The 55047-nt window shown below is 68.6% G+C and carries 56 protein-coding genes and 1 pseudogene (2 of these 57 only partly in view); 18 read left to right on the forward strand and 39 right to left on the reverse strand.

Annotated features, from left to right (window positions below; translation table 11 throughout):
• Positions 1-713: the 5' portion of an FKBP-type peptidyl-prolyl cis-trans isomerase gene (locus tag AB0F44_RS06735; RefSeq protein WP_357353843.1), read on the reverse strand. 268 nt of this gene lie to the left of the window's left edge; 713 of the gene's 981 nt are visible here — the first part of the coding sequence; the start codon lies at positions 711-713; its stop codon lies off the left edge, out of view.
• A 113-nt stretch (positions 714-826) separates the two neighbouring features.
• On the reverse strand, positions 827-2188 hold the full coding sequence (pafA, locus tag AB0F44_RS06740) for a Pup--protein ligase (protein ID WP_350658726.1): 1362 nt from the start codon (positions 2186-2188) through the stop codon (positions 827-829).
• A 168-nt stretch (positions 2189-2356) separates the two neighbouring features.
• Between pafA and AB0F44_RS06745 the strand changes: the two genes are divergently transcribed.
• The 4 genes and pseudogenes from AB0F44_RS06745 (at position 2357) to AB0F44_RS06760 (ending at position 5499) form a co-directional block, all read left to right on the forward strand.
• The gene (locus tag AB0F44_RS06745) at positions 2357-3868 is read left to right on the forward strand and encodes a SulP family inorganic anion transporter (protein WP_357353845.1); all 1512 of its coding nucleotides are present in this window, start codon (positions 2357-2359) and stop codon (positions 3866-3868) included.
• Positions 3869-3979: 111 nt separating this feature from the next.
• On the forward strand, positions 3980-4420 hold the full coding sequence (locus AB0F44_RS06750) for a VOC family protein (RefSeq protein ID WP_357353847.1): 441 nt from the start codon (positions 3980-3982) through the stop codon (positions 4418-4420).
• Between the two features lie 210 nt (positions 4421-4630).
• Positions 4631-4717 (forward strand): annotated as a pseudogene (locus tag AB0F44_RS06755) (hypothetical protein); the annotation flags it as partial.
• Entirely contained in the window at positions 4687-5499 is an 813-nt protein-coding gene (locus AB0F44_RS06760; protein ID WP_357354176.1) for a DMT family transporter, read from the forward strand. The pseudogene AB0F44_RS06755 and the gene AB0F44_RS06760, both read left to right, overlap by 31 nt.
• Positions 5500-5569: 70 nt before the next feature.
• Here the strand turns inward: AB0F44_RS06760 and prcA are convergent, their stop codons facing one another.
• The 4 genes from prcA to dop form a co-directional block, all read right to left on the reverse strand.
• The gene (gene prcA, locus AB0F44_RS06765; protein WP_357353849.1) at positions 5570-6424 is read right to left on the reverse strand and encodes a proteasome subunit alpha; all 855 of its coding nucleotides are present in this window, start codon (positions 6422-6424) and stop codon (positions 5570-5572) included.
• Positions 6421-7257: a proteasome subunit beta gene (gene prcB, locus AB0F44_RS06770; RefSeq protein ID WP_357353851.1), complete on the reverse strand. Its 837-nt coding sequence runs from the start codon at positions 7255-7257 to the stop codon at positions 6421-6423. Before prcB ends, prcA begins: the two co-directional genes overlap by 4 nt.
• Before the next feature lie 3 nt (positions 7258-7260).
• Positions 7261-7458 (reverse strand): ubiquitin-like protein Pup, encoded by a 198-nt coding sequence (locus AB0F44_RS06775; RefSeq protein ID WP_008356645.1) that lies wholly within the window; start codon positions 7456-7458, stop codon positions 7261-7263.
• Positions 7459-7573: 115 nt separating this feature from the next.
• A complete protein-coding gene (gene dop, locus AB0F44_RS06780; RefSeq protein WP_357353853.1) occupies positions 7574-9085 on the reverse strand; it encodes a depupylase/deamidase Dop in 1512 nt (503 codons plus the stop codon).
• Between the two features lie 168 nt (positions 9086-9253).
• Between dop and AB0F44_RS06785 the strand changes: the two genes are divergently transcribed.
• Both AB0F44_RS06785 and AB0F44_RS06790 read left to right on the forward strand, forming a co-directional pair.
• On the forward strand, positions 9254-9880 hold the full coding sequence (locus AB0F44_RS06785; protein WP_357353855.1) for a GNAT family N-acetyltransferase: 627 nt from the start codon (positions 9254-9256) through the stop codon (positions 9878-9880).
• Positions 9881-9886: 6 nt separating this feature from the next.
• Positions 9887-10510 (forward strand): class I SAM-dependent methyltransferase, encoded by a 624-nt coding sequence (locus tag AB0F44_RS06790; RefSeq protein ID WP_357353857.1) that lies wholly within the window; start codon positions 9887-9889, stop codon positions 10508-10510.
• A gap of 51 nt (positions 10511-10561) precedes the next feature.
• On the opposite strand, the gene AB0F44_RS06795 is transcribed toward AB0F44_RS06790, so the two are convergent.
• From AB0F44_RS06795 to AB0F44_RS06830, 8 genes are all read right to left on the reverse strand, one after another.
• Positions 10562-11518, reverse strand: a complete 957-nt coding sequence (locus AB0F44_RS06795) for a type IV toxin-antitoxin system AbiEi family antitoxin domain-containing protein (protein ID WP_357353859.1) — start codon at positions 11516-11518, stop codon at positions 10562-10564.
• A 241-nt stretch (positions 11519-11759) separates the two neighbouring features.
• A complete protein-coding gene (locus tag AB0F44_RS06800) occupies positions 11760-12101 on the reverse strand; it encodes a hypothetical protein (protein WP_357353861.1) in 342 nt (113 codons plus the stop codon).
• Between the two features lie 19 nt (positions 12102-12120).
• The gene (locus AB0F44_RS06805) at positions 12121-12273 is read right to left on the reverse strand and encodes a hypothetical protein (RefSeq protein ID WP_357353863.1); all 153 of its coding nucleotides are present in this window, start codon (positions 12271-12273) and stop codon (positions 12121-12123) included.
• 100 nt (positions 12274-12373) lie between these two features.
• Positions 12374-13363, reverse strand: coding sequence for a zinc-binding dehydrogenase (locus tag AB0F44_RS06810; protein ID WP_357353865.1), 990 nt, complete (start codon positions 13361-13363; stop codon positions 12374-12376).
• Positions 13360-13881 (reverse strand): PadR family transcriptional regulator, encoded by a 522-nt coding sequence (locus AB0F44_RS06815; protein ID WP_357353867.1) that lies wholly within the window; start codon positions 13879-13881, stop codon positions 13360-13362. The genes AB0F44_RS06810 and AB0F44_RS06815 overlap by 4 nt, the downstream gene beginning before the upstream one ends.
• Before the next feature lie 52 nt (positions 13882-13933).
• Positions 13934-15118, reverse strand: coding sequence for a thiolase family protein (locus tag AB0F44_RS06820; RefSeq protein ID WP_357353869.1), 1185 nt, complete (start codon positions 15116-15118; stop codon positions 13934-13936).
• Between the two features lie 23 nt (positions 15119-15141).
• Positions 15142-16776 carry an AMP-binding protein gene (locus AB0F44_RS06825; RefSeq protein WP_357353871.1) on the reverse strand — a complete coding sequence of 545 codons (1635 nt, stop codon included), beginning with the start codon at positions 16774-16776 and terminating at the stop codon, positions 15142-15144.
• 7 nt (positions 16777-16783) lie between these two features.
• Positions 16784-17815, reverse strand: a complete 1032-nt coding sequence (locus AB0F44_RS06830) for an NADP-dependent oxidoreductase (protein ID WP_357353873.1) — start codon at positions 17813-17815, stop codon at positions 16784-16786.
• Positions 17816-17888: 73 nt separating this feature from the next.
• On the opposite strand from AB0F44_RS06830, the gene AB0F44_RS06835 reads away from it, so the two are divergent.
• The 3 genes from AB0F44_RS06835 to AB0F44_RS06845 are packed head-to-tail and all read left to right on the forward strand — an operon-like array spanning position 17889 to position 19518.
• On the forward strand, positions 17889-18833 hold the full coding sequence (locus tag AB0F44_RS06835) for a zinc-binding dehydrogenase (protein WP_357353875.1): 945 nt from the start codon (positions 17889-17891) through the stop codon (positions 18831-18833).
• Complete coding sequence (locus AB0F44_RS06840; RefSeq protein WP_357353877.1) at positions 18830-19219, forward strand: DUF202 domain-containing protein; 390 nt, start codon at positions 18830-18832, stop codon at positions 19217-19219. The genes AB0F44_RS06835 and AB0F44_RS06840 overlap by 4 nt, the downstream gene beginning before the upstream one ends.
• On the forward strand, positions 19216-19518 hold the full coding sequence (locus AB0F44_RS06845) for a DUF202 domain-containing protein (protein WP_357353879.1): 303 nt from the start codon (positions 19216-19218) through the stop codon (positions 19516-19518). Before AB0F44_RS06840 ends, AB0F44_RS06845 begins: the two co-directional genes overlap by 4 nt.
• Here the strand turns inward: AB0F44_RS06845 and AB0F44_RS06850 are convergent.
• Genes AB0F44_RS06850 through AB0F44_RS06870 form a run of 5 tightly spaced genes read right to left on the reverse strand, consistent with a single transcriptional unit; the run spans position 19508 to position 26143 of the window.
• A complete protein-coding gene (locus tag AB0F44_RS06850; protein WP_357353881.1) occupies positions 19508-20857 on the reverse strand; it encodes a DUF1254 domain-containing protein in 1350 nt (449 codons plus the stop codon). The two genes, AB0F44_RS06845 and AB0F44_RS06850, sit on opposite strands and share 11 nt — an antisense overlap.
• Entirely contained in the window at positions 20854-22170 is a 1317-nt protein-coding gene (locus AB0F44_RS06855) for a DUF1214 domain-containing protein (RefSeq protein WP_357353883.1), read from the reverse strand. The genes AB0F44_RS06850 and AB0F44_RS06855 overlap by 4 nt, the downstream gene beginning before the upstream one ends.
• A gap of 1 nt (position 22171) precedes the next feature.
• Positions 22172-23314, reverse strand: a complete 1143-nt coding sequence (locus AB0F44_RS06860) for an ABC transporter ATP-binding protein (RefSeq protein ID WP_357353885.1) — start codon at positions 23312-23314, stop codon at positions 22172-22174.
• Between the two features lie 35 nt (positions 23315-23349).
• Positions 23350-25050, reverse strand: coding sequence for an iron ABC transporter permease (locus tag AB0F44_RS06865; protein WP_357353887.1), 1701 nt, complete (start codon positions 25048-25050; stop codon positions 23350-23352).
• A gap of 40 nt (positions 25051-25090) precedes the next feature.
• Positions 25091-26143, reverse strand: coding sequence for an extracellular solute-binding protein (locus tag AB0F44_RS06870; protein ID WP_357353889.1), 1053 nt, complete (start codon positions 26141-26143; stop codon positions 25091-25093).
• Between the two features lie 145 nt (positions 26144-26288).
• On the opposite strand from AB0F44_RS06870, the gene AB0F44_RS06875 reads away from it, so the two are divergent.
• Positions 26289-27038: an SDR family NAD(P)-dependent oxidoreductase gene (locus AB0F44_RS06875; protein WP_357353891.1), complete on the forward strand. Its 750-nt coding sequence runs from the start codon at positions 26289-26291 to the stop codon at positions 27036-27038.
• Positions 27039-27050: 12 nt separating this feature from the next.
• Here the strand turns inward: AB0F44_RS06875 and AB0F44_RS06880 are convergent, their stop codons facing one another.
• A complete protein-coding gene (locus AB0F44_RS06880; RefSeq protein ID WP_357353893.1) occupies positions 27051-28985 on the reverse strand; it encodes an FAD-dependent oxidoreductase in 1935 nt (644 codons plus the stop codon).
• A gap of 36 nt (positions 28986-29021) precedes the next feature.
• Positions 29022-29813 carry an SDR family NAD(P)-dependent oxidoreductase gene (locus AB0F44_RS06885; protein ID WP_357353895.1) on the reverse strand — a complete coding sequence of 264 codons (792 nt, stop codon included), beginning with the start codon at positions 29811-29813 and terminating at the stop codon, positions 29022-29024.
• Positions 29814-29938: 125 nt separating this feature from the next.
• Between AB0F44_RS06885 and AB0F44_RS06890 the strand changes: the two genes are divergently transcribed.
• Together AB0F44_RS06890 and AB0F44_RS06895 are read left to right on the forward strand one after the other, a co-directional pair.
• Complete coding sequence (locus tag AB0F44_RS06890) at positions 29939-30307, forward strand: nuclear transport factor 2 family protein (RefSeq protein ID WP_357353897.1); 369 nt, start codon at positions 29939-29941, stop codon at positions 30305-30307.
• 27 nt (positions 30308-30334) lie between these two features.
• A complete protein-coding gene (locus AB0F44_RS06895; protein WP_357353899.1) occupies positions 30335-30724 on the forward strand; it encodes a hypothetical protein in 390 nt (129 codons plus the stop codon).
• Here the strand turns inward: AB0F44_RS06895 and AB0F44_RS06900 are convergent.
• From AB0F44_RS06900 to AB0F44_RS06960, 13 genes are all read right to left on the reverse strand, one after another.
• Entirely contained in the window at positions 30714-31739 is a 1026-nt protein-coding gene (locus tag AB0F44_RS06900) for an MBL fold metallo-hydrolase (protein ID WP_357353901.1), read from the reverse strand. The genes AB0F44_RS06895 and AB0F44_RS06900 overlap by 11 nt on opposite strands.
• A complete protein-coding gene (locus tag AB0F44_RS06905) occupies positions 31739-32056 on the reverse strand; it encodes an EthD domain-containing protein (RefSeq protein WP_350658755.1) in 318 nt (105 codons plus the stop codon). Before AB0F44_RS06905 ends, AB0F44_RS06900 begins: the two co-directional genes overlap by 1 nt.
• Before the next feature lie 69 nt (positions 32057-32125).
• Positions 32126-32746 (reverse strand): TetR/AcrR family transcriptional regulator, encoded by a 621-nt coding sequence (locus tag AB0F44_RS06910; protein WP_357353903.1) that lies wholly within the window; start codon positions 32744-32746, stop codon positions 32126-32128.
• Between the two features lie 54 nt (positions 32747-32800).
• Complete coding sequence (locus AB0F44_RS06915; protein WP_357353905.1) at positions 32801-34300, reverse strand: fatty acid--CoA ligase family protein; 1500 nt, start codon at positions 34298-34300, stop codon at positions 32801-32803.
• A 54-nt stretch (positions 34301-34354) separates the two neighbouring features.
• The gene (locus AB0F44_RS06920) at positions 34355-35410 is read right to left on the reverse strand and encodes an NAD(P)-dependent alcohol dehydrogenase (RefSeq protein WP_357353907.1); all 1056 of its coding nucleotides are present in this window, start codon (positions 35408-35410) and stop codon (positions 34355-34357) included.
• Entirely contained in the window at positions 35407-36165 is a 759-nt protein-coding gene (locus AB0F44_RS06925) for an SDR family oxidoreductase (protein ID WP_357353909.1), read from the reverse strand. Before AB0F44_RS06925 ends, AB0F44_RS06920 begins: the two co-directional genes overlap by 4 nt.
• Before the next feature lie 38 nt (positions 36166-36203).
• On the reverse strand, positions 36204-36959 hold the full coding sequence (locus AB0F44_RS06930; RefSeq protein ID WP_357353911.1) for a glucose 1-dehydrogenase: 756 nt from the start codon (positions 36957-36959) through the stop codon (positions 36204-36206).
• The gene (locus AB0F44_RS06935; protein ID WP_357353913.1) at positions 36956-38167 is read right to left on the reverse strand and encodes an acyl-CoA dehydrogenase family protein; all 1212 of its coding nucleotides are present in this window, start codon (positions 38165-38167) and stop codon (positions 36956-36958) included. Before AB0F44_RS06935 ends, AB0F44_RS06930 begins: the two co-directional genes overlap by 4 nt.
• Positions 38168-38188: 21 nt before the next feature.
• Positions 38189-39172 (reverse strand): phosphotransferase family protein, encoded by a 984-nt coding sequence (locus AB0F44_RS06940; protein WP_357353915.1) that lies wholly within the window; start codon positions 39170-39172, stop codon positions 38189-38191.
• Positions 39169-40362: an acyl-CoA dehydrogenase family protein gene (locus tag AB0F44_RS06945; RefSeq protein WP_357353917.1), complete on the reverse strand. Its 1194-nt coding sequence runs from the start codon at positions 40360-40362 to the stop codon at positions 39169-39171. The genes AB0F44_RS06940 and AB0F44_RS06945 overlap by 4 nt, the downstream gene beginning before the upstream one ends.
• Before the next feature lie 2 nt (positions 40363-40364).
• On the reverse strand, positions 40365-41513 hold the full coding sequence (locus AB0F44_RS06950) for a thiolase family protein (protein ID WP_357353919.1): 1149 nt from the start codon (positions 41511-41513) through the stop codon (positions 40365-40367).
• Positions 41513-41893 carry an OB-fold domain-containing protein gene (locus tag AB0F44_RS06955; RefSeq protein WP_357353921.1) on the reverse strand — a complete coding sequence of 127 codons (381 nt, stop codon included), beginning with the start codon at positions 41891-41893 and terminating at the stop codon, positions 41513-41515. Before AB0F44_RS06955 ends, AB0F44_RS06950 begins: the two co-directional genes overlap by 1 nt.
• 47 nt (positions 41894-41940) lie before the next feature.
• Positions 41941-42732: an enoyl-CoA hydratase/isomerase family protein gene (locus AB0F44_RS06960; RefSeq protein WP_350658766.1), complete on the reverse strand. Its 792-nt coding sequence runs from the start codon at positions 42730-42732 to the stop codon at positions 41941-41943.
• Between the two features lie 159 nt (positions 42733-42891).
• Here AB0F44_RS06960 and AB0F44_RS06965 point away from each other — a divergent pair, with 159 nt between their 5' ends.
• Complete coding sequence (locus AB0F44_RS06965; protein ID WP_357353923.1) at positions 42892-44214, forward strand: FAD-dependent oxidoreductase; 1323 nt, start codon at positions 42892-42894, stop codon at positions 44212-44214.
• 51 nt (positions 44215-44265) lie between these two features.
• Here the strand turns inward: AB0F44_RS06965 and AB0F44_RS06970 are convergent, their stop codons facing one another.
• Complete coding sequence (locus AB0F44_RS06970; protein ID WP_357353925.1) at positions 44266-45363, reverse strand: acyl-CoA dehydrogenase family protein; 1098 nt, start codon at positions 45361-45363, stop codon at positions 44266-44268.
• A 99-nt stretch (positions 45364-45462) separates the two neighbouring features.
• On the opposite strand from AB0F44_RS06970, the gene AB0F44_RS06975 reads away from it, so the two are divergent.
• Together AB0F44_RS06975 and AB0F44_RS06980 are read left to right on the forward strand one after the other, a co-directional pair.
• The gene (locus AB0F44_RS06975) at positions 45463-46500 is read left to right on the forward strand and encodes a phosphotransferase family protein (protein WP_357353927.1); all 1038 of its coding nucleotides are present in this window, start codon (positions 45463-45465) and stop codon (positions 46498-46500) included.
• Positions 46501-46522: 22 nt separating this feature from the next.
• Positions 46523-47728 (forward strand): acyl-CoA dehydrogenase family protein, encoded by a 1206-nt coding sequence (locus AB0F44_RS06980; RefSeq protein ID WP_357353929.1) that lies wholly within the window; start codon positions 46523-46525, stop codon positions 47726-47728.
• A 61-nt stretch (positions 47729-47789) separates the two neighbouring features.
• On the opposite strand, the gene fabG is transcribed toward AB0F44_RS06980, so the two are convergent.
• Positions 47790-48545, reverse strand: coding sequence for a 3-oxoacyl-ACP reductase FabG (gene fabG, locus AB0F44_RS06985; RefSeq protein ID WP_357353931.1), 756 nt, complete (start codon positions 48543-48545; stop codon positions 47790-47792).
• Between the two features lie 89 nt (positions 48546-48634).
• Here fabG and AB0F44_RS06990 point away from each other — a divergent pair, with 89 nt between their 5' ends.
• Positions 48635-49099 carry a MaoC family dehydratase gene (locus AB0F44_RS06990; protein ID WP_357353933.1) on the forward strand — a complete coding sequence of 155 codons (465 nt, stop codon included), beginning with the start codon at positions 48635-48637 and terminating at the stop codon, positions 49097-49099.
• Between the two features lie 93 nt (positions 49100-49192).
• Here AB0F44_RS06990 and arc read toward each other — a convergent pair whose 3' ends face one another.
• From arc to AB0F44_RS07005, 3 genes are all read right to left on the reverse strand, one after another.
• Entirely contained in the window at positions 49193-50956 is a 1764-nt protein-coding gene (gene arc, locus AB0F44_RS06995; RefSeq protein WP_141804875.1) for a proteasome ATPase, read from the reverse strand.
• A 150-nt stretch (positions 50957-51106) separates the two neighbouring features.
• Positions 51107-52108 (reverse strand): tRNA (adenine-N1)-methyltransferase, encoded by a 1002-nt coding sequence (locus AB0F44_RS07000; RefSeq protein WP_357353935.1) that lies wholly within the window; start codon positions 52106-52108, stop codon positions 51107-51109.
• Between the two features lie 55 nt (positions 52109-52163).
• Entirely contained in the window at positions 52164-53336 is a 1173-nt protein-coding gene (locus tag AB0F44_RS07005; protein WP_357353937.1) for a site-2 protease family protein, read from the reverse strand.
• A 76-nt stretch (positions 53337-53412) separates the two neighbouring features.
• Between AB0F44_RS07005 and AB0F44_RS07010 the strand changes: the two genes are divergently transcribed.
• Both AB0F44_RS07010 and AB0F44_RS07015 read left to right on the forward strand, forming a co-directional pair.
• The gene (locus tag AB0F44_RS07010; protein WP_357353939.1) at positions 53413-54294 is read left to right on the forward strand and encodes a PD-(D/E)XK nuclease family protein; all 882 of its coding nucleotides are present in this window, start codon (positions 53413-53415) and stop codon (positions 54292-54294) included.
• Positions 54295-54358: 64 nt separating this feature from the next.
• On the forward strand, positions 54359-55047 hold the 5' end (the start) of the coding sequence (locus AB0F44_RS07015) for an acyltransferase family protein (protein WP_357353941.1). Its footprint extends 1585 nt past the window's final position; only the first 689 of its 2274 coding nucleotides appear in the window; it begins with the start codon at positions 54359-54361; its stop codon lies beyond the right edge, outside the window.

Below are 55047 nucleotides of genomic sequence, written 5' to 3' on the forward strand. Positions count from 1 at the left end.
CCGAGGTAGTTGGCCGTGACCGTCTGGTCGGTGGTGATCTCCTCGCCGTCGCCCTCGGTGACGATGGCCCGCTTGAGCCCGTCGTCTGCCTTCGGCTTGGCGATGCCGGTGAAGTCGAACCCGGTCGGCTTGCCGTTCTTCTCGACGACCTTCGGGAACTCGGAGGCGTCGACGTCCTTCGGCGTCTTGTCGGCGGCGGGCTTGACCACGTCGACGACGACCAACAGCGTGTCGTGGTTGCCGATGCCCATCTGCGGGTTGCCACCCTCGCCGAGCAGGTCGGCCGAGCCGACGATGGCCTCGATCCGGTCGCCGACCTTGGCGCCCTTCAAGATGGTGCTCCACGGCTTCTCCGCCGGGAGCTCCTCACCCTCGGGAGCCTGGCTCTCGTAGGCCCACTCCTTGTCCAGGGTGGTGGCGTTGCCGATGTAGATCTTGGCGAACACGCCGCGGTCCTTCGGGATCTCCTCACCCTCACCCTCGGTCAGGGTCTTGACCTTGGGGTCCTTGGGGTAGGCGATCGCAGACTTCCACTTCAGCGTGGGCGCCTTGTCGACCGAGGCCGAGACCGTGGCGCCGTCGAAGCCGGAGACGGTCTCGTCGCCGTACCCCGTCTTCTCCTCGCCGCCGCAGGCGACCAGAGCCGGGATGAGCAGGGTGACGGCCAGCGCGCTCAGCGCGTGGCGCAGACGAGGCCGAGGAGCAGTGGGCACAGTGCAAACCTTCGTGACGTGAAATAGAGATAGACGACAGCGGAGCACACCATATCCGCCCGGTGGTTGCCCCGCAGCGAAGCCACCCCACAGTGTTTCCTCGGGCTTGGTCTCTACATCCCGTCGATGAGCCTCTGGACGCGCTCGTCGTACGCCTTGAGCGGGTCCTTGCACAGCACGGTGCGCTGAGCCTGGTCGTTGAGCTTGAGGTGGACCCAGTCGACGGTGAAGTCGCGGCGGCGCTCCTGCGCCTTCTTGATGAACTCGCCACGGAGCCGGGCACGGGTGGTCTGCGGCGGCACCGACTTGGCCTCGAAGATCTTCAGGTCGGTGGTCGCCCGCTTGACCGCGCCCTTCTTCTCCAGCAGGTAGTAGAGGCCGCGGTTGCGGTGGATGTCGTGGTAGGCGAGGTCGAGCTGAGCGACCCGCGCGTGACCCAGCGGAAGACCGTGCTTGGCGCGGTAGCGGTCGATCAGCTTCCACTTGATCACCCAGTCGATCTCGCGGTCGACCAGGGAGAGGTCGTCGGACTCGATCGCCTTCAGGCCGCGCTCCCACAGGTCGAGGGCGGCGATCATGGTCGGGTCGGTGATCTCGCGGCGGTCGACGAACTCGCGCGCCTTGGAGAGGTATTCGTTCTGGATGTCCAGCGCGCTGGCCTCGCGACCGTTGGCCAGCCGCACCTTGCGGCGGCCGGTGAGGTCGTGGGCGATCTCGCGGATGGCGCGGATCGGGTTCTCCATCGTCATGTCCCGCATGACGACGCCCTCCTCGATCATCCGCAGCACCAGGTGGCAGCTCGCGATCTTGAGCATCGTGGTGGTCTCGGACATGTTCGAGTCACCGACGATGACGTGGAGGCGCCGGTACTTCTCGGCGTCCGCGTGCGGCTCGTCGCGGGTGTTGATGATCGGCCGGGACCTCGTCGTCGCCGACGACACGCCCTCCCAGATGTGCTCGGCACGCTGCGAGACCGCGAACCCGGCACCCCGAGGGGTGTGGGTGACCTTGCCGGCGCCGACGATCAGCTGGCGGGTGACCAGGAACGGGATGAGCACGTCGGCGAGCTTGGAGAACTCCCCGGCCCGGCTGACCATGTAGTTCTCGTGGCAGCCGTAGGAGTTGCCGGCCGAGTCGGTGTTGTTCTTGAACAGGTAGATGTCGCCGGCGATGCCCTCGTCGTGGAGCCGCTGCTCGGCGTCGAGGAGCAGCCCCTCGAGGATCCGCTCCCCCGCCTTGTCGTGGGTGACGACCGAGACCACGTCGTCGCACTCGGGCGTGGCGTACTCGGGGTGGGAGCCGACGTCGAGATAGAGCCTCGCGCCGTTCCTGAGGAACACGTTCGAGCTGCGGCCCCAGCTCACGACCTTGCGGAAGAGATAGCGGGCCACCTCGTCCGGGCTCAGCCGCCGCTGGCCGCGGAACGTGCAGGTCACGCCGTACTCGTTCTCGATGCCGAAGATGCGCCTGTCCATACCTGAAACCCTAGACGGTCGACGGTCACTCCGGAGGTGTTCAGAGGTACGACACGGCGGGGCGCGCCGTCCACCGGCACGCGGACCGCGAGCCGGCGCCGGAAGGGTCGAACCTCACATCGCTCACGAAGCCGGTGACGAGTGCGGCCAGCCCTAGGATTGCGGCTCGTGCCCTCACCCCTGCCTTCGTCCTCCGCGAGCAACGAGCCGGGCGTCCTCGCGGCGCTGCGTTCGCCGCGGCTGCTGCGTACGGAGGTCTTGGCGGGCCTCGTCGTCGCGCTCGCGCTGATCCCCGAGGCGATCTCGTTCTCGATCATCGCCGGGGTCGACCCGCGGGTCGGACTGTTCGCGTCCTTCACCATGGCCGTGGCCATCTCGTTCCTGGGCGGACGGCCGGCGATGATCTCGGCGGCCACCGGCGCGGTCGCGCTGGTGATCGCCCCGGTGATGCGGGACCACGGCTACGACTACCTGATCGCGACGGTGCTCCTGGGCGGCCTGATCCAGATCGCGCTGGCGCTGGCCGGGGTGGCCCGGCTGATGCGCTTCCTCCCCCGCTCGGTGATGGTCGGCTTCGTCAACGCGCTCGCGATCCTCGTGCTCGAGGCGCAGATCGTCCACATGGTCGACGTGCCCTGGGGGGTCTACCCGATGATCGCCGTGGGCATCGCCGTCATCGTCGGGTTCCCGCGGATCAACAAGGTGATTCCTGCCCCGCTGGTGGCGATCGTCGCGCTCACCGCCTTCACCGTCATCGGCGCGGTCGACGTGCCGAACGTCGGCGACCAGGGCAAGCTGCCCGACAGCCTGCCGACCTGGTTCCTGCCCGACGTACCTCTCACCCTCGACACGCTGCAGATCATCGCCCCGTATGCCCTCGGGATGGCGCTGGTCGGCCTGCTCGAGTCGCTGCTGACCGCCAAGCTCGTCGACGACATAACCGACACCCACTCCGACAAGACCCGCGAGGCCGGTGCGCAAGGTCTCGCGAACCTGATCACCGGCTTCTTCGGCGGCATGGGCGGCTGCGCGGTGGTCGGTCAGACGATGATCAACGTGAAGGTCTCCGGCGCCCGTACGCGGCTGTCGACCTTCCTCGCCGGCGTCTTCCTGCTCGTCCTGGTCGTCGGGTTCGGCGACACCGTCGCACTGATCCCGATGGCCGCCCTGGTCGCGGTGATGATCATGGTCTCGGTCAGCGCCTTCGACTGGCACTCGGTCCGGCCCGCCACCCTGCGGCGGATGCCGCTCTCGGAGTCGGCGGTGATGCTCACGACCGTCGCGGTCACCGTCGCGACCCGCAACCTCGCGATCGGCGTCATCGTCGGGGTCCTGGTCGCGATGACCCTCTTCGCGCGCCGCGTCGCCCACCTGACCGAGACGCACCGGGAGCTCGTCGAGGGCGCCGACGGCAGCCTGAGGGCCGTCTACCGGGTCACCGGCGAGCTCTTCTTCGCCTCCAGCAACGACCTCTACACCCAGTTCGAGTACGCCGACGACCCCGACGAGATCGTCATCGACCTCTCCGACTCCCACATCTGGGACGCCTCCACGGTCGCGGCGCTCGACGCGATCAGCCACAAGTACGCGACCAAGAACAAGTCCGTACGCATCGTCGGCCTCAACGCGTCCAGCGCCGACCGACACGAGCGGCTGACCGGTCAGCTCACCGGTCACTGACCACGGGACTCGGATTCTTTTGTCGCTGAGCATGTAGAGATCGGCGCGCCGGCCTCGTTCCCTCGTCGAAGGCACCCGCCAAACGACGAGCACAGTACGAGGATGGCATTCATGACACACCTGTTGAAGTTCGACCACATCGGCATCACCGTCGCCGACATCGACCTGGTCACGGAGTTCTTCGTCGGCCTGGGCCTGGAGATCGAGGGACGTACATTCGTCGAGGGCGAGTTCATCGACACGGTCTGCGGGATCCCCGGCGCACGCTGCGAGGTCGTGATGCTGCGCCCGCCGGGCGGCGGAACCACCCTCGAGCTCGCCCGGTTCGTACGTCCCGACCACCTGCCCGGCTCACCCGAGGCGATGGCCAACGTCCTGGGCCTGCGCAACGTCTGCTTCCAGGTCGACGACCTCGACGCGGTCCTCGCGGAGCTGGCGAAGGACGGTTACGGGCTGGTCGGCGGAGTCGGCGTCTACGAGGACATCGTGCGGATGGCGTACGTCCGCGGTCCCGAGGGCATCGTCGTCTCGCTCTCGGACCAGATCGGCTGACACAGGGCATCACACCGAGACAGCGGGATCCCGGCCTCGGGCCTGTGGCACACTTCGGGCCATGACTTCGAAGCATCTCGGCCTGCTTCCGCCGCCGGTCGCCTGACCGGAGCGGCCTCGCCGATCTGCCGCTGAGAGCGCGGATCGGCTCTCTTTTGGCGTGCTCCAGACGCTGCCCATCCGTCTTGTCGAACCTGGAGCACCTCTTCGATGTCCTCTCTCTCCGCCCGTCTCGGGCTCGTTCAGATCTGCCTCGCCGGTGTCCTGTGGGGCACCGGCGGCCTCGTCCTCCAGATCGTCCGCACGATCACGCCGATGTCGGTGCTCACGGTGAGCGCATACCGCATGCTGATCGCCGCAGTCTTACTGCTCGCCGTCCTTGCCCTCGTCGGCCGCCTGCGCGACCTTCGCCTCGACCTCCGCACGGTGGTCGTCGGTGTCGCGACCGGCCTCTACCAAGCGCTCTACTTCGCCTCCGTGGTCGCGGTCGGAGTGACCGTGTCCACCGTCGTCAGCCTCGGGATCGCTCCGGCGATTCTGCTGGCCGGCGAGGCCATCGCGTCACGTCAGCGGCCGACCGGCCGGCAGCTCGTGGTGCTGGCGACGGCGCTGACTGGGCTCGTCCTGGCCTCGGCATACGCCGGCAGCGGGGTCGGCGGCGACCGGCCCGTGACCGGGGTGCTGCTCGCGATCGCGTCCGGATCTGCGTACGCGCTCACCACTGCGGTCGGGCGCCCGCTCGTTCAGCAGCGCAGCCCACTGCTGGTGACCGCCGGCGCCACCGGCGTCGGGGCCTCGCCCTCACTCCCTTGGCGCTGCTCGGCGGCGGACCGCTCGTCTCGCCCTCCGCGACCGTGTGGGCCTGGCTGGTCTACCTGGGCGTGGCGACGATGGCGCTGGCGTACGGCCGGCTCTATGCCGGGCTGCGCACCACGCCCAGCAGCGCCGCCACCGTGGCCAGCCTGATGGAGCCGGTCGCCGCCTCCGTCGCTGCCGCAGCGGTCCTCGGCGAGCGCCTCGCCGCGCCGGCGGTCGCCGGGGTCGTGCTGATCCTCATCGCCGTCGCCGGTCTCGCGTAGATCGGATATGGAGCGAAGCCGGGGAGTCTCAAGCGCACCGGGTGCGCCTGAGACTCCCCGGCTTCTGGTGTCAGTCGAGCGGCGGGGCGATCGGCGGCTCACCGTCGTCGTCGGCCGGCGGAGCCAGCGGCGCCTCACTGACCGGCTTCTCGGCCGGCTTCTCTGCTGGCTTGTCGGCGGGCGGCTCGACGGCGGCAGGCTTGGCTGCCTCGACCTCCGGGGTCGCGACGTCCGAACCGAGAATGTCGACCAGCGTCGCCGGCCGGATCCTGCGGAACTTCCGCGGCTGGGTGCGGTTGCGGTCGAGGACCGCGACCTCGAGGTCCTTGGCGGCAATCTCGCGGTCGTCGGTGTCGGTGTGACCCAGCGCGGCGACCGCCAGCTTGATGGCGTCCTCGAGCGAGGCGCCCTCGGTGTAGCGCTCCTTGAGGTAGCCGCCGACGGCCTCAGCGGCACCGCCGATGGCGGCGAAGCCGTGCTCGTCGACGACCTGGCCGTCGTAGGTGAGCCGGTAGAGCTGGTCGTCCTCGGCGGAGTCACCGATCTCACCGACGAAGAGCTCGACCTCGTAGGGCTTCTCCCCGCCAGAGGAGAAGATCGTGCCGAGGGTCTGGGCGTAGGCGTTGGCCAGGCCACGACCGGTGACGTCGCGCCGGTCGTAGGCGTAGCCGCGCATGTCGGCCAGCCGCACGCCCGCAATGCGGAGGTTCTCGAACTCGTTGTAGCGCCCGACCGCGGCGAAGGCGATCCGGTCGTAGATCTCGCTCACCTTGTGCAGCGCCGCCGAGGGGTTCTCGGAGGCGAACACGATGCCGTCGGCGTACTGCAGCGAGACCAGCGCCCGACCCCGGGAGATGCCCTTGCGCGCGAAGTCCGCGCGGTCGCGCATCAGCTGCTCGGGTGAGACATAAAAAGGAGTGCTCATCGGCCACCCTCCAGCTCGGCGATGGGACCGTCGGGCCGCTGGAGCCTCCCGGTGATGACGGCCTCGGCAACGGCCGCGACGTCGGCGTCGGGCAGCGTGCGCCCACCGTCCGCGGTGATCACGTGGACCAGCGGGAACAGCTTGCGGGACAGATCCGGGCCGCCGGTGGCCGAGTCGTCGTCAGCCGCGTCGTAGAGCGCCTGGATCAGGACCGCGACCAGCGTGGCCTCGTCGAGGTCGGGCCGGTAGAGCTTCTTGAGGGCGCCCTTGGCGAACAGCGAGCCCGAGCCGACGCCGGAGTATCCGGTCTGCTCGTAGCGGCCGCCGGTCGGGTCGTACCCATAGATCTTTCCTTCGCCGGCCTCGGGGTCGAACCCGACGAAGAGCGGCACGACGACCAGGCCCTGCATCGCCATCGGGAGGTTGCCCCGGACGAGCGCGGAGAGCCGGCTGGCCTTGCCCTCGATCGAGAGCGTGGTGCCCTCGATCTTCTCGTAGTGCTCCAGCTCGGTCTGGAAGAGCTTGACCAGCTCGACCGCGAGCCCCGCTGAGCCGGCGATGCCGACGGCGGAGTATTCGTCGGACGGGAAGACCTTGCGCATGTCGCGCTCGGCGATCAGGTTGCCCTGGGTCGCCCGCCGGTCACCGGCGATGATCACGCCACCGGGGAAGGTGGCCGCGACGATCGTGGTGCCGTGCGGGGCGATGTCGTTCAGATTGCCCGGAACGGCGTCGCGTCGCGGGAGCAGCTCCGGGGACTGGGCCGTCAGAAAATCGGCAAAGGACGAGGTGCCCGGCGTCATGTAGGCAGCCGGGATACGGGATTCGGACATCTACTACTGCCCGCCCTTCTGGATGAAGGACTTCACGAAGTCCTCGGCGTTGGTCTCCAGGACGTCGTCGATCTCGTCCAGGATGTCGTCGACGTCGGAGTCAAGCGCTTCCTTGCGCTCATTCACATCGGTCTCGGGCGCGGTCTCGACGGACTCCTCCGTCTCGGAGGACTTCTTCGGCTGCTTCTGCTCCTGTGCCATGTCTTCAACCTATCCACTAGCACCGACAAACCTGAGGAAACAATGCCCGATTTCGCTACGGGAGGAAGCAGAAGTCGAACGTTGGGCCGAGATGTGGCACGAGTCGCGATCGAGCTCAGGAACCGGTCAGCCGGTTGAACAGGTCGACGGCGGTGTCGGAGGAGTCGAGCAGGCCACCCACGTGCTTCTTGGTGCCTCGCAGCGGGTCGATGGTCGGAACCCGCTGCAGCGACTCGCGGCCGGGCAGGTCGAAGATGACCGAGTCCCAGGAGGCCGCGGCGACGTTCTCGGAGTACTTCTCCAGGCAGCGGCCGCGGAAGTAGGCCCGGGTGTCGGTCGGCGGCTCGTGCATCGCCTTCTCCACCAGGTCGTCGGTCAGCAGGCGCTGGATCCGCCCGGCGCGGACGAGGCGCTGGTAGAGGCCCTTCTCGGGGCGGATGTCGGCGTACTGCAGGTCGATCAGGTGGAGCTTGGGGTCGTCCCACTCCAGGCCATCGCGGTCGCGGTAGCCGAGGAGGAGCTTGTACTTGGCGACCCAGTCGAGCTCTGTGGCGCACTCCATCGGGTCGCGCTCGAGGCGGTCGAGCACCGACTCCCAGCGCTCCAGGACGTCCTTGGTCTGGTAGTCCGCGTCGGAGCCGTAGCGCTCCTCGACGAACTTCTTGGCCAGGTCCAGATACTCCATCTGCAGCTGGACACCGGTCAGCTTGCGACCGTCCTTGAGCGTGATCAGCGTCTTCAGCGACGGGTCGTGAGAGACCGCGCGCAGCGCCGAGACCGGACCGTCCACGCTGAGATCGCGCGTGATGTAGCCGTCCTCGATCATGGCGAGCACCAGCGACGTACTCCCGAGCTTGAGGTACGTCGAGATCTCGGCGAGGTTGGCGTCGCCGAGGATCACGTGGAGTCGGCGGTACTTCTCCGGGTCTGCGTGGGGCTCGTCGCGGGTGTTGATGATCGGCCGCTTCAGCGTGGTCTCCAGCCCGACCTCGACCTCGAAGAAGTCGGCGCGCTGGGAGATCTGGAACCCGTGCTTGGGGCGTTCCTGGCCGATCCCGACCCGTCCGGCGCCGGCGAAGACCTGCCGGGAGACGAAGAACGGGGTCAGGTGCTTGACGATGTCGGCGAACGCGGTCGAGCGGCGCATGAGGAAGTTCTCGTGCGCACCGTAGGAGACACCCTTGTTGTCGGTGTTGTTCTTGTAGAGGTGGATCTGCGGGTTGCCCGGCAGCCGCGCGGCGGCGCGGGAGGCATCCAGCATCACCTGCTCGCCGGCCTTGTCCCAGCGCACCGCGTCCAGCGGGTTGGTCACCTCGGGGCAGGAGAACTCCGGGTGGGCGTGGTCGACGTAGAGCCGGGCGCCGTTGGTGAGGATGACGTTGGCCAGCCCCAGATCCTCGTCGGTGAGCTGGCTGGGATCGGCCACCTGACGCGACATGTCGAAGCCGCGCGCGTCGCGCAGCGGTGACTCCTCCTCGAAGTCCCAGCGCGCTCTCCTCGCCTTCAATGTCGAGGATGCGTACGCATTGACGACCTGCGAGGACGCCACCATCGGGTTGGCCTGGGGCTGTCCGGCCACGGAAATTCCGTATTCGACCTCCGTGCCCATCACCCGTCGTACGCTCATGCCTGCAAGGCTACCGGCCACGTGCACGAAGGCACGTGAGCATCCACACGCCACGCTGAGGTTTGCCCGAGGTTGTTCGGCTGGGCGGCACCAGGAGGAGACCGCTAGTGAAACGCGATGTCCCGGGGGTATGTCGTCGGCGGAAGCGGGTCATGGTGAGGTTGGCCCATGGGAACTCCTGAGATCCGGCGGGCCACCGCCGACGACCTCGACGACATCTTCTCGATCTGCCTGCTCACGGGCGCATCGGGCGAGGACGCCACCGAGTTCTACGACGACCCCCGACTGCTGGGCAACATCTACGCCGCTCCCTACATCGTGCTGCGTCTCGGGCTCGGCTTCGTGGCGGTCGACTCCGAGGGCGTGGTGGGCTACGTAGTCGGCACCCCGTTCACCCGTGCCTTCGAGAAGGAGTGCGAGGAGGACTGGTGGCCCGCGCTTCGCGTCGTCAACCCCGATCCGGGACCCGACCACGACCGCGCTGACTGGAACGCCCGGCTCCGCTCCCAGATCCACCGCCCGCCGCGGATGCTCGGCGAGATCCTCAGCGAGTTCCCGGCACACCTGCACATCAACCTGCTCCCCCGCGCCCAGGGCCAAGGCGTCGGCAAGGAGCTGATCGGGATGATGCTCGGCGCCTTCCACGTCGCCGGCGTACGCGGCGCGCACCTCGGCGTCGCCGCCGCCAACACACGCGCGATCGGGTTCTACCGCCGCATCGGCTTCACCACGCTCGTCGAGGGCGAGGATTCGATGCTGCTCGGTGTCCAATGGACCGGAGAGATGGAAGAGTGAGCTTCCATGGGACTCTGGGAAGCGCGGGTGGTGCCACACATCGTGGACCGTACCTGCGGCATCGCGCAGCTCGAGCCGCTGCGCGAGCAGGCCTGTGACGGTCTCCGCGGCCAGGTCGTCGAGATCGGCTTCGGCAGCGGGAGCAACATCGGCCTCTATCCCTCCGAGGTCACCGAGATCATCGCCGTCGAGCCCTCCGACGTCGCCTGGAAGCTCTCGGCCACGCGCCGTTCGGGCTCATCGGTCCCGGTGAGCCGCGTCGGGCTCGACGGCGCCCGCCTCCCGCTCGGCGACGCCTCGGTCGACACGGGGCTGGTCACCTTCTCGCTGTGCACCATCCCCGATGTCGCCGGCGCCCTCGCCGAACTGCGCCGCGTCCTGCGCCCCGGCGGCACCATCGGCTTCGCCGAGCACGGTCTCTCCCCCGACCCCGGCGTCGCCCGCTGGCAGCACCGCCTCGACGGACTCCAGCAACGCCTCTTCGGCGGCTGCCACCTCACCCGCGACATCCCGCGGCTCGTCGAGGCCGCCGGCTTCACCCTCGACCGTCTGGAGCAGTCCTACCTTCCCGGGCCGTCGTTCTCGCGCCCGTGGGGCTATCTCTCTACGGCGCGCGCGGTTCCTTCGTAAAGGTATGCAGGTCAAGCGCCACATCCCCGGCGGAGTTCCGCACGGGATGTGCTACTTCGTCTGCATACCTTTCGACAGGTTCAACGCCCGGCGTACGCGCGCCGCGGTCGCCGCAGCGTTGGCGAAGTCGCTCCAGATCAAGCGGATCATCGAGAAGCCAGTGATCTCGCGCAGCTCGTCCTCACGCCGCTTCTCTGCGAAGACGACATCGCCGGGATCCTGGCCCGGTTTGAGCAGGCGGCCGTACTTGATCCGTCCGTCGAACTCGCCCAATAGTCCGAACTCAGGCCAAGCCCAGTCGGTCACTCCCGCGATCGAACCGTCGGCTCGGCGTACTTTGTATTGAAGTTCCGGTTGCGGTAGACCGAAGGAGCGGAACAGATGCTTTCCGCGCGACTCTCCGATCGAGCCCGACCTTCCGTCCGCGAACGGAACCAGACCTCTTACTCGGTGCATGAACGGCCAGTGCTGCATGATCCCGTACGCCGCCTCCAGGCGGTCTCGATCGAACGTCCCGCTCCGCAGCCCGGCGTCGAGCAGACACCACGCGGCCTCCGTGTCGACGCGAGATGCCGCTTCGAGCACGCATCGCTCCGGAAGCATCGCCTTCATCCGGTCGGCCTCCACCACCTCATGGCCCAGGCTGAAGCCTTCGTGATGGACGACGTCACCTTCGATCCTGCCGGCACCACCGTCGAGACGGGTGACGTGAACCCGGTCGAGCGGAAGGTTCCAGACATCGATGCCGTGGGCAACCACGCCTGAGGCGTGGCTCAGCGCAACAGAGTCGCCGAGCGATCGCATCACCGCCCGAGCCCTGACCTGATGCTGTGCCACCGGATCGAGCTCGAGCCACATGGCGCCTGGCGCGTACGCGCCGCGACGAATGCGGTGCCACTCGCCCGAACGTGCCATACGAGTGATGTCCCGCTTCGCGTATCCCACCTCCAGCGCCATCTGGGTCGTGAAGAAGCCATCTCGCTCGATGAAGTAGTGAAGTGCGTCCATGGCCGCTACCTTCACGCTGCGGCTCGAAGCGGGAAAGCCCAATCCCCCGCCCTGTGGATAACTCCCGATCGAACCGGAGTGTGGACGGCAGGTGGCATGGGCGTACGTCGTGTTCCTTCGTCAAGGCGGTGTCCTGAGCCTGTCGAAGGGTATGCGGGTCAAGGCGCACATTCTCGGCGGAGTTCCGCACGGGATGTGTTCCTTCGGCTGCATACCTTGACGAAGGAACGCCCCAACGCCGTCAGCGCTTACGCGTACGCAGCGCGTGGGCGACGTTGACGCCGACGAGGCCGACCCAGGAGATCACCAGGGCGCCGAGGTTGTCGGTGACGCCGAGGGTGATGCTGATCGGGATACCGGCGACGGCAGAGCCGGCGCCGAGGACGAACTGGAAGATCGAGGTGCGCGACTCGTTGCGCTCGGCAAGGGTGCGGGCGGCGGCAGTGGTGCCGACCCGCTCCTGAACGGTCTTCTCGATGCGGTCGGCGAAGCCGGCTACCAGCTCTGCGTCGAACGCGTCGCCCAACTCATGGCGGGTCTCCAAACCTGCCTCGATGTCCTTGCGCGCCATCTCGTCTGCCACGTCGTTCAACCTTAGAGGATCAGATGCCGGGGTCGATGTCCCCGACGTTGTGCTGAATGTTGATTCGCTCGGCTCGACCGGACAGCACCACGACGAGGGCTATGACAGCGACCACGACGACGACCGCGACGAGCGCCACCGCTCCGGCCAGGATCAGCAGTTCCACTGCCATCTGGCTCCCCCATTCTCACCGGACCGCGAACGCTCAAACACTAGCCCCGCGCGCCGCTCGTCCGCAGCCGAATACACCCCGCTACAGGTTCGACGCCGTTTCAGACGACCGCGACGAGCTTCCCGCTGGTCGTTCCGTCCTCCATCCGCTGGTGAGCCTCGCGGATCCTGTCGAGGTCGTACGTCGTGTCGATCGGCACCACTGCACGACCGGCGGCCACATCGTCGAGGAAGCCCTGGAGTACGTCGGCCGGGAGATCGTCGGCCTCACCGGCGTACGCGGTGAGCCGAACTCCTGTGGGGAGATAGTCGATCGGGTAGAACTCCTCGACGGTCCACACGTTCGAGAGCATCCCGGTGAAACAGACCGTGCCGTGGACGCGGGTGGACCGTAGCGTGTCGGGGAGCGTCGGCGTACCGATCAACTCGATCGCTCCATCGACTCCCTCAGGCAGCAGCCGCCGCACCTGGGCCGCGACGTCGCCGTCATCGACCAGCACGTCATCGACCCCGATCGCCTCGAGCGCCTCGGCCTTGGCCGCACTCCGAGTCGTGGCGAGAACGCGAAGGCCGCTCCGCTTCGCGAGCACCGCTGCAGCCATTCCGACCGACGAGGTGCCGCCTCGGATGAGAAGACTCTGACCCGGCTCGATGTCGACTCCGACGGTCAGGGAGCCGTACGCCGTCTGCAGCATCTCCGGCACGGCCCCCAACGTCGCCCAGTCGAGGTCGGAGTGGAACGGGATGACCTGTGCCGCGGGGACGCAGGTGTACTCGGCGTAGCCGCCGTCGAACGTACGTCCCATCCCACCCATCATCGTCATCACCTGCTGCCCGGGCTCGAACTCACCACCCGGCGCAAGATCCACCACGCCGGTGGCTTCTATGCCCAGCACGCGCGGGTACCTCACGGAGTCCCCGGCGAGCCCAAGTCGGGTGTGCAGCTCCGAGCGGTTGAGCCCGAAGGCCTTGACCCGGATCCGCACCCAGCCCGGTTCGGGCTCCGGGAGGGGCAGGTCCCGGACCTGCAGGGCCTCCACCGGCCCGGGCGCCTCCAGCACGACAGCTCGCATGGTCTCGCTCGAGTTCACGAGTCGATCTCCTCTCTGATCCACGCCCGCTCTGCGGCGCTGGTGGCACGGGCGGTCAGCAGGAGACCGCGTCGGTAGGGGTCGGCGACCTCTTCGGCCCGAACCGGGCGGTCACCGTCGTAGAAGAAGCTCGCCGGCGTCTCCAGGAACGACAGTCGTCGACGCAGGACCTCGTGCTGGTCGGCACGGTCCGGTAGCAGCGACAGGAAGCTGAGGATGACGAAGAACCGGCTCTGGTCGGTGATGTCGTGGCCGTCGGCGCCGCGGATCGCGTCGAGCAGATGAGTCCGGCCTGCGTCAGTGAGGGTGAGTGTGTGTCGGCCGGCCCGACCCCTCCCCGGCTCGGACTGCTTGACCACATGGCTGTTGCGTTCGAGTCGGTCGATCGCGGGATACAGCGTGCCGTCGCTGATTCGGCGGGTGTGGCCGTACAGCTGCTCGATCTTCCGGCGCAGCTCGTAGCCGTGCTGGGGTCCGTCGGCCAAGAAGCCGAGGACCATGACGTCGACGATGCTCACACCGCGGACCATACCTCGATTCGAGGTATTACTCCAGGGTCGCGCCCTCCGATCAGTCGAGGCGACGGAACAACGCGGCGAGGGCCTGACCGCCGCCGATGCACATCGTGACGATGCCGAGCTCACCTCCCGTACGTCGCAGGTGCTTGACCACTCGCAACGACAGGATCGCGCCGGTCGCCCCGACCGGGTGACCGAGTGCGATCGCCCCGCCGTACGGGTTGGTGCGCTCGGGATAGAGCCCCACGTCACGCGAGACCGCGACGGCCTGGGAGGCGAAGGCCTCGTTGAGTTCGACGATGTCGATGTCGGCAGGGGTGAGACCGGTGCGCTCGAAGAGACGGCGCAGAGCGAGCGTCGGGGCGTACCCCATCAGACCCGGCTCCATCGCCGCGGTCGCCACCTGCTCGAGCGCGACCAGTCCGGTCGCGCCCCGGTCACGAGCGGCCGACTCAGTCGCGAGCACGACAGCGGCGGCGCCGTCGTTGATCCCGGAGGCGTTTCCGGCGGTGACCGTACCGCCCTTCGCGAACGCCGGCCGCAGCGCAGCGAGCGCCTCGGGCGTGGTCTGCGGCTTGGGGTGCTCGTCGGTGTCGACGACAGTGATGCCCCGACGTCCCGAGATTTCGACGGGGACGATCTCCTCCGAGAAGGCCGCCTTGGCAGCCCTCTCCGCACACCGCTGTTGGGACCGGAGCGCGAACTCGTCCTGCTCCTCACGTGAGACGCCGTACTTCTCGGCCACGGCTTCCGCGGTCACCCCCATGTGCACACCGCCGAATGGGTCGGTGAGCATCGCGACCGTGCCGTCGACCAGGTCCCGGTCACCGAGCTTGTAGCCGTTGCGGGCGCCGAAGTCGTAGAACGGCATCCGGGTCATCGACTCGTCACCGCCGGCGACGGTGACCTGGAGGTCGTTCCAGCGCATCTCCTGAGCGGCCGACCAGATGGCCTGCAGCCCGCTGCCGCACAGCCGGTTGACGGTGAACGCGGGGACAGACGCGGGCAGACCGGCCTCGATGGCGACCCGACGGGCGTTGTACGCATCGGGCCCGACCTGGCCGATGCAGCCCATCACGACCTCCTCGATGTCCGCAGCGGCCACACCGGAGCGCTGGAGCGCCTCGGTGACCGCCGCCGCGCCGAGCTGGTGGGCCGGCACGTCCTTGAACTGGCCGCCGAAGCTGCCGATCGGGGTGCGGGCCCCGTCGAGCACGACGATGCGTTCCTTGGTCACTGGCTTTCCTCCATCTGACCCGGTCACGGCCGGGTCGTCGGCGCGGCCTCGAGGCGGTCGCGCAGGTCGGTCTTGCGGATCTTCCCGCTCGGCGTACGTGGCATCTCGTCGATGACCTCGAGCCGCTCGGGCAGCTTCTGGGTCGTCAGGCCGAGGCCTCGCAGGTGGGTGGTGAGGGCCGTCAGATCGAGGTCGGCGCTGGGCTCGAGCACGACCCAGGCGCAGACCCGTTCGCCGAGCACGGGGTCGGGAACGGGCGTGACCGCGACGTCGGCGACGCCAGGGACCTCGGCGATCAGGTCCTCGATCTCCCGTGCGCTGAACTTCTCCCCGCCGCGGTTGATGATGTCCTTGATCCGGCCCTGCACCGTCAGCGATCCACCGGCATCGAGGCGTACGAGGTCACCCGTCCGGAACCAGCCGTCGGCGGTGAAGGCTCCGTTGCGCTCGGCATCGACGTACCCCGAGCACAGCTGCGGCCCACGCCACCAAGCCTCACCGATCGAGCCGGACGGCAGGTCCCTCCCGGTGCCGGGATCGACAACCCGCCCCTCGGTCGGGAAGAGCCAGTGCCCCTCGGTGCCCCAGCGCTGGAGCTCCGAGTCCCACGGCGAGCCACAGCTGGCGTTGGGGCACTCGGTGGCGCCGTACATCCGTACGACCGTGCCGAGCCGCCCATGAGCGCGGCGGGCGAGCGCCTCGGGTACGTCCGCACCACCGCACACGATCGTCCGGACGTGGTCCAGACGTACGCCACGGTCCTCCGCGATCTCGGTGAGGGCGGCCAGGAACGGGGTGGCGAAGATGAAGAAGGTCGTCCGGTCGCGTTCGATCACGTCGAACGCCTGCTGCGGATCCCATGCCTCCTGGAGGGTGACCGAGCAGCCGAAGGCGACCGGGAAGAGGACGCTCAGCGAGATGCCGGTGATGTGGCTGACCGGGGATGGGTTGAAGAGGACGTCGTTCTCGTTGAGCCCGAACGCGCGCTGACAGATGTCACCCGAGGCCGCGATCCCCTCGTGCGTGTGGATCGCGCCCTTGGGGTCGGCGGTGGTCCCCGAGGTGTAGATGACGAGCGCGACGTCGCCGTCCCGCCCGGCGCTCGCGAGCGCGGTCTCGACGTCCACCGGCTCGGTACGCAGCGCCTCCTCGAAACGCTCGCCACCCGCCCCGCCACGTACCCATAGGACATGGTCGAGCGCGATGCCTTCACCGATCAGGTCGGCGTAGAGGTCGCGGTAGGAGTATCCGCGGAAATCCTCGGCGACGACAGCGAAGCGGGCGCCGGTCTGGCGCACGATGAAGCCGACCTCGCGCTGCCGCAGGATGCTCGTCATCGGAACCACGACACCGCCGGCCATCAGCACCCCGTGGAACGCCACGATCGCCTCGGTCCAGCTGGGCAGCTGGACGGCGACGGCATCCCCGCGGCGCAGACCGCGCTCGCGCAACCAGCCTGCGAGAGCGGCGGCTCGGTCCCAGAGCTGGCCGAAGGTCAGCTGGGTCGTCGAGTCGCGGACCGCGGTCTTGTCACCGAAGCGATCGGTGCAGCGCCGCAGGTCGTCGGTGACACAGGCCGGGTGCCACATCCCGGCGGCGCGGTAGAAGCGGTCGATCTCGGGTGCGGGTCGCCAGGTCGGCACGATCGTACGAGACATCCGGCCCTCAGATCCGGACCAGCGTCTTGCCGGCCGTACGTCCCGCCATCATGTCGGCGATCGCCTGCGGCGCCTTCGCGAGACCGTCGTAGACACTCTCGCGGTAGCGCAACCGACCGTCGGCGAGCCAGCCACCGACCCGCTGCTGCATCTCGTCGAGCAACTGCGCGTGGGCGCTCCCCCGGAAGCCGCGGAGGGTGAGGTTCTTGGAGGTGGCGAGGAACAGGTTGTCGGGGCTCGCGGGTGCCCCTTCGTACTCCGAGATCGAGCCGCACAGGGCGATCCGGCCCCAGTTGTTCATCGCCGCGAGGGCGGCCTCGAGGTGGCTGCCGCCGACGTTGTCGAAGTAGAGGTCGAGCCCCTCGGGCGCGGCGTCGCGCAGCGACTCCACCAGCGGGCGATCGCGCCAGTTGAACGCGGCATCGACGCCGATCTCGTCGCGCAGCCAGGCGACCTTCTCCGCGGTGCCTGCGCTCGCGACGACCCGCAGGCCGGACAGCTTCGCGATCTGGCAGACCAGGCTCCCGACCGCTCCCGCGGCCGCCGACACCCAGATCGTCCGGGTGTCGGCGCGGGCATCGAGCGCGTCGATCACACGCAGTCCGGCGTACGCCGTCAGACCCATCGCGCCGAGTGGACCGAGGTACGTCTGCGGAGAGAGCTGCTCGACATCGAGGACTCGCAGGTCGGCTACGCCATTCATCGCGACCTCGTCGGGATCGACGATCGCGTGACTGCGCCAGCCGTAGGAGTGCCAAACCGTCGCACCGACCGGGAAGCCCTCGGCGCGGGACTCCTCGACGACGCCGACCGTGAAGATCCCGTCCATCGGCTCGCTGAGCGGGAAGGCCGGGAAGTAGCCCTCGGGTGCGTCGGCACGCAGCCGGAGCCGCATCCCCGGGTCGACCGAGGTCCAGGTGTTGCGGACCAGCACCTGACCGGCCCCTGGATCGGGCAGGTCGACGTTCACGAGCTCGAAGTGCTCCGGACGTACTTCACCGTCCGGGAGCGTGACCACATGCACCTGAGTGCTCTTCACAGAACCTCCTCGATGGTTCGGGGCCTGGACACGGCACCTGAACCAAACTAACTTCAGTTCTATGGATACCGCAATGGGTGCTTGGCAATGGACCGGGACCGGACGTCCCCTCACGCTCAACCAGGTGCCCGTCCCCACCCCTGCGACGGACGAGGTCCTGATCCGCGTACGCGCGGCCGGCATGTGCCACTCCGACGTGGGCGAGCTGGACGAGCCGTCGTGGGCGGTCAACATCAAGCGCAACCCGATCACCCTCGGCCACGAGATCGCGGGCGAGATCGCGCAGGTCGGCACCGCGGTCACACAGTGGCAGGTCGGGGACCGGGTCGGCGTACATCCACTCGGCGCGACCGTTCCGGGCTACAGCCGCGACGGCGGGTACGCCGCATACACCGTTGCTCCTGCGACCGACCTGGTCGCGATGCCCGACGGCCTTCCGTTCGACCTGGCCGCCGCCGGCACGGACGCAGGCATGACCTCGCACCACGCGGTCGCCGAGGTCGCCCGGGTCGGCGCCGGTGACCGTGTCGGCATCATCGGGCTCGGCGGACTCGGCCAGTTCGGCGCACGCATCGCCGCCCTGCTCGGCGCCGAGGTGTATGCCGCCGACACCAGCCCCGCCGCAGTGGCCCTCGGCGAGCAGCTCGGCCTAGCTGCCGTGCACCCGCGCGCGGAGGACCTGATCGGCCTCGGCCTCGATGCGGTCATCGACTTCGCCGGCTTCGGCTCCACCACCTCGGCCGCGGTCGGCGCTATCCGCAAGGGCGGCACCATCGTCATGGTCGGCATGGGCGCGGTCGAGACGACCCTCGTCACCGCCGACGTCATCCACCAGGGCGCCCACATCCACGGCTCGTCCGGCGGCACCCGCGAGGACATCGCCAAGGTGTACGACTACCTCGCCCGCGGCGAGATCACCCCGATCGTCGAGCACCTCGACCACAGCCAGGTCCCGGCAGGCATCGAGCGCCTCCGGGCCGGCGAGGTCACGGGTCGGCTCGTGGTCACCTCCGAATGACCACCGACACCGACCGGCAGCCGGCGTCACGTACGCGCTGGCCCGCCCGCGTCTATGCGACGGGGAGCGAGCCGGACTACCGCTTCACCCTGGCCAACGAACGTACGTTCCTCGCCTGGTTGCGTACGTCACTGGCGTTGGTCGTGGCCGCTGTCGCACTCCACGCGCTGGCCACCGACTACTCGACGATCGTCGTCCAGGTCGTCGCCGGCACGATAGTCGTCCTCGGCGCGGGCGGTGCGCTGCTCGCCTGGGTCCGGTGGAGCGCCAACGAGCGAGCGATCCGATGCGGCGAACCGCTGGTCGGGTTTCGCTCCGGCGCGGTTGCCTGTGCGGCTCTCGTGGTGGTCGCCGTCGCCGCGGCAGCTCTCCTGGTGCTCCGATGAGGAAACGGGGTCTCGACCCGATCGACACTCCCCCGCGTGAGCCCGGGCTGCAGGCCGAACGGACCCACCTGGCCGGTTCGAGGACGGCGCTGAGCATGGCAGCGGCAGCGCTCGCGCTGCTGCACGTGGCTCATCTGCCGACCCTGGTCACCGTCGCCCTGCTCGTCGCGACCTTGCTGTGCGTGGCCGTCACGACCTTTCCCGGGCTCCGCGAGGCGCGCGGGCTCCGACTTGCCTCGCTGACTCAGTTCACGCTGGTGATCTCGCTGTGCGCGCTGGCCGTGATCGTCAGCGGCTGACCGGTCGGACCCCACCGGGCAGCCAGGCGCCGCTCAGGGCATCCGGCCCCGGCTGATAGATGCGCAGCACGAGGAAGAAGCGTCCCTGAGGCGACGGCAGCCAGTTGCGTACGCCGCCCGCCTCGTCCTCAGGCTGGATGGCGATCGTGACCGACCCGTCGTCGTCGACGACCAGCTGCGAGGTGGCGCTGCCGACGGCGTACCTGTCGATGGGGTTGGGGACGAGGAAGCCGTCCCCGTCATACATGGTCACGCTCCAGAACGCTCCCGCAGGTGGCGGCGTGTCCAGACGCACCTCGTACCCGCCCGACGACCCGTCGAGCGGGCGGCCCTCGACGTCGGCGTAGGTGTTGAACGAGGTGTTCTCCTCGACCACGTTGGCACCGAGACCGACATGACTCATCACGGCCCGGCTCAGGTAGTTGACGCCATGAGCACCCTTGTCGCACACCTTCGTCCAGCCGGTCGGGACCGGCTCCCCCAACTGCGGGCGGCAGGCGTCGATGACCTTCATCGCCTCGGCGAACCCTGCCTCCGTCCCGGCCCTGATCTCGGGATCGAGCTGCTCGAGTTCGAGCCTCGCCTCCCCGGTGAGTCCCAGCAGCGACAGCCGCCTGACGATTACGAGGTCGTGCGCGGGGACGCCGATGAGCCGCAACGCGGCGTCGAGCCCGCGGAAGAAGGCCCGCCAGTCGGTCATGACCTCATCCGGATCCACCAGTACGCCGATCGGGCCGGCATCAGCGACCGAGCCACCGTCGGCGCGCCGGAGCACGACCGCGTCCTGCAGCCGGTGGACCTCTGCCTCGTCGCCGACGACCTGGATGCGCATCAAGACCCAGATGAGCTCGGAGCCCACCCGCAGCCGGACGACGTCCGAGGGCACCTCGGTGTCGTCCGTCGGCGAGACCAGCCAGATCTGACGTGCGTCCCCGATGGTCCGGCGACTGATGTTGGAGGCGTTGCCGAAGCCGTCGAGGAGGTTGAGCGTGTAGTAGCGGTCGCCGAAGTCGGGCAGGTCGACGATCACCGGACCGTCGCGCAGGTCGAGCCACGCGTTGGAGTAGAGGGTGTCCACGTTCGGCACGCGGAACGCCGCGAACCCGGGCCGGGCCAGCTCGCGCTCATGGAGGAACGCACCCAGCGCCCAGCCCTCGACTGCGTACTGCCGGCACATCTGGGCGTACTGATAGACCGCCGGCAGCCCGTAGACGACGCCGTCGAAGGCGACCATGCGGGCGAGCTCACGGCGGGCGGAGGCGACGGTCGGCACCAGGTCGGGCTGGGTCGAGATCTGGAGCTGGTCGACGCCGGCGAGATCGAACGACGGGTAGCTCATAGAGCCACCTCCCGGACGACGTACGGCGGCTCCCAGGCCTCGGCGCCGTCTGGCCAGTACAGCCGCAGCATCAGGCGGAACGGCCCGTCGGGAGCGGGAAGCCAGTTCGCCGGTCCCGAGCCCGGCTCGGAGACCGACAGACTGATCCGCAGCGCACCATCGGCGCCGTACCTCAGGCCGGGTGTCCGATCACCGACGGCATAGCGGCCCAGCGGGTTCTCCACCAGCAGTCCCTCTCCGTGATACATCGTCAACGACCAGAACGCCCGCACCGGCGGCAGCCCGCCCGGCGGGAACTCGATGACGTACGGACCCTTCCGCCCGTCCAGCACCTCGCCGTCGGCGTCGGTCTGGCACAACGGATAGATCGCCTCGGCCACCGGGTTCACGTAGATCTGCGCATGGGCGACGGCGGCACGCAGGAGGAGGTCGTCACCGAAGTCCGCGCCGCGGTCGTTGATCGACCAGCCGTTCACGGTGCGCCCGAGATGCTCCACCCGGCCGCGTATGTCCTGATATCCCGCACGCAGCCCCGCAGCGAACTCCCGAACAGTCTCTTCCGACGCCGATCCGTCCGCCAGACGCGCCAGCAGCTCACCGGAGACATACGACGCCACCGACTCCGGGACCTGCCCCGGGCCAAGATCGTCGAGGACCGCCAAGAGCGCCGTCGCGAAGGCGCGCGGTTCCAGGATCTCGTCCTGGCGCGACAGCCCGGCGATGCGGCGGTCGATGGCACGCGGCTCCAGCGCGAGACTGCTCCCCTCATCAGGTCCGACGGCCAAGCCGATCTTGTTCTGGAGGGCGTGCGCGTCCGCGACGTCGTCGGCAACGAGCGGGTCGACACCGGTGCGCCCGACCATCATGACCCAGCGTTCCGGCGTGCTCAGCTGCAGTACGCCATCTTCTTCGGAGAGAGCCCGCGGACCGCGTCGGATGCGGACCGTCGACAGCTCTGCTCCGTGCGTGCGGCGGCTGACGACCACCGGACTGCTCGTGTCGGCACACCCCACCTGCAGGCTCAGGTAGCGCTCCCCAGGATCCGGCAGCGACACCTCGTACGAGCCCACGTCGAGGTCGAGCCATGCCAACGAGTAGAGCGTGTCGACGTTGGGCGCCACCCCGACCTTGAGGCTCGGGTCGGCGAGCGACCGCTGGTGCCCGAGCAGCCCGACCGGTGCCCCGGCAGAGGTCTCGGGCCGCGGTCCATACGGATCCAACGGCTGGGTGAGGTTGAGGCGCATCCGCTGGGCGAAGATCAGCGGGTACGCCCAGATCTGGAGGGCTGCTGCATGCGCAGCGACGTCGGCCACCTCAGGACGCCGCGACCAGCGGCCTGGCAGCAGCCTCCGCCCCTGCCGCTGCCGCATCCAGCGGATAGACCTGCATGGTCTCGGGGTGCAGCCCGATGACCACCTTCGCACCCTCCTCCGCGCGACGCAGCCAGGACCCGTGGAGCGCGCTGCTAGCACGGAGCCGAAGCTCCTCCTGACCTGCGGCAACGGTGACGTCGTAATAGCGCCCGCCGAACTCGGAGGAGAGCAGCTCGGCGTCGAGTGCGACGACGCCGGACGGCACGGAGGTCACGTCCCGGTACAGCTCGAGGTCGTCGGGCCACAGCCGCGCGACCACCGCGTCCGAGTCGGGCAGCTCCCGCTCGAGCGCGATGTCGACACCCGCGTTCGTACGCCATCCCGCGGCGCTGCGGTGCAGCTCGAGCCGGTTGGACATGCCGATGAACTCGGCGACGTAGTCGGTGGCAGGGTCGGCGAAGACCCGCTGCGGCGTGTCGACCTGCTCCATCTTGCCAGCACGCATGATGGCCAGCCGGTCACCGAGCGCGAACGCCTCGGACTGGTCGTGGGTCACGAAGACCGCACCGAAACCGAGGCTCTCGTGCAACCGGTGGATCTCCGTACGCACCGTGTCCCGCAGCCGCGCGTCGAGGTTGCTCAGCGGCTCGTCGAAGAGCACCAGGTCCGGACGCGAGACCAGGCCACGGGCGACGGCGATGCGCTGCTGCTGCCCACCACTGAGCTGGCTCGGGTAGCGATCGAGCAGGTGCTCACAGTGCACCATCGCCGCTGCTTCCTCGACCTTCCCTTCGGCGAGGGCCTCGCGCATCTTGCGCACCTTCAGCGGGTAGGCGATGTTCTTGCGCACGGTCATGTTCGGCCACAGCGCGTACGACTGGAACACCATGCCGACGTCCCGCTTGTGCGCCGGCACGTTCAGCCGCCGACCGGAGTCGAAGACGTGACGCCCCTTGAAGTCGATGACGCCCGACTCCGGGGTCTCGAGGCCGGCAAGACAGCGCAGGGTGGTCGTCTTGCCACAGCCGCTGGGCCCCAGCAGGACCAGGAACTCGCCTTCCTCCATCTCGAGGTCGAGGTGGTCGACGACGACGTTCGATCCGTACGACTTGGTGAGTCCTTCGACTCGGAACTTGGCGGACATCGGCCCTCCATGGGCTTGCTTGGTTGGATTACGACTCAGAGGTTGTCGAGCACGTTTCGCCCACCGACCAGCATCGCGATGGCGACGCCGGCTCCGGTGACGGCGGACATCAGGATCGCCATCGCCCCGACCAACGGGTACGAACCGTTGGTCCACTGGTCGTAGAGGAGCGTGCCCATCACCTGGGTCGTCGCCGAGCGCACCATGATCGAGGCGGCGAACTCGTGGGTGAGCAGGATGAACATCAAGGCGATGGAGCTCAGCACGGCCGGCTTGAGCATGGGAAGCGTGACGTTGAACGCGGTACGCACCGGGCCGGCGCCGCTCACCGCCGACGCCTCTTGATAGGTGTTGCCCAGCGACACCAGTGCCGTGAGCTGCATCCGGGTCGCGAACGGGATCATCAGGACGACGTAGACGAGCACGATGATCGCCTTGGTGCCGTACAGGATGAACGGCGGCTGGGTGTACGTCAGCAGGAAACCGACGCCGAAGATCACGGCCGGGATCCCGAGCGGCAGCGCGGTGATCAGGTCACCGAGGAGGCGTACGAGCGGCAGGTCCCGCCGGCGCACCATGAGCTGGGCGACGCCGAGCCCGATGGGTACGCAGATCGCGACCGCGATCAGCGACGTGACAACGCTCGTTACCACCGACTCGACGATGCCGGGGGTCTCGAGCAGCGCGCGGTAGTTGTCCAGCGTGAGCAGGCCCCACGACAGGTTGGCCGACCAGAACGGCGAGAGCGACACCAGGATCACCCCGATCAGCGGCAGCACCAGCGCGACCAGTCCGTACGCCGCCACGACGACGGCCGCCCAGGCGGACCGGCCGTGCGTCGGCGCGAAGGACTTGCCGCCGTGGGTGACGAACCTCGTCTGGTTGCCGAGCAGGTAGCGCTGGGCGAAGATCACCAGCAGCCCGAAGATCACCAATGGCGATCCCGCAGCCGCGGCGGCGGCGAAGTTGGTCGGCGATTCGCTCGTACGCCGATACATCTCCGTGGTGAGTACGTTGACGCCCTCGTTCTGCCCGAGCAGCAGTGGCCCGGTGAACTGTCCGAGCCCGAGCAGCAGCGCGACCCCCGCGCCGTACACCAGCGACGGGCGCAGCAGCGGCAGCACGACCTTGAAGAAGACCCCGATCGTGGACGACCCGCTGATCGCCGCGGCCTCGAGGTGCTCCGAGCCGATATTCTGCATCCCGGCACTCACGAAGAGGTAGACGAACGAGGTCAGCCCGAAGCCGGTGATGATGATGATCCAGGTCGTGCTGTAGATGTTGACCGGACCGCTCTCGAGGTCGTGCCACCACGGCAGGTGCCGCAGCATGGCGTTGAGGTAGCCGGGCCCCGGCGAGAGCAGGAACGCCCAGCCGGCGACGTTGGCCACCGACGGCATCACGATCGGCAGGAGCGGGACGACCCGCAGGAAGCCGAGCCGCCGCGGGAGCCGGCTCGTCGCGAAGGCCAGGACGGTGCCGAGCACCATCGCGATGGCCAACGAGACCACCGCGAGCAGGAGTGTCGTACGGAGCGTCTCCCCGATGTCGTCGCGCCCGAACTGGGCCCGGTAGCCGCTCGCGCCGTCGGCGAACGCGAGCGACTGGAGCCGATAGAGCGGCACCACGACGAGATACCCGAGGATGAGGATCAAGGGCGCGTACGTCAGGCGCGCGCGCCAGGTGGCGGCGTCGCCGCGCAGACGAGGCAGTGTGCTGCTGACGATCGTGGTCATGAGGTCTTCCTCGAGGTCGGGGTCGGTGAAGGGGCGGTGATCAGCCCTGGAAGAGCGATTCCCACTGCTTCTGGTACTCGTTGACCGAGTCCTGGTCGAGCGTCTTCGGGTCGGGGAGCTCGATGTCCTGCGCCAGCAGGTCCGAGCCGGGGACGCCGGTCTCCTTGATGTCGGGCAGCGCAGCCACGTAGTTGTGCGAGATGGCGGCCTGCCCCTCGGGCGTCACCATGAAGTCGGCGAGCACCTGGGCGGCATTGGCGTGCGGCGCCGAGGCGAGCACCTGGCTGTGCCAGGGGACGCCGAACGGGTCCTCGGGGACCACGAAGTCGACCGGCGCACCGCTCGCCTTCGTGTCGAGCATCGTGCTACCGACCGTCGGGGAGCCCCAGATCTCACCGGAGGCGATCGCCTGGTCGATAGCGACGGCGCTGGGGTAGATGCGGGGCTTCTGGGCAGCGAGCTTCTCCACGAAACCACCGCCCCAGTCGGCGTCGATCCGGCGGTACATGTCCACATACGTCGGGATGCCGGCCGGGTTGGTGATGCCCAGCTTCCCGCCGCTCGCGTTCGCGGCCAGGACGTCCTCGTAGGTGTGTAGGCCCTTCGGCAGCTTGCGGGTGTTCCAGCCGTAGCCGAAGACGGTCGCGCTGGAGAGGAACCACTTGTCGTCGATGATGCTCTCGGTGCGGTTGTAGTCCTTGTTGTCGAAGCTCGGGCCGACGACCTTGACGTTCCAGCTCTGCTTCGTCGCGTTCTCCATGAAGCCCGCGTCGGTCGTCATCTGGATGTCAGCGGTGCCCTGGCCGGTCTGGATCTCGGTCTCGACCTTGGGGATGATGTCGGCGTCGGTGCCGCGTACGTATTTCAGCTTGATCCCGGGGTACTTCGCCTCGAAGGCCTTCTTCAGCAGCTCGAGGTTGTCCGGGGAGTGCGTGGAGTAGAGGGTGACCGAGCCCTCGTCCTTGGCTGCCGCGACGATCTCTTTCCAGCTACCGGCGAGCTCGGTCTTGGTGGCACCGCCACCGCAGGCCGTCAGGGTCGTCGCGACCGCCACCGTTGCAGCGGCCAGCGCGAACAGTCGTCGTCTGATCATCTCTTCTCCCTTGTGGCACAGCATCTTGTGGTTACTAAAGTGAAGTTGGTTCAGGTAGACTGTATGGCGCAGGTCACATGATGGCAAGGAAAAGTCTCATTGAATTCACTTGAGGATTCGAGGGACCGAGAGAACGAGGTAAACGATGCAGCGGTACACAGATCGACGGGTGCTTGTGACCGGGGCCGGCGGCGGGCTGGGCAGTGAGATCTGCGCCCGACTCAGCGCCGAAGGAGCACAGGTCGCCGCGGCCGACCTGGCCGGGACCGACCTCGGCCCCCTCGTCGACTCGCTCCCCGGCACCGGCCACCTCGCCCTCGAACTCGATGTCAGCGACGAGGAGCAATGGCGTGAGGCCACCTCGCAGATCGAGGCGGCATGGGGCGGTCTCGACGTGCTGATCAACAACGCCGCGATCGGCAGCATCGCGACCGTCGAGGACGAGGAACGCGCCACGTGGGACCGGGTGGTCGCGGTCGACCAGACAGGGGTCTGGCTGGGCATGAAGCACGTAGGACCGCTTCTGGAACGCACAGGCGGCGGATCGATCGTCAACGTCGCCTCGATCCTGGGCAGCACCGGCGGCCTCGGCAACAGCATCGCCTACCACGCCGCGAAGGGAGCGGTGCGCACGATGACGAAGAACGCCGCGCTGCACTGGGCAACCCGCGGCGTACGCGTCAACTCGCTGCACCCGGGGTTCATCGAGACCCCGCAGCTGATCGAGCGGTTCGGCGGCTCACCACGCCACCAGGCGATGCTCGCCAACACCCCGATGGGCCGCCTCGGCACCCCGGCCGAGATCGCCGGCGCAGTCGCCTTCCTCGGCAGTGACGACGCCGGCTACATGACCGGCAGCGAGGTGTACGCCGACGGCGGCTGGACCGCTCGCTGACGACCGCCCGAATCAGAGCTCGGCGCCGAGCCGATAGCCCTCCGCGATCGCGTGCGTGACCCGCCGCGGTGTGAGGCAGTCGCCGATCACGCTCACCTTGTCGCCTGCGACGACACCCGGCAGCAGGACCGGCACCCGCGGCCGGTGCCAGACGGTGAGCACGGGCCCGAGATCCACCGACTCACCTCCGAAGACCGGCGCCAGCTGGAGCGACGCCGCCGGGTCCTCCGGTACGACGACGGTGCTCGCGACACGGAGGTCGACCCCGGCAGTGCCGAGGCGGGTGAGCAGCGGACCCGCGCTCTCGGCGGGCACGCGGGAGGCGAGAGCGCCGAGGGCGGTCGCGAAGGTCACCTGCCAGCCCGCTCGCACCAGCGCCTCGGCCGCGCTGTACGCCGGCCAGAACCCGTCTCCTTCGTCGTAGACGAGCGCACGCCGGTCACCGACGTACTCGAGCTCACCGGTGATCACGTCGTCAACGGTTGCGAACGGCCGGCCGGCCAGCACCTCGGGCGGACCCGCGGGGCGCGATCCGGTCGCGACGACGACGTGATCGGCCATCCCGACGATCTCCTGGAGGTCGTCGGCCTCGATGCCGGCGGCGAGGTTCACGTCGACCCCGAGCCTCTTGAGCTCCCGTTCCTGGTAGTCGACGACGTCGATGAAGGTGGCCCGGTGCGGAGACGCGGCGGCGACCCGCGCTGTACCGCCGAGCTGCGGCGACTGGTCGAAGAGAGTGACCCGGTGGCCGCGACCGGCCGCGATCCGGGCTGCCTCCAGACCCGCCGGCCCTCCCCCGACGACGTAGATCTCCTTCGGGCCATCGACACGGACACCGATGTTGGGATGCCGCCCGCGGCCGACCTCGGCGTTGACGGCGCAGTGCAGGTGGGGGTCGAAGGCACGACAGTCCTGATTGATGCCGAGACAGCCGCGCACCTCGCTCACCCGACCCGACTCAGACTTGGCAGGAAGGTCGGGGTCGGCGATCAGTGCACGGGCCATCCCGACCAGATCGGCACGCCCGGTCTTGATGATGTGGTCGGCGGTCGCCGCGTCCCGGATGCGCTGCCCGACGAGGGTCGGCAGACCCGTGGCCGCCTTGACCCGCGCCGCCGACGGCACCGCGACGGCGTCCGGGTTCGTCGAGTCCTTGACGTACTTGCCGCGGGTGCCGTGCGTGATGCTGAAGTAGTCGACTCCCGAGCCCGCCAGATCCTCGGCGATACGTACGCAGTCCTCGATGTCCATCCCGCCGGGGATCTCCTCCTCGCCCGAGAGACGCACGCCGAGGACGAAGCCCTCGGGGATGACCGACTGCATCGCCTCGATGACAAGGTGCAGGAACCGCATCCGGTTCTCGAAGGAGCCGCCGAAGGCGTCCTCACGCCGGTTGGTCAGCGGCGACATGAACTGCGCTGGGAGATATCCGTGGGCGGCGTGGATCTCGACCCCGTCGGCACCGGCCTTGACCAGGTTCTCCGTCGATACCCGCCACCCTTCGACGATGTCATGGATCTCGGCAACGGTCAGCTCATGCGGCGGGTACGCATCACGCACCGTCTTGATCGGCGACGGCGCCACCGGCGGCGAGTCGGACTCGCCTCCGATGAACTCGCGCCCCAGATGACACAGCTGCCCGATGAACCTGGCGCCGTGGCGGTGGATGACGTCGGCCTTGGCGGCCGCGGCCGGGACGAACTCGTCGAGATAGGCCTCGACCAGCTTGCGGGAACGCAGCGTGGTCGTTGGATGGACCACCGTGGCGCCACCGATGATCATGCCGACTCCGCCGGCAGCGAGACGCTCGAAGTGCTCGGTGTCGCCATGGGTCGGTACGCCGCCCTCGGCCATGCTCGTTCCGGCCGGGAGCGCGACCAGCCTGTTCTTCACCGACATCGGGCCGATGGTGAAGGGCGAGAAGAGGTGCGGGAACTCGATGCTCATGGGAATCCTTTCGCTGCGGGTCTCTGCGGTGCTTCCTCAGACGGTGAAGCGGCCGCCGTTGCTGAGCAGCACCGCCCCGACGACGTTCTTCGCGCCCGGGGATGCGAGGTAGCAGATGTTGTCCGCGAGATCTTCGGCCGAGGCGTACCCGATGGCACCGGTCGCCTCCATCGCCTTGCGGACGGCGCCCGGGGTACGGCCGGCCATCGGGGTGTCGACCGGGCCAGGGGCAACCGTGTTCACCCGGATCCCGTACGAGATGACCTCCTTGGCAACGGACTGCGACAAGGCGTGCACGCCCGCTTTCGAGGCGGCGTAGTGCGGGTATCCGATCAAGGTGTCGTACGCCGCCGAGGAGCCGACGGTCACGATCGCTCCCCCACCACGCGGACGCATCGCCCGTACGGCCGCGCGGAGCACGTGGAAGGTGCCGTCGAGGTTGATCGACATGACCCGGTACCAGCCGTCGTCGAGCTCGCAGAGCACGTCCACGGGCTCGCCCGACTCCTGCGCCGCGAGTATCCGCGCCTTGGCCGCGGGGTCGTCCACGCCAGCAGTGTGGACGACGACGTCCAGCCTGTCGTCTGTCCCGGTGACCGTGGCGACGAGGTCATTGACCGCCTGCGGGTCGGCGACATCGACCACATGAGCGCTGCCGCCCACGGACTCCGCGACCGCGGTCGCGTTGCCTACGTCGATGTCCGCGACGTGCACCCGCGCACAGCCTTCCGCGGCAAGCCGCCTCGCCACCGCGGCACCGATGCCGGAACCACCTCCGGTCACGAGGGCAACCTGCCCGTCGAATCGCGCGACCTGTTGCCCGCTCATACGCTGCTCCTTCGTCTCGTCCGGTCCGTGAGCCGACCTCAAAATCAAACTGAAGTCGGTTAGATAGTAACCCCTATCACACCGATCCCTGGACAACCCAACAGTCACTGAACTAAGTTCAAGTCATGTCGATCGAGACCTCTCCCACGCTGGTCCGCTACTACGCCGCTGTCGACGCGAGCGACTTCGACACCGGCATGGCACTCGTGACACCCGACGTGGAGTTCGCGATCCTGCTGCCCAACCGCGCCGTCCGCGGGATCGGCCGCAAGGAGCTCGTCGCCTACCTGTCGGGCCGTGGCGATGTCGTACGCCGCCACGTACCCCAGCGCTCGTCGGTCGAAGGCAACCTCGAGTTCGTCTACGGCGCCGTCCTCGAGGACGAGACGACCGTGACCGGCCACTTTCTCGCCGCCGCCCGGCTCGGTGATGACGGCCTCATCTCCGCGTACCAGGTCGTCTTCGACCCCGAGCTCGGCCTGCTGCCCGACTGATACCGATCCACGAAGGAGACATCCCGCATGTCACAGACGATGAGTTCCAGCTCGACCCCGCTGCTGCACGACTGGTTCGAGATCATGGACTCGACCACCCCTGAGCGGGTCCTCGACATGATCACCGACGACTTCCAGCTGTCGATCCTCTTCTCCAAGGGCGGCAATCAGGCCGCGGAGTTCCAGGGCGACCGGGCCGGGCTGGTCGCCTACCTGGAGCAGCGTGAGGTCAGCGTGCTCACCCACCATCTGCTGGCAGGCTCGCGAGTGGACGACTCCGAGCTGGCCCTCGGCGAGACCCGTCGCGGCGGCGCCTTCGAGGCGTCGTTCAACGCGAGCGCCCAGCTCGACCCAGCCAGCGGCCGCGTACGGCGGTTGCTGATCTGCCGTACACCTCAGGTGCAGTTCACCGACTGAAGCGGTCGACCCCGTCCTCCTGGTCGACCTCGACTTCGACGCGGTCGACCAGGACGTCGAGGTGGGCGGCCGTCTCGCAGATCGCGATCATCCGGTTGAAGTCGTTGAGATCGGCATACGGCACGTCCCGACGGGTCCACGGAAGCTGCTCGGCGACCTCGGCGGCCGTCATCGACCGCGCACGGGCATCGAGGACGGTGACCACCTGACCGAACCGGTGCTCGTGGTGCGCGAGCAGAGCGCGCACCCGGTCGTGGACACTGTCGGTCGGATGCCCATGGGCGGGGATCAGCCGGGCGTCGGCTCGGTCCAGAAGCAGCGCGAGCGACTCCAGGTAGTGCTTGAGCGGCAGGTCCCACTCACCGAGCTCGAAGCCGATCGACGGCGTGATCGTCGGGAGCACGTGGTCGCCCGAGAAGAGCAGCCCGCGCTCCTCGTCGTGGAAGACCAGATGACCCTTCGTGTGGCCCGGCGTGTGCACGACCTCCACCTGCCACCCGGCGATCCCGAGCGGGCCGGCGTCGAGCCAGCCGTCGGGGTCTGCCCAGTCGGCGACGTCGTACGGCTCGAGCTCGGTCTCCTTCTCGATCATCTTGCCGAGATCATCCGCGCCCGATCGGCGGAGCTCACGCAGCGAGCTGACCGGGACGTTGTTGCCCAGCTCCTGGATCGCGGCGAGACCAGGGCCTTCGAGCCTGCCGAGGTGGATGCGGGGGCCGTACCTCTCCCTCAGCCGTACGGCGAAGGTGTAGTGATCGCGATGGACGTGGGTGACCAGTACGTCACTGATCTCCTGCGGCGAGCGCCCGATCGCCCCCAGCGCCGACTCGAGCTCGTTCAAAGCGGACGGCACCGCCCAGCCGCCGTCGACGAGGAGCAGCCCCTCATCGGTTTCGACTGCGTACACGTTGACGGCACGCAACCCGTCATTGGGCATGCTCAACGGGATCCGATGGATTCCGCCGACGACCTGGTAGCAGCCGGGCTCGCCCCACCAGGCCTCCGAGGCGGGCATCAGCCCACCATCGCCCGTTCCTCGCCCATGACGGCGATCCGGTGGCCACGCATGCGGCCCACGTGCTTGATCGCGGCGGCCCACTCCTCGCTCGCGAGCGCCTGATCGAGGGCTTCCTTGCTGTCGAAGCTCAGGATCGACACACCGTCCCAGCCCTCCGACCGCTCCTCGAGAGCGACCTGGACATCGGTGTGCAGCCACCGGCGCAGGCCGGGAAGCGGGTAGGTCACCTCGGCATGCTCGCCACGCCACCACTCGATGAACTGCTCATGAGACCAGTCCTCGGGACGAGAGGCCATCAAAATGAGGTTGTACATGTCTCTCCTGATCTGAATTCTGTTTGGGTTCTGCGGACAGAGGTCCGCGCGGACCTGGAACGGGATGGGTCAGGGGCCGACGAGCCGCAGGACGGCGTCGGAGATGAAGTCGCGGGTCTCCTCGAGCGTCGTCGGTCCGCCGGTGCGGTACCAACGCCAGACGCTCACCAGGAGGGCAAGCACCGCACGACTGGTCTGCTCGGGGTCGCGGTCGGCGAAGTCGCCCGACTCGATGCCACGCTTGACCAAGCCGGTCCAGTTCTCCTCGACCTTGCGGACGAGCTCGCGAGCATGCTGCCGTTCGGCCTCCTCACGCTCGGACTGCCGCGGGGTCGCCAGCAGGTCCATGTGGCTCTGCAGGATGCGCATCTGCAGCACCTCCTGCGGCGTCACGTCGTACGCCGCGCGGACCGCAGCACGCAGCTGGTCGATCGGCGCGTCCTCGTCGGAGACGACTCGCTCGAAGCGGCTGGCGCTGCGCTCGAGCTCGGTGCTCATGATCGTCAGCAGACAGTGCACCTTCGACTCGAAGTAGTGGTAGAGCGCCGTCTGCCCGATGCCGACCTTGTCGGCCACGGAGGCCCACTTGGTGAGCTCGAACCCGTCGTCACCGAAGCTCTCGACTGCAGCGCTGAGGATCAGCCCACGCTTCGAACGGGGGCTCTCTGTTACGGTCGCCTGACGCACCATGGCGAACCTTTCTGTCCTGGGATTCTCTTCGAGAATAGCCGACTTGAGGTCAATTCAGTGGGCCATTGACCGTACCAGTTCGGCGGCCAACCGAGTCGCATCCTTGCGGGCGAGCTTCCCCACGCGGTTCTGCGGAAGGTCATCGACCACGAAGACGTACTCCGGCCACTGATGCTTCGGCGTGCCCTGTGGCTCCAGGTGCGCGCGTACGGCCCCGAGGTCCAGGGACGGGTTCGGCGTGACGACCAGCGCGGCCGCACGCTCCCCCAGCACCGGGTCCGGGACCGGGACGACGCAGACCTGGATCACATCGGGTACGGATGCCACGGCTGCCTCGACCTCGTTGATGTCGATGTTGCGGCCGCCGCGGATGATGATCTGCTTCTCGCGACCGACGATGTTGATCGTGTCGTCGTCGTTGATGCGAGCGAGATCCCCGGTGAACAAGAACCCGTCCTCCGTCAGCTCCGGCGGCACCGGAGCACCTTCGCGGGCGTAGCCGGTGAAGAGGGAGGGCCCCTTGACCTGGGCACGGCCGACCTCACCACGGGGAAGCGGCACACCCCGATCGTCGACGACACGCACCTCGATGCCGGGGAACGGGCGACCGTCGCGACTGAGGCGTACGTCTGCGGGGTCGGACGGAAGCGGGGTGGTGTGACCGAGGCATTCCGACATCCCGAACACACGAAGGAACTTGGTGCCGAGCAGGTCCTCGGCACGACCAAGTGCGCCGGCATCCATCGGACCACCACCGACGGTCATCGCCGCTAGGGACGAGAGGCCGCCGGCAGCACCGTCGACCATGGCGAACTGGAGCGCCATCGTGGGCACCAGCATCGTCCAGCGCACCTGCTCCTCGCGGATCAGGTCGAGCGCGTCCGCAGGGTTCCACTTCGGCAGGCAGACCATGGTGCCGCCGAGCATGGCGGGCAGGTAGAGGCCGAAGCAGAGGGCCGCGACCGACGAGAGCGGTACGAAGGCACCGACCCGGTCGCCGGCCTTCAGCCCGACGGCGTCGATCGTCGCCCGGCCGGCGAAACGCAGTGCTTCCTCGGACTGGATGACGCACTTCGGCCGGCCGGTCGAGCCTGAGGTCATCGCGACCGCGGCGCCACCGTTCCACCGTTCGGTCCCCCGCGTTGCCCCAGGAACGGCGCGTACGGCCCAGCCGTCGAGATCGGAGGCCGGGTAGTCGAAGCCCTTCCGGGCGACGTCCCAGGTCGCGACACAGCCGTCCGAGGCGACGACCACGTCGGGACGTACGTCCTCGAGCGCCAGGTCGAACTCGTCGGCGGTCGCGTGGCTGCTGAACACGACGACGAAGCCGCCGAGGCGACCGGTGGCCAGCACGGTGGCCAGGGTGCGCCACGAGTTGTCGGCTTGGACGAGGATCGTAGGGGCGCCCTCGACCAGTCCCGCGATGGTCGCGGCGAGCGCCTCTGCTGCGTGCCACACCTCGGCGGTGGTGTGCGCGCCGTCGGCGTCGATCACCGCCACCCGGTCCGGTTCGGTCGCCACCCGGCCAGCGAACTCCTCGGCCAACATCCGCATCAGATCATCTCCTGAAGTGCACTTGAATCATGGTCTGCCACCTGTGGTCCCGAGTCACGTACGCGAGGTCATTGTGGCGGGGATCACGACCGCGCGACCACGGATCTCTCCGGATCGGAGCCGGTCGTACGCTTCGATCGCCTCGGCGAGCGGGAACGTCTCTGTATGGGCGTGCAGCCGTCCGTCACGGGCGAGCTCGACGACAGCCGCCAGATCGGGCTTGGGCCCCCAGAAGGGCGCCGAGACCGACCATCCCTGCGGGAAGCCGAGGTCCTTGCCGACCGGCAGCACACCACCGGCGCCGCCGACGACTCGTACCGAGCCGCCGGCGGCGAGCAGCGAGACGGCGGCAGCCATGGTCGACTCGGCAGCGACGAAGTCGAAGACCGCGTCGAAACGGGTTGTCGGCGTCGCGGCCGTGCGGGCCGCCGCCTCCAGGTCGGGCAGCGTCTCGTGGGCGCCGAGCTCGGAGGCCAGCTCGCGGGCCGCCTGTTTCGGGTCGACCACGACGATCCTGGCCTCCGTCTGCGCGAGCAGCTGGACCGCGAAGTGGCCGAGGCCGCCGGATCCGATGACGAGCACGCGTGACTCCGCGTCGAGCTCGGGCAGGAAAGGCTTGAGAGCGTGGTACGCCGTGAGTGCCGCATCCGTGAGCGGCGCCGCCTGCACGGGGTCGAGGCCGTCCGCCGGCACCAGATATCGGGTCGACGGGACGGCCATGAACTCCGCCAGGCCGCCGTCGTACCCGAGACCGTTGCCGATCGCAGGCGGTCGCTCGAGGCAGTAGTTCTCACGCCCGGCGCGGCACCGGCGGCAGCTGCCGCAGCCCCAGACGCCATGGACGACCACGGCACGGCCGAGCCAGTCCGGGTCGGCGTTGTCACCGACGGCGACGACGGTGCCGGCGACCTCGTGCCCGAGCGTGAACGGGAGCGAGAACGGCAGTCGGCCGGGCGGCGACTCCTCGACGTGCAGGTCGGAGTGGCAGATTCCGGCGGCCGTCACCTCGAGGAGCACCCCGTCGGGGCCGGGCTCGGGGATCGGGATCTCGCGCAGGCTGGCGCGTTCGCCCCAGGCCTCGAAACGTACGGCGAGCATCGTGTCGGTCATTTCGCGGTCCATCCTCCGTCGACGACAAGGACCTGTCCGGTGACGTACGAGGCGGCATCCGAGGCCAGGAAGAGGACGGCTCCGTCGACCTCGCCGTCGCGGCCACCACGGTTGAGCATGGTGCCGCGGCGTACCCAGGTCGCAGACTTGTCGTTGGTGAACAGCCCGTCGGTCATCTCCGTATCGAACCAGCCCGGCACCACCGCGTTGACCCGAACCCCGCGACGGCCCCACTGACCGGCGAGCTCGCGGGTCATCCCGATCACCGCGGCCTTGGACGCGGCGTACCCGGCTCCACCGATGGGCGCCGTGGAGCCGAGGCCGACGACGGAAGAGATGTTGATGATCGACAAGGGGTGCTCGGAAGGCAGCGACCTGACGACCTCTGCGGAGAGGGCGAAGCCTGCGACGACGTTGAGCTGCAGCAGACTCTCGAACTCCGGAACCGTCTCCGCCAACGCGTCGGGGCCACCGGCTCGGCCGGCGTTGTTGACCAGGAGGTCGATCGGCCCGTGGGCGGACGCGGTGGCGACGAGGGCACGGCGGTCCTCGTCATCGGTGACGTCGCAACGGACCGGAACGACGTTCGACACCTCGGCCGCGAGCTTCTCGAGGCGGTCGACCCGGCGCGCGGCCGCGAACACCGTGGCCCCGGCGGCCGCGAGTGCCCGGGCGAAGCCCTCCCCCAGCCCGGACGACGCGCCGCTCACGATGGCGACGCGACCGCTCAGGTCAAAGGCGTGTGGCAGGTCCATGGTGTCCTTCCAGGGGCGAGATCGGATGAGGCATCGGGTCAGTAGACAGCGGTACGCCCGCCGTCGACGGCGATGAGGGCGCCGGTGGTGTAGCCCGAGCGGTCGCCGGCGAGATGGACGACCATGCTCGCGACCTCGTCGGGCTTGCCGAGCCGACCGGCCGGCAGGTTGCGGATGACGAGGTCGATGAACTCCTCGTCCCAGCCGGCAGCCATGTCGGTCTCGAACGCGCCGGGCAGCACGCAGTTGACCCGCACCTGCGGGGCGTACTCCTGGGCGAAGGCCTGGGTGAGCGCGTTGAGCCCGTTCTTGGCGGCCGCGTACATCGCCTCAGCCGGGCTCGGACGTACGGCACCGATGCTCGAGATGTTGATGATCGAGCCCGCCCCGCGCTCGCGCATATGGGCGCCGGCGACTGCCATCAGCCGGAACGGACCCTTGAGATTGATCTCCATCGTCTTCTCGAGGAGCGCCTCGGTGACCTCGAGCAGCGACGGCGCGAGCGGGGCGATCCCGGCGTTGTTGACCAGAATGTCGAGCTGCCCGAAGCGCTCGACGACCGTCGCGACGGCCGGCTCGATCTCGTCCCAGTGGCCGACGTGCAGCGGCAGGGCGAGCGTCTCGACGCCGTACGTCGCGGCGATCTTCTCGGCGACCTCGCGGCAGGCGTCCTCCTTGCGGCTCGACACGACGATCGCGGCGCCCTCGGCCGCGAGCGCCTGCGCGATCGCGAGGCCGAGGCCACGGGTGGCACCGGTGACCAGGGCGACCTTGCCGGCGAGCTCCCCGCTCATGCACCGACCTCGTGCTTCTTCAGCTCCAGGCGGGCCATGGTGCGCAGGTGCACCTCGTTGGGGCCGTCAGCGATCTGGAGGGCACGGGTGATCGCGAATAGGCGACCGAGGATGGTGTCGTCGCTGACCCCGGCAGCGCCATGGACCTGTACGGCACGGTCGACGACGCGGTGCGCGGTCTCCATCGCGGCCACCTTGATCGCAGCCACGTCGGAGCGGGCGGACTTGTTGCCCTGGGTGTCCATCAGCCAGGCGGCGCGGAAGGTGAGCAGCCGGATCTGGTCGATCTCCATCCGGCTTCGCGCGATCCACTCGCGTACGACCCCACGCTCGGCCAGCGGCTCCTTGAAGGCGACCCGGGAGACTGCCCGCCGGCACATCAGGTCGAGCGCCCGCTCGGCGAACCCGATGGCCCGCATCGCGTAGTGCATCCGGCCCGGACCGAGTCGACCCTGGGCGATCTTGAAGCCGTCGCCCTCCTCGCCGAGCATGTTGGCTGCCGGCACACGTACGTCGGTGAACTGCACGTCGCCGTGGCCGAGGCGATCGCGGTAGCCGAACATCGGCAGGTCGCGCAGCACCTCGATGCCGGGGGCGTCTGCCGGCACCAGGATCATGCTCTGCTGGCGGTACGTCGGGCCGTCCGGATCCGATTTGCCCATGAAGATCACGAGCTTGCAGTCCGGATCGAGGATGCCGGAGGTGTACCACTTGCGGCCGTTGAGGACGTACTCGTCCCCGTCCCGGGTGATCGTCGAGGTGATGTTGGTGGCGTCCGAGCTGGCCACCTCGGGCTCCGTCATCGCGAAGGCGGACCGGATCTCACAGGCGAGCAGCGGGTCGAGCCACTGCCGCTGCTGCTCCGGGGTGGCGTACATCGCCAGGATCTCCATGTTGCCGGTATCCGGGGCGGAGCAGTTGATCGCCTCGTTGCCGATGATGGAGCGGCCGACGATCTCGGCGAGGGGGGCGTACTCCAGGTTGGTGAGCCCGGCACCACGGTCGCCGTGGGTCATGAAGAGGTTCCATAGCCCGCGGTCGCGAGCGATCTTCTGCAGGTCGCGCATGATCTGCGGCTGCTCGTGGGGGTTGTCGTTCTCGGCGATCTGCGCGTCGTAGACCGACTCGGCCGCGTAGACGTGCTCGCTCATGAACCGTTCGAGCTCGGCCTTGAGCTCCTCGGTCCGCGGCGACAGTGCGAAGTCCATGGTCATCCCTCCTGGTGGGGCTCAGCCGAGCCGCTCGAGTCCGCTGCTGATGAGCCGGACGATGGTGTCGGGCAGGCGCTCCTGGTCCGGGTCGTGATGCCTGCCCTCGCGGTGCCGCCGCAGGTTGTGGCCCATGATCGCGGCCATCTTGAAGCGGCCCAGCGCGTTGAACCAGTCCATCGCCTCGGGGGCGCGGCCGCCTGCTGCGTACGCCCCGAGGAGTGCCCCCTCGCTTGGCAGGCCCGGAACCTCGCGGCCGACCCCGGGGAAGTTCGAGCCGTCGGCGAAGACGAGGAACCAGCCGAGCTCGACGCGGGGGTCGCCGATGCTCCAGATCTCCCAGTCGATGATCGCGGCGGGCTCGTTGCCGGTGCAGATGATGTTGCCGAGCCGGTAGTCACCGTGCACGAGCGTGACGTCGAGGGCATCCGGTACGCGGCGGGCGAGCCGCTCCTCGAGGTCGACGGCACCCGGGACGAGCTCGGCGGGGACCGCGCCCATCGTCTTGGACCATCGGGCGAGCTCTTCCTGCGGGGTCAGCGGATCCCCGCCGGCCGGCAGGCTCGCGACCGGGACCCGGTGGAGCCGCGGCAGGATCTCCGCGGCCCGCAGCATCCGGGCGGCGGCGACCTCGGGGTCGATCGCCGGATCGTCGAGGGTCGGCTCGATCGACTCGCCGTGGATGAAGTCGACGGCGAACCAGGCCGGTTCTGTCTCGTCGACGGCGCGCACCGGCGGCACCGGTACGTCGGTCCCGGCCAGGGCGCTCATGATCCGTGCCTGTTTGAGCATGTCGTGGCGGCCGACGGACCGCTGACCGCGAGGGACCGCCTTGACCACGAGGGCGCGGCCCTCCCCCACCGGAAGCCGGTAGGTCAGGCCGGAGTGGCCACCGGGGAGGACGGCGAGCTCGCCGATCCCGGCCGGCCCGCTCAGGTCCGTCCGATCCCGAAGGACGTCAGCGATGCGTGGGCCGAGCTCGAGCTCGTACGGCTGCTCGGTCATGGGCGCGGCTCCCGGGGTAGGCCGAGCACACGCTCGGCGATGATGTTGTGCTGGATCTCGTCGGTGCCGCCCGCGATCCGGTAGCCCGGAGCGCCCAGGACGTGCTCGGTCCACGCCCACGTACCCCACCGCTCGGAGTTCGCGCTGAGCTCGGCACCGAGCAGGGCACGTACGACCTCCGAGGTGCGCGCCATGGTGTCGGTGGCGAGGAGCTTGCCGACCGACGCCTCGGGGCCCGGGTCCTGACCGGAGACCACTGCCGCGGCGACGCGCATCCCGGTGACCCGTTGCACGTAGCTGCGGGTGATCAGGTCGGCGACCTGGTCTCGCTCGAGTGCGTCGAGCGGACGGCCGAGGTTGCGGGCGAGCTCGACGGCCTGGTCGGCGTTCTCCAGACCGAGGGATCCGGAGTCGAGCCGCTCGGAGGCGAGCACGGTGAGGGCGACCTTCCAGCCCTGGCCTTCGGGGCCGAGCCGCAGTGCGTCGTCGAGGACGACCCCGTCGAGATAGACCTCGTTGAACGAGGTCCCGCCCGTCATCTGGCGGATCGGACGTACGGTCACACCCTCGGCATCCATCGGCACGAGGAAGACGGTGAGACCGGCGTGCTTGGCAGCCGTGGCATCGGTTCGGGTGACCGCGACCCCGTAGTCGGCGACCCGGGCACCCGACGTCCAGACCTTGTGCCCGTCGAGCAGCCAACGGCCGTCGTCCAGGCGGGTCGCCTTGGTGCGTACCGCCGCGAGATCGGAGCCCGCCTCGGTCTCGGAGAAGAGCTGACAGGCGATCACATTCGTACGCAGCATGGCGCGTACGTAGGTCGCCCGCTGCTCCTCGGTCCCCCACTGCGCGATGGTCGGCGCGATGAGCTGCTGGGTGACCGGGAACATCTCGGTGCGCCGAGGTACGTCGAACTCACCCTCGAGACGCCGGAAGGCGAGCAGGTACGCGACCGGGAGGTCACGGCCTCCGTACTCCGGCGACCAGGTGATCGCACCGAACCCGGCGTCGAACTTGGCCTGCTCGTACGCCCGGATGCGATCGGTCTCGGCACGCTCCTGCTCGGCGGTCCAGTTCTCGAAGATCGCGACGGAGTCCGAGCCTTCGCCCCAGGCGCGGGTGGTGCGTACGTCGGCCACAGAGGCCAGCCAGGAGCGGCCCTCGGCCAGGAACTCCTCCAGTCCGATCATGCTCACACCCCCAGGACGGTGCACGCGCTGATGCCGGGCGCGCCGTAGACGTGGGTGAAGCCGAGCTTCGGGCTGCCGGGGACCTGCCGGTCGCCGGCCTCGCCGCGCAGCTGGGTGACGATCTCGTGCACCTGACGAAGACCGGAGGCACCGATCGGCTCCCCGTTGGCGATGCAGCCACCATCGGTGTTGATCGGCAGCTGACCTCCGATCTCGGTGGCGCCCGAGGCGATCAGGTCCTCCTGCTCACCGTCCTTGCAGAAGCCGCACTCGGCCAGGTGCATCACCTCGGCCCCGCTCTCGGTGTCCTGGACCTGCGCGACGTCGATCTGGTCGGGGGTGACTCCCGCCATGGCGAACGCTTCCGCGGCCGCATCCGCGCTGACGCTCGAGGGACGACCGTGCCCCTGGACGGCCGGGCTGAAGACCTCGAAGGAGCCGAACTGCCGGGTGCGCGCAGCCACCGACAGCAGTTGTACGGGACGAACACCCGCCTTCCTTGCGGCCGACTCACTGGCGACGATGATCGCCGCACCGCCCTCGCCTGGCGAGCAGAACATGAGCCGGGTCAGCGGGTCGTTGACCATGTCGGCGGAGAGGATCTCCTCCTCGCTGATCGGGTCGCGACGCCAGGCGTTCGGGTTGAGCGAGCCGTTGCGATACGCCTTGGCTGCGACGCGGCCGAGCGTGGCGTCGGTGATCCCGTACTCGCGCATGTAACGGGCGATCTTGATACCGAAGAACTGCGTGGTGACCATCAGCCCGGCCTCGCCGTAGCCGGGGTCGAGACCCCAGTCCTCCGGGCGCGGGTCGAAGGCGCCCCGCGGGTGCTTGTCGAAGCCGACCGCGAGAGCCACCTCGGCCTGTCCCGAGCGGATGGCGTTGACGGCGGAGACCAGGGCGCTGCCACCGGTGGCGCAGCCGTTCTTGACGTTGGTGAACGGAATCCCGGTGAGGCCGAGGTCGGCAACGAGGGTGTCGGCGAGGCCGGCACCGTCGCTGCCACCGAAGGCGACCTGGATGTCCGACCACTCGAGCTGGGCGTCGGCGAGCGCGGCATGGATCGCCGTCACTGCCATCTCCCGGCCCGTCACCCCGTTCTGGCGACCGAACTTCGAGAGTCCGGCTCCGATGATGGAAACGTTCGACATCAGCTCTCCTCCGTCGCCGCGCCACCACCGGTCGCGGCGAACCGCGGGACCGGAGTGGTGGCGACCAGCTCGACCTGCGCCTGCTCCTCGAGGTCGGCGAAGTCGGAGCAGTCCAGGACCGCCTCGACCTTCACTCCTTCGGGCAGCTCGACGTACCCGACCGCGAAGGGCCGGAAGCCGTCTGCCGGAGGAACGTACGGCGGCGACTTCGGCGCAAACCGCTGGATGGTGAAACCCCACACCGTGCCACGCCGTCCGAGGTTCACCGGCTCCATCGCCACCGCACCACAGCGTTGGCAGCCCCGCGCCACGGGAAAGGCCACGTTGCCGCAATCGGCACATCGGCTCCCCTCGAGCGCAGGGGTCTGCACGTCCGTCACTTCGCTCTCCTCACCAGGGATGACTCGTCGGTCGGGTCAGCTGCGGATCAGCGGCCGACCCACTTGGGCTCACGCTTGCCAAGGAATGCCTCGACACCCTCCTTGGCGTCCTCCGACTGGAGGGCGTTGCCGACAGCGAGGTGCTCCATGACCATGAGCGAGCGAACGTCCGCGTCGAGACCCTGGTTGATGGCCATCTTGGTCAGCCGCATCGCGAACGGGCTCTTGTCGATGATCGGCGCGACGAAGTCCTCGACGAGCTGATCGAGCTGCTCGGCCGGGGCCGAGTCGTTGATCAGGTCGAAGTCCTTGGCCTCCTGGCCGGAGAGGAGCTTGCCGGTGAGCATGAGCTCCTTGGTCTTGCGCAGCCCGATCATGCGGGGCAGGCGATAGATCGGGCCGGCGCCGCCGAAGAGGGCGCGACGGATGTGGAAGTCGCCGATCTTGGCGTCGTCCGAGGAGACCGCGAAGTCACAGGAGATCATCAACTCGAAACCGCCGGCGGTGACATACCCCTCGAGGACGGCAACGGACGGCGTGTTCATCTGGTAGAGCCGGTCGCAGACCTGGGCCGAGAGCACGGCGACCTCCATGGCCATCGTGTTGCCCACGTAGTTCTCGAGGAGCTCGTCGAGGTCGAAGCCGGAGCAGAAGGTGTTGCCGCGGCCGCGGAGCACCAGCACCTTCAGGTCGGGGTCCTCGTCGACCTCCTTGATGATCTCGTCGAGGCGGTGGAGCAGCTCGACAGTGACCGCGTTCTTCTTGTGCGGGCGGTTGAGCCAGACGCGGGCGACGCCGCCGTCCTTCTCGAGAACGACGTGGTCGGTGTTGACAACCATGGCCGGTGCCTTTCGGTCGGTGGCAATATGAAGTGGATTCACTTCAGTATGGGACGTCCGTCACTCTCCGTCAATCATTGAACTGAAGTTAGTTTGGTTGATACGGTCGCGAAGACACCACGAACCCGGGCGCGCTGCCGGGCAGGACGAAAGGCACTCATGGACCTCTCCCCCGACCTCCTGGTCATTGGCGGCGGCATGGCCGGACTCACCGCCGCCGCTCGCGCATCGCGCGACGGACAGCGCGTCACGGTCGTCGAGATCTCTTCCGACGTGGGCGGCTCCGGCCGGTTCGCCGGCTACATCTGGACCGCACCGTCGGATGCGGTCATGGACGAGCAGAATCCCGACGGCGACGAGGCCCTCAAGCGTGCTCTTGTCGAGCGGTTCGACGCGGCGGTGGACTGGATCCGCAGCACCGGGGTCGAAGCCGGCCCGTCCCAGCGGATCCTCTCCTTCGGTCAGGGGCACGGCTTCGACACCAACCAGTACGTCGACACCTGCCGTCGCATCGTGACCGAATCAGGCGGTCAGGTGCTCCTCTCGACCACGACCGAGGAGCTCCTCGTCGACGATGGCACTGTCGCCGGCGCGCGCCTCCGGCTGCCCACGGACGAGGTGGTGGAGGTCCGGGCACGCAACACGGTCCTCGCCACCGGTGGCTTCCAGGCCGACCCCGCGATGCGGGAGGAGCTGGTCGGCGCGGGCGCTGGCGCACTGCCCCTGCGGTCCAACCCGAACAGCAAGGGGGACGGACTGCGCCTGGCGACGGCAGTGGGGGCCGCGACGGGTCTCGAGCGCGCCGGGTTCTATGGCCATCTGGTGCCCAGCGGCGTACTTTTCAAGGACTCCGGCGACTTCGTCGACCTCTCGCTCTACTACAGCGAGCATGCACTGCTCTTCAACCTCGACAACGAGCGGTTCGTCGACGAGACGCTCGGTGACCACCTCACAACGGTCGCGCTGAGCGAGCAACCGGAAGCCCGCGGGCTGCTCATCGCCGATGCGCGGGTCCGTCGCGACTGGATGGTGCCGGCGTACGTCGAGGGGGCGGTGAGCGTCGACAAGTTCGCCCTCGCCTCGAAGCGCGGCGGACGTACAGGCCTGGCAGAGTCGCTCGAGGAGCTCGAGTACCTGCCGGAGGAGTGGGGGTACGACGGGGCTGCCATCCGCTCGGCGATCGAGCGTTTCAACACCGAGGTCGCCACGGGGACCACACCGGCCAGGAAGCTCGACGCCACGCCGCTCGACGAGCCGCCGTACTACGTCGTCGAGACCACTCCCGCGATCACATTCCCGTTCGCCGGGTTGCTGATCGACGACCGCTCGCGCGTCATGGCTGTCGACGGCGCGCCGATCCCTGGCCTCCTGGCGGCCGGAGCCGACACGGGCGGCCTGTGGAACCGGGCGTACGCCGGCGGTCTTGCCGCGGCGATCGTGTTCGGGCTGACCGCGGCGCGTACGCATCTCGAGACCAGCTGACCTCTTGAGCCGATCGGGGGCGTGCGGGCACCCGCCAGCACGCCCCCGGCCTCAGATCCCGGCAAGGTCGGCGATGCGGTTGCGATGCTCCCTGGCAGTGCCGAAGATGCCCTCGTCACCCAGGGCCCGCCGTACGTAGAAGTGGGCCGGATGCTCCCAGGTGAACCCGATGCCGCCGTGCAGTTGCACAGCCTCGTGCACCGTACGGATCACCGCATCGGTGGCCACGGCCCCGGCAACCTCGGCAGCAAGAGCCGCATCCGGGGCCTCGTCGTAGAGCGCTGCCGCGTAGACGACGGCGGAGCGCGCACGCTGCAGATCGGTGAGTACGTCGGCGAGGCGATGCTTGATCGCCTGGAAGGAACCGATCGGCCGGCCGAACTGCTCGCGCTGACCGACGTACTCGACCATGGCATCGAGCTGATGACGGACGATGCCGACATGCTCGGCCGCGACAGCAACGGTGGCCGCCCGACGTACGTGCGCCAGGACCTGCTCGGCCCGCTCCGGACCGACGACGTCGATGACCTCTGCGCCGCTGAGCACGACGTCGGCCTGACGACGGGTCGTGTCGAGGACCTCGAGCCGGCGGGTCTCGACGCCGGGGTCGGTCCGGCGTACGACGAAGACTCCGTCCTCACCACCGAACACGACGAGGTCGCTGTCGGCACCGGCGACCACTCGGGCGAGAGTGCCGGTGGCCCTGCCGTCGGTCACCTGGACCGATCCGGCGAGCGCGACTGTGCCGACGAGGTCACCCGCCGCGACGGCGGCCAGCAGCTCACGGGCAGCCGCCGTGTCGTCCGCGAGCGAGAACGTCAGCGCGGTCAGCACCGACGACTCGAGGACAGGCTCGGGAAGCAGAGCCGCGCCCGTCTCCTCCAGCACGACAACGACGTCGCGCAGGCCGAAGCCGGCTCCCCCGCGCTCCTCGGGGACGATCATCGAGCCGATGTCGACCTCCTTGTTCAGTCTCAGCCACAGGTCGTCGGACCAACCTCGCGCGGAGTCGGCGGCGTGACGTACGGCCTGGTGGTCGGCGTCGCGTTCGAGCAGACGGCGAACCACGTCGCGCAGCTCCTCGTGCTCTGCGAGCGGCGCAACGATGGACGGGGCGGCTTCTGGCCAGACGGCCAGGCTCTGGGTCATGGGCTTCTCCTGGGACCGGGTATCCGCTATCGTCATTACACTACTTGAATTCACTTCAATTACAAGGGCGCACGGCCCACACGAGCGACTGGAGGCGTGATGACCGAGATCGCAACGGCCTCGGCGGCCGAGCTGGCGGGACTGGAACGACTCGCGCCGGCACTGGTCGAGGAGACCGGCAAGACCGGGTGGAGCGAGGTCGGAGCCGAGCTGATCAGCGGCGGCAAGTCGAATCTGACCTTCCTGCTCTCCTCCCCCGCCGGCGAGCTCGTGCTTCGCCGCCCACCGACCGGCGAGCTGCTGCCGAGCGCTCACGACATGCTCCGCGAGGCCCGCGTGCAGTCGGCGCTGGCGGCCTCGCCCGTACCGGTGCCGCGGATCGTGAAGGCCGACGCCGGCGAGCTGATCGGGATCCGCTGCTACGTGATGGAGCGCATCCCCGGTCACATCATCCGCGAGGCCCTCCCCGCCGGGTACGCAGGGACCGCCGACGAGCGGCAGCGGCTCGGATTCGCCTTCATCGACACCCTCGCCGCGCTCCACTCCGTCGACCCGGACCAGGTCGGCCTGGCCGGCTACGGCCGCCCGGTCGGCTACGCCGAGCGACAGGTACGCCGCTGGACCAGGCAGTGGGAGAGCTCGCGCACCCACGACGTACCCGAGGTCGACGAGCTCGCCGACCGTCTCTCCGGCCACGTACCCGCACAGCAGGCCACCTCGATCGTCCACGGCGACTACCGCATCGACAACTGCGTCTTCGACCTCGACGACCCGGGGAAGGTCAACGCGGTCCTCGACTGGGAGCTGTCCACGCTCGGCGACCCGCTCACCGACCTCGGCTATGCGTTGATGTTCTGGCGCCACCCGGGCGAACCGCCGATCTCCTCGCTGACGCCGACTGTCACCGACCAGCCCGGTTTCCCGACCCGCTCGCAGCTGCTGGAGCGCTACGCCCATGCGACCGGGCTGACATTGGACGACCTGGACTTCCACATCGCGCTGGCCCACTTCAAGTTCGCCGTCATCGCCCAGGGCGTCGCCAACAGATCCCGCGAGGGAGCGATGGGCGGCCAGGACTTCGGCAACCTCGACCACGAGATCCTCGCGCTCGCCCGCGCCGGCCTCGACCTGATCTGATCCGATCCCAAGGAGCACCGAGATGGACTTCGCACCGTCGGCCAAGGCCCAGGAGGCCTGCGAGAACATGTGGGACTTCATGCGTACGCATGTCTTCCCTGCCGAGCCGGTCTGGCACGCACACCTGCGTGAGCACGGCGAGCACACGCATCCGCCGGTCATGGAGGACCTGAAGCACGAGGCGCGCAGTCGTGGACTGTGGAACCTGTTCCTCCCCCAGCACTCCGGCCTGACCAACGCCGACTACGCGTCGGTCGCGGAGATCTCCGGCTGGTCGCCCGTGATCGCGCCCGAGGCGATCAACTGCCAGGCGCCGGACACCGGCAACATGGAGACCCTCGAGCTGTTCGCCACTGACGAGCAGCGCAAGCAGTGGCTCGAACCGCTCCTGGCCGGCGAGATCCGGTCGGCCTTCGCGATGACCGAGCCGGAGGTCGCCTCCTCCGACGCCACCAACATCACCACCCTCATCACCCGCGACGGCGACGACTACGTCATCAACGGCCGCAAGTGGTTCATCACCGGCGTCGCCGACGAGCGCTGTCAGATCTTCATCGTCATGGGCAAGACGGATCCCGACGCCGAGACCCACCGGCAGCAGTCGATGGTGCTGGTGCCCCGAGACGCCCCGGGCCTCGAGATCGAACGGCACCTGCCGATCTTCGGCTACCAGGACCAGCACGGACACTCGGAGATCGTCTTCCGTGACGTACGCGTCCCGGCCGGCAACCTCCTCGCCGACGAGGGCGACGGGTTCCTCATCTCCCAGGCGCGCCTCGGGCCGGGGCGGATCCATCACGCGATGCGGGCGATCGGCATGGCCGAGCGCGCGCTCGCTCTCATGGTCGAACGTGCACGGAGCCGGGTCGCGTTCGGACAGCCGCTGTCCGACTATGCCAACGTGCAGGACCACATCGCGCAGTCACGTATCGAGATCGATCAGGCCCGACTCCATGTCCTCGACGCGGCCTGGAAGATCGACACGTACGGCGCCAAGTTCGCCCGTAGCGAGGTCAGCGCGATCAAGGTGTCGGCGCCGGCGATGGCGACCGCGGTCATCGACCGCGCGATCGAGGTGTTCGGCGGTGCCGGCGTGTCCGACGACACCCCGCTGGCGTACTTCTACGCCTGGGCGCGCGTCCTGCGCATCGTCGACGGCCCCGACGCCGTTCATCGCCGGACGGTGGCGCGGTTGGAGATGCGCAAGACCCCGCCGTACGTCGGCTGATCCCGCCTCCTGCCGGGGAGCCTCCTACGGCATGAAGCTGCTCCCCGGCGGTCGGCTCGGGTCAGAGCTTGCCGCCGCCGTCGACGTACAGCGTCTGACCGGTGATGTAGGACCCCTCGTCGCTCGCCAGGAAGGCCGCGGTGGCAGCGATGTCCTCCGGCATACCGACCCGCTTGACCGGGTTGGCCTCCGCGTTGAGCCGGCGGAACTCGTCCGGCGCAAGACCCAGACGCGCCGCGGTCTGGTCGGTCATCTCAGTGGCGATGAACCCAGGAGCGATGGCGTTGACATTGACGCCGTACGGACCGAGCTCGATCGCCAGTGTGCGCGTGAAGCCCTGGATGCCCATCTTGGCGGCCGAGTAGTTGGCCTGGCCGCGGTTGCCGAGCGCGGAGGTCGAGGAGACGTTGACGATCTTGCCGTAGCGCTGCTTCACGAAGTGCTTCTGCGCTGCCTGCGACATCAGGAACGCGCCCTTGAGGTGCACGTTGACGACCTGGTCCCAGTCTGCCTCCGACATCTTGAAGAGCAGGTTGTCGCGGGTGATGCCTGCGTTGTTCATCAGCACATGCAGCCCACCGAGCTCGGCGACCACGCGTCCGATCGCTTCGTCGACGCTCGTCGACGCAGACACGTCGGCCCCGATGCCCAGGTGACCGCCGCCAGGAAGCTTTGCGGCCGCCTCCTTGGCAGCCGTGTCGTCGAGGTCGAGCACCGCGATCTGACCGCCCTCCTCCGCGAAACGCTGGGCGCAGGCGTACCCGATGCCGCGCGCGGCCCCGGTCACAACGACGACGCGACCCTTGAATCGACCCATCTCTTGACTCCGTTCACTCGGTGGATGTTCATCACGACTGACTTTCCATGCCGTACGATACCTGAACCGAATTCAATCCAGGAGGAATCATGACGTTGACCCTCGACGGGATCGATGGCGTTCGCGCCGCCGCCGGCACCGACCTCGGCCCCGGGCCCTGGTTCGAGATCGACCAGGCCCGCATCACGTCCTTCGCCGACGTGACCGAGGACTGGCAGTGGATCCACGTCGACACCGAACGGGCCGCCGGCAGCGACCTCGGCAGCACGATCGCTCACGGCTACCTGACCCTGTCGCTGGTCCCCCGCCTGAGCAACGACTTGTTCAGGTTCGCCAACATCAGCCGCGCCCTCAACTACGGGCTCGACAAGGTCCGGTTCCTCTCGCCTGTACGCCCCGGCGATCGCGTACGAGCCCGCGCGACGATGGTCTCGGCCGACGACTCCGGCCCCGGCGTCCTCGCCCGGGTGCGCTACACGATCGAGATCGAGGACCAGGAGCGGCCGGCATGCGTCGTCGAGGCGCTGATGCTGGTTCTCCCTACGGCGGACTGAGGCCGACCCTGCACGTCGCCTCATGCAACCCAAGATGACAATCGGCCCGCCACCTTTTCGCAGGTGGCGGGCCGATTATGCGGTCGGCACAGGTTACAGATACTGACCTGTGTTGGAGACCTGCTCGATGGAACGGCCGGGCTCGGTGCCCTGCTTTCCGGTGATGAGCGTACGGATGAAGACGATCCGCTCGCCCTTCTTGCCGGAGATGCGGGCCCAGTCGTCGGGGTTGGTGGTGTTGGGGAGGTCCTCGTTCTCCTTGAACTCGTCCACGCAGGCCTGGAGCAGGTGCTGCACCCGCAGGCCCTTCTGGCCGGAGTCCTCGCCGGAGTCCAGGAACGACTTGATGGCCATCTTCTTGGCCCGGTCGACGATGTTCTGGATCATCGCGCCGGAGTTGAAGTCCTTGAAGTAGAGGATCTCCTTGTCACCGTTGGCGTAGGTGACCTCCAGGAAGCGGTTCTCCTCGGACTCCGTGTACATCCGCTCGACGACGGTGCGGATCAGCTCGTCGACGGTGGCCTGCTTGTCGCCGTGGAACTCGCCCACGTCGGTCGGGTGCAGCGGCAGGTCGGGGACCAGGTACTTCGAGAAGATGTCGCGAGCACCCTCGGCATCGGGGCGCTCGATCTTGATCTTCACGTCCAGACGGCCCGGGCGCAGGATCGCCGGGTCGATCATGTCCTCACGGTTGGAGGCACCGATGACCAGCACGTTCTCCAGAGCCTCGACACCGTCGATCTCGGAGAGGAGCTGCGGGACGATGGTGTTCTCCACGTCGGAGGAGACACCGGTGCCACGCGTACGGAACAGCGAGTCCATCTCGTCGAAGAAGACGATCACCGGGGTGCCGGCCGCGGCCTTCTCACGAGCCCGCTGGAAGACCAGGCGGATGTGGCGCTCGGTCTCACCGACGTACTTGTTGAGGAGCTCGGGGCCCTTGATGTTGAGGAAGTAGGACTTGCCGTCCGCTCCCGTCTTCGCGGCGACCTTCTTCGCGAGGCTGTTGGCGACAGCCTTCGCGATCAGGGTCTTGCCACAGCCCGGAGGACCGTAGAGCAGCACGCCCTTGGGCGGCTTGAGCTGGTGCTCGATGAAGAGGTCGGGGTAGAGGTACGGCAGCTCGACCGCGTCCTGGATCTGCTCGATCTGGCCGGCGAGGCCACCGATCGACTCGTAGGAGATGTCGGGCACCTCCTCCAGGACGAGCTCCTCGACCTCGGACTTCGGCACCTTCTCGTAGACATAGCCCGATCGTGGTTCGAGCAGCAACGAGTCACCCGCGCGGATGGCGTCCTGCAGGAGCGGCTCGGCGAGACGTACGACCCGTTCCTCGTCGGCGTTGGCGATCACCAGGGCGCGCTCACCGTCGGCGAGCAGCTCCTTGAACATCACCACCTCGCCGACCTTCTCGAACTCCATCGCGGCCACGACGTTCAGCGCCTCGTTGAGCATGACCTCCTGGCCATAGCGCAGCTCGTCGAGGTCGACGTTGGGCGATGCCGTCACCCGGAGCTTGCGCCCACCGGTGAAGACATCTATCGAGTCGTCCTCGTTGCGCTCGATGAAGGTGCCGAAGCCTGCTGGCGGCTGTGCCAGCCGGTCGACCTCCTCCTTGAGCTTGATGATCTGGTCTCGGGCATCCCGAAGCGTCACGGTGAGTCGCTCGTTCTGCGACGTCACGGCGGCCAGGGAGCGCTGCGCGTCAGCGAGCCGCGCCTCCAGGCCACGTGAAGATCCGGGCATCTCGGTCAGTCTGTGCCGCAGGTCGGTCACCTCAGCTTCGAGGAAACGGACATGACTCTCGAGCTCCTCGGGGCTGCGCCCCTCGGAACGGAATCCATCGGATGTCGACATCAGCACACCTCCTCTACTCCCTCGACCCTACAAGGGTGAGGGGCAGGAGCGGAGAAGGATTTACCGGTGTTGGACACTATTCGTCGACAACGGCCAAGTTCGTGTCAACCCGTGGCACACCAGAAAGATGTGCACCGTTGCAGAGCGGACTCAGTCCACCTCGGTGCCATCCTCGGGCAGAGCGTCGGGCAGGACCTCCACGACGGGCTCGGGAGCCGGCATGTCGGCCGGGCGCGGACCGGTGTAGTCGGATCCGTACGCACCGGGGGCAGGTCGGCGCGTCTTCCGCGGCGCGCGCTCGCCCGGCGCCAGCTTTCGCGCGGTCACCAGGAAGGCGGTGTGGCCGATCATCTTGTGACCAGGCCGGACCGCGAGGCCCTCGACGTGCCAGTCGCGAACGAGCGACTCCCACGCCTGCGGCTCGGTGAACCCACCGTGGGCGCGGACCGTCTCGACGAAGCGGGACAGCTGGGTGGTGGTCGCGACGTAGGCGCAGACCATGCCGCCCGGGTAGAGCGCCTCGGCGGCGGCGTCGACGCACTCCCACGGGGCGAGCATGTCGAGGATCAGCCGGTCGCAGCGGATCTGCTGGCGCGGCAGCTCTTCCTGGAGGTCTCCCAGGTTGAGCGACCAGCTCGGGTGGGTCTCCCCCGCCGGCGTACCGAAGAACTGGTCGACATTCTTGCGGGCGACCTCGGCGAACTCCTCGCGGCGCTCGAAGGAGGTGACCTTGCCGAACGGGCCCACCGCGCGCAGGAGCGAGCAGGTGAGGGCGCCGGAGCCGACTCCGGCCTCCACGACGGAGGCACCCGGGAAGATGTCGGCCATGGCGACGATCTGGGCGGCGTCCTTGGGGTAGACCACGGCGGCGCCGCGTGGCATGGAGACGACGAACTCCGACAGGAGCGGACGGAAGACCAGGTATTCACCGCCCGTCGAGGCGGTGACGGTGAAGCCCTCCTCGCGGCCGATCAGCTCGTCGTGGTCGATGTGGCCCTTGTTGGAGAAGAAGCGCTTGCCGGCGACGAGCTCGAAGTTGTGACGGCGACCCTTGGTGTCGGTCAGCCGCACCCATTCGCCCTCGCGAAGCGGCCCGCGGTGTACGCCCGCTCGGGCCTCGGCCGGAATGTCTGGAATATCAGCGCTTGACACCCGCCGAGGCTACCCGTTTTCCTGGCCAACCCGGCAAACCGCGGCTCGGTCCGGCTCAGGCTCCCGCGCGGAAAGCCGCGTCGACGTCGGAGGTGACCAGTACGCCGTAGATCGAGCCGTCGGGCTCGACCAGGAGGTATTCGGGTGCCGGGGTCTTCGAGATCGCCTGGATCAGGGACTCGCCGTCGATGTCCGCGGGAAGGGTGAGGCCGTCCTCGAGCTGACGGGTGACCGTCGAGGTGGCCATCCAGGGACGACGGTCCTCCGGGGTCGCCAGCAACGCGCCCTCGTGGACGAGACCGATCGGCTCGCCGCCGGTGCTCACGGTGACGATGCTTCCGGCCTCGGCCTCCTGGGCCCGGCGTACGGCCTCGGCGAGCGGGAGATCGGCGGGCACCGCCAGCGTGCGGCGGGCGAGGTCGCGGGCGACGAGCAGCGGGAGCCGCATGCGCGCCCTCCCCGACATGATCGCCGCGGAGGCACCGCTCCAGAGGAAGACACCGATGATGACAGCGAAGACGTAGTGCCTGAGCTGCGGCTCGTTGCCGATGATCTGCCCCTGGATGAAGGGCCACAGCAGCACGAGCACCGCGAGGACCCGGCCGGCCCAACCGGCGACGATGCTGCCGCGGTTGTTGTTGCCGGTCGCGGCCCACACGCCCGCCTTGAGCAACCTGCCGCCATCGAGGGGCAAGCCGGGGACGAGGTTGAGCACGCCGACGAAGAGGTTGGTGAACCACAGGCCGGTGACGAACAGCCCGACCAGGCCGCCGGAGGTGAGGAAGGAGACGCCGAAGGCAGCGGCGGCGACGGCCAGCGAGGCCAGCGGGCCCACGACAGCGATCCAGAACTCGTCGCGGGGGCGTTTCGCCTCCTTCTCCACGGCGGTCGCGCCGCCGAGGAAGTGGAGCATGATCACGCCCACGGGGTAGCCGAGCCGCTTGGCGACGATCGCGTGGGCCGCCTCGTGCAGCAGCACCGCGCCGTAGAGGACGATCGCGAACGCGAAGCCCGCGACGTACGTCAACCAGCCCAGGCCCGGCTCCACGACATCGATCTGGGGCGCCATCACCCAGGCGATCACCGCGGCGATGAGGAACCAGGACGGCGTCACCAGGACGTCGCTGCCGGCGATCGAGCCGACCTTGATCGTGCCCGGGACTCGGGAGGTGGGCGCCGCCTCTTCGACCGGCTTGTCGCCGCCGGGGCGTGGGTCAGGGTCTGCCACATTCCGAGCGTACTTGAGCGGCGGTTGTCGGGTGGTGGCGACCCGGTTGTCGGTGGTGACGAATACTGTCGGTCACATGAGCACCTCACCTGCCGAATCGCTGTCGACCCAGGTCGACGGCGTCAACGTGCTGGGGTCGCTCTCACCGAGCCGCGCGAGCGACTTCACCTCGTGCCCGCTGCTCTACCGGTTCCGCACGATCGACCAGCTGCCCGAGCCGCCCTCGGAGGCGGCCGCGCGCGGGACCGTGGTGCACAAGGTGCTCGAGGACCTCTTCGACCTGCCCGCTCCCGAGCGCACGCCCCGGCAGGCGAGGTCGATGGTCGAGCAGGCGTGGGAGGACGTACGCAGCCTCGACCCGGCCCTGGCGACGCTCTTCACCTCCGAGGCCGAAGGTGCGGAGGAGGGCTGGCTGGAGTCGTGCCGGCAGGTGCTCCGGCGCTACTTCGACCTGGAGGACCCGCGTCGCCTGGAGCCCGCCGAGCGCGAGCACTACGTCGAGGCGCTGCTCGACTCCAAGTTGCTGCTGCGCGGCTTCATCGACCGCGTCGACGTCGCCGCCGACGGCCGGATCCGGGTGGTGGACTATAAAAGCGGACGCGTGCCCAGCGAGGCGTACGAGGCGAAGGCGCTGTTCCAGCTCAAGTTCTACGCCCTGGTGATCTGGCGGACCCGAGGCGTGGTGCCGGCGATGCTGCAGCTGATCTACCTCGGCTCGGGCGACATCCTGCGCTACGTGCCCGACGAGGCCGACCTGCTGGCGACCGAACGGAAGGCCGAGGCGATCTGGCGGGCCATCCGCACCGCCCAGGAGACCGGCGAGTGGCAGCCGAACCCGGGGCGGCTGTGCGGGTGGTGCGCACACAAGTCGTTGTGCCCCGCGTTCGGCGGTACCCCTCCCCCGCTCCCCGCGACCCCGGGGCCCGTCGCCGCGGGCGACGACGTCGATCTCGACTAGGGCCCTAGGCGCGTCTACCAGGATCGGCCGGTTACGAGAGTTATCGTCGCGACGAATGTGACGGATGCGCTTGGCTGAGGAGGTGCGGCTGCTCGTGGGCTCGACGGACTCGACCAGCGGGAGCGCGACCTCGTCTCGGCATCGTCCCGATATCCAGGGTCTTCGCGCGATCGCGGTGCTCGCGGTCGTCGCGCTGCACGTCGGGTTCGGATCGCTGACCGGAGGGTTCGTCGGCGTCGACGTCTTCTTCGCGATCTCGGGCTTCCTGATCACCCAGCAGCTCATGCGGCAGGTACGCACCGAGGGCCGTGTCAGCCTGCTCGGCTTCTACGCGCGCCGGGCCCGCAGGATCCTCCCGGCGGCGACGGTCGTGCTGCTCGCGACCGTCGTCTACGCAGCCCTCTTCCTCGGCTTCGTACGCACCCGGGAGATCGCCCTCGACGCGCTGTGGTCGGCGGCGTTCGCAGCCAACTTCCGGTTCGCGTCGCTGGAGACCGACTACTTCTCGGCGGCGCTGCCGCCCTCGCCGCTGCAGCACTTCTGGTCGCTAGCGGTCGAGGAACAGTTCTACCTGGTCTGGCCGCTGATGATCCTGGGATGCCTGTGGGCGATCAAGCGGCGCAGCGAGAAGGCCGCGACGGACGGCACCGCCACTCCCGACCCCCGCGGACGCAGGCGCGTGCTGATCGTCGCTCTCGGCGTCGTCATCGTGGCATCGCTGCTGGCATCGGCGGTGCTGACCCGGACCAGCCC

The organism is Nocardioides sp. NPDC023903 (genome assembly GCF_040639295.1).
Taxonomy (GTDB): Bacteria; Actinomycetota; Actinomycetes; order Propionibacteriales; family Nocardioidaceae; genus Nocardioides.

What these genes read in the sequence shown, in the direction of transcription:
- pafA (WP_350658726.1), bottom strand. Translation starts at nt 2,188, where the DNA reads ATGGACAGGCGCATCTTCGGCATCGAGAACGAGTACGGCGTGACCTGC.
- AB0F44_RS06960 (WP_350658766.1), bottom strand. Translation starts at nt 42,732, where the DNA reads ATGGTTGTCAACACCGACCACGTCGTTCTCGAGAAGGACGGCGGCGTC.
- AB0F44_RS06860 (WP_357353885.1), bottom strand. Translation starts at nt 23,314, where the DNA reads ATGTCCGCCAAGTTCCGAGTCGAAGGACTCACCAAGTCGTACGGATCG.
- AB0F44_RS06750 (WP_357353847.1), top strand. Translation starts at nt 3,980, where the DNA reads ATGACACACCTGTTGAAGTTCGACCACATCGGCATCACCGTCGCCGAC.
- AB0F44_RS06790 (WP_357353857.1), top strand. Translation starts at nt 9,887, where the DNA reads ATGGGACTCTGGGAAGCGCGGGTGGTGCCACACATCGTGGACCGTACC.
- AB0F44_RS06920 (WP_357353907.1), bottom strand. Translation starts at nt 35,410, where the DNA reads ATGACCGACACGATGCTCGCCGTACGTTTCGAGGCCTGGGGCGAACGC.
- AB0F44_RS06895 (WP_357353899.1), top strand. Translation starts at nt 30,335, where the DNA reads ATGTCACAGACGATGAGTTCCAGCTCGACCCCGCTGCTGCACGACTGG.
- AB0F44_RS06915 (WP_357353905.1), bottom strand. Translation starts at nt 34,300, where the DNA reads ATGCGGATGTTGGCCGAGGAGTTCGCTGGCCGGGTGGCGACCGAACCG.
- fabG (WP_357353931.1), bottom strand. Translation starts at nt 48,545, where the DNA reads ATGGGTCGATTCAAGGGTCGCGTCGTCGTTGTGACCGGGGCCGCGCGC.
- arc (WP_141804875.1), bottom strand. Translation starts at nt 50,956, where the DNA reads ATGTCGACATCCGATGGATTCCGTTCCGAGGGGCGCAGCCCCGAGGAG.
- AB0F44_RS06940 (WP_357353915.1), bottom strand. Translation starts at nt 39,172, where the DNA reads ATGACCGAGCAGCCGTACGAGCTCGAGCTCGGCCCACGCATCGCTGAC.
- AB0F44_RS06885 (WP_357353895.1), bottom strand. Translation starts at nt 29,813, where the DNA reads ATGAGCGGGCAACAGGTCGCGCGATTCGACGGGCAGGTTGCCCTCGTG.
- AB0F44_RS06850 (WP_357353881.1), bottom strand. Translation starts at nt 20,857, where the DNA reads ATGAGCTACCCGTCGTTCGATCTCGCCGGCGTCGACCAGCTCCAGATC.
- AB0F44_RS06930 (WP_357353911.1), bottom strand. Translation starts at nt 36,959, where the DNA reads ATGAGCGGGGAGCTCGCCGGCAAGGTCGCCCTGGTCACCGGTGCCACC.
- AB0F44_RS06890 (WP_357353897.1), top strand. Translation starts at nt 29,939, where the DNA reads ATGTCGATCGAGACCTCTCCCACGCTGGTCCGCTACTACGCCGCTGTC.
- AB0F44_RS06980 (WP_357353929.1), top strand. Translation starts at nt 46,523, where the DNA reads ATGGACTTCGCACCGTCGGCCAAGGCCCAGGAGGCCTGCGAGAACATG.
- AB0F44_RS06870 (WP_357353889.1), bottom strand. Translation starts at nt 26,143, where the DNA reads ATGATCAGACGACGACTGTTCGCGCTGGCCGCTGCAACGGTGGCGGTC.
- AB0F44_RS06975 (WP_357353927.1), top strand. Translation starts at nt 45,463, where the DNA reads ATGACCGAGATCGCAACGGCCTCGGCGGCCGAGCTGGCGGGACTGGAA.
- AB0F44_RS07010 (WP_357353939.1), top strand. Translation starts at nt 53,413, where the DNA reads ATGAGCACCTCACCTGCCGAATCGCTGTCGACCCAGGTCGACGGCGTC.
- AB0F44_RS06910 (WP_357353903.1), bottom strand. Translation starts at nt 32,746, where the DNA reads ATGGTGCGTCAGGCGACCGTAACAGAGAGCCCCCGTTCGAAGCGTGGG.
- AB0F44_RS06805 (WP_357353863.1), bottom strand. Translation starts at nt 12,273, where the DNA reads ATGGCAGTGGAACTGCTGATCCTGGCCGGAGCGGTGGCGCTCGTCGCG.
- AB0F44_RS06785 (WP_357353855.1), top strand. Translation starts at nt 9,254, where the DNA reads ATGGGAACTCCTGAGATCCGGCGGGCCACCGCCGACGACCTCGACGAC.
- AB0F44_RS06845 (WP_357353879.1), top strand. Translation starts at nt 19,216, where the DNA reads ATGAGGAAACGGGGTCTCGACCCGATCGACACTCCCCCGCGTGAGCCC.
- prcA (WP_357353849.1), bottom strand. Translation starts at nt 6,424, where the DNA reads ATGAGCACTCCTTTTTATGTCTCACCCGAGCAGCTGATGCGCGACCGC.
- AB0F44_RS06925 (WP_357353909.1), bottom strand. Translation starts at nt 36,165, where the DNA reads ATGGACCTGCCACACGCCTTTGACCTGAGCGGTCGCGTCGCCATCGTG.
- AB0F44_RS06795 (WP_357353859.1), bottom strand. Translation starts at nt 11,518, where the DNA reads ATGGACGCACTTCACTACTTCATCGAGCGAGATGGCTTCTTCACGACC.
- AB0F44_RS06835 (WP_357353875.1), top strand. Translation starts at nt 17,889, where the DNA reads ATGGGTGCTTGGCAATGGACCGGGACCGGACGTCCCCTCACGCTCAAC.
- AB0F44_RS06945 (WP_357353917.1), bottom strand. Translation starts at nt 40,362, where the DNA reads ATGATCGGACTGGAGGAGTTCCTGGCCGAGGGCCGCTCCTGGCTGGCC.
- dop (WP_357353853.1), bottom strand. Translation starts at nt 9,085, where the DNA reads ATGAGCGTACGACGGGTGATGGGCACGGAGGTCGAATACGGAATTTCC.
- AB0F44_RS06775 (WP_008356645.1), bottom strand. Translation starts at nt 7,458, where the DNA reads ATGGCACAGGAGCAGAAGCAGCCGAAGAAGTCCTCCGAGACGGAGGAG.
- AB0F44_RS06905 (WP_350658755.1), bottom strand. Translation starts at nt 32,056, where the DNA reads ATGTACAACCTCATTTTGATGGCCTCTCGTCCCGAGGACTGGTCTCAT.
- AB0F44_RS06935 (WP_357353913.1), bottom strand. Translation starts at nt 38,167, where the DNA reads ATGGACTTCGCACTGTCGCCGCGGACCGAGGAGCTCAAGGCCGAGCTC.
- AB0F44_RS06825 (WP_357353871.1), bottom strand. Translation starts at nt 16,776, where the DNA reads ATGTCTCGTACGATCGTGCCGACCTGGCGACCCGCACCCGAGATCGAC.
- AB0F44_RS06840 (WP_357353877.1), top strand. Translation starts at nt 18,830, where the DNA reads ATGACCACCGACACCGACCGGCAGCCGGCGTCACGTACGCGCTGGCCC.
- AB0F44_RS06900 (WP_357353901.1), bottom strand. Translation starts at nt 31,739, where the DNA reads ATGCCCGCCTCGGAGGCCTGGTGGGGCGAGCCCGGCTGCTACCAGGTC.
- AB0F44_RS06865 (WP_357353887.1), bottom strand. Translation starts at nt 25,050, where the DNA reads ATGACCACGATCGTCAGCAGCACACTGCCTCGTCTGCGCGGCGACGCC.
- AB0F44_RS06965 (WP_357353923.1), top strand. Translation starts at nt 42,892, where the DNA reads ATGGACCTCTCCCCCGACCTCCTGGTCATTGGCGGCGGCATGGCCGGA.
- AB0F44_RS06970 (WP_357353925.1), bottom strand. Translation starts at nt 45,363, where the DNA reads ATGACCCAGAGCCTGGCCGTCTGGCCAGAAGCCGCCCCGTCCATCGTT.
- AB0F44_RS06950 (WP_357353919.1), bottom strand. Translation starts at nt 41,513, where the DNA reads ATGTCGAACGTTTCCATCATCGGAGCCGGACTCTCGAAGTTCGGTCGC.
- prcB (WP_357353851.1), bottom strand. Translation starts at nt 7,257, where the DNA reads ATGTCCGAATCCCGTATCCCGGCTGCCTACATGACGCCGGGCACCTCG.
- AB0F44_RS06875 (WP_357353891.1), top strand. Translation starts at nt 26,289, where the DNA reads ATGCAGCGGTACACAGATCGACGGGTGCTTGTGACCGGGGCCGGCGGC.
- AB0F44_RS06990 (WP_357353933.1), top strand. Translation starts at nt 48,635, where the DNA reads ATGACGTTGACCCTCGACGGGATCGATGGCGTTCGCGCCGCCGCCGGC.
- AB0F44_RS06880 (WP_357353893.1), bottom strand. Translation starts at nt 28,985, where the DNA reads ATGAGCATCGAGTTCCCGCACCTCTTCTCGCCCTTCACCATCGGCCCG.